A 57671-nucleotide genomic window follows, 5' to 3' on the forward strand; every position below is an offset into this window, starting at 1 on the left:
AAAGAGAAAACCAAAGCTACTAGACAAGCCATACCGGCTAATGCCCCAACTAATCGGTTGAGGTATTCTACCCAAGTGTGTAATGGATTGAAAATAGCGTAATCATGTTTAGTGTATTTTTCCCAATGCGTACTTTCAAAATTTTTTGGAGCAACAAAATGGTCTTTAGCCACTAAAAGACTTTCATTTTTAATAATAACTTGTCCTTTTGAATATTCTTTTCCAACAGTATAGAGTAATTCTTTTTCTTCAGTAGGAGGGATGTAATATCCAAAGCATTTTGGCCAATCTGGACATCCCATTCCTGAACCTGTCATTCGGACTAATGCACCAGCTAGTATAACTAAATACACTAAAACTAGAGCTGTCTTTGCCGATGGAAGAAAATATTTTTTCATTTTTAATTTACTTTTTTTAATCCTAATTTTTCAGCTCTTTTCAAAACAAAATTATAGGCAGCTTCGTATTCGTTAGGTATTTCGCCTTCTAAAATAGCTTCTTTGACCGCTTCTTTCAATGTACCAATTTCGCGAGAAGGTTGTAAATCAAAAATCGCCATAATTTCTTCTCCAGAAATAGGAGGTTGGAAATTACGAACGTGATCTCGAGCTTCTACTTCAATAATTTTCTTGCGGACAATATCAAAATTATTGTGGTATTTTTTGAATTTTGCAGGGTTTTTAGTGGTGATATCGGCTTCGCAAAGCGTCATCAAATTATCAACATCTTCTCCTGCATCAAATACCAATCGTCTCACAGCAGAATCGGTTACGATATCTTCAGCTAGGACTATAGGTCGGGAACTCATCATGACCATTTTTTGAACAAATTTCATTTTTTGATTCAACGGCATGTGTAGTCTTTCAAAGATTTTTTTGACCATTTTCCCACCTAAAAATTCATGTCCGTGAAACGTCCAACCTTGTTTTTTGTTAAAGCGTTTCGTTGGTGCTTTTCCAATATCGTGTAATAAAGCGGACCAACGCAACCACACATCATCCGTATTCGGGCAAATATTATCAACCACTTCAAGCGTATGATAAAAATTGTTTTTATGCGTATGACCTTCGATTTCTTCGACCTGATTCAAAGCAGTTAATTCAGGTAAAATGATATCTAAAAGTCCCGTTTTGTATAATAATAAAAATCCGATAGAAGGTTTTTCGGTTGAAAGAATTTTATTTAATTCATCCACAATGCGTTCTCCTGAAATGATTTTAATTCGTTCTGCATTTTTGGTAATAGAATCTAGTGAATTTTCTTCAATTTCAAAATTCAATTGAGTTGCAAAACGGATCGCACGCATCATTCGCAAAGGGTCATCAGAGTAGGTGATGTCTGGATCAAGTGGTGTTTTAATGATTTTATTTTCCAAATCATTTACTCCATTGAATGGATCTACTAAATCTCCAAACGTATTTGAATTTAAGGATAATGCTAAGGCATTTATTGTAAAATCACGACGGTTTTGATCATCTTCTAAAGTGCCGTTTTCAACAACAGGATTTCTACTCTCAAAATGATAGGATTCTTTTCGGGCGCCAACAAATTCGATTTCAGTATCTTCAAAACGGAGCATTGCGGTACCATAGGTTTTGAATACTTGTACTTTCGGTTTTTTAGGAAGTAACTCGGATACTTTTAATGCTAATTCGATACCACTACCTACGGCAACAATATCAATGTCTTTTTTGAAATCTCTTCCAAGAAGAAAATCCCTCACGAACCCACCAATAACGTAGCTTTCTACTTGGAGTTCTTGTGAAGCTTTGGCAATTACTTCGAAGATTTTGTTATGTAAGGCTGATTTATGATTCATCTATTAATTTGAGAATTTGAAAATTAATCAATTTGAAAATTATACTACATTCTCAAATTCTCAAATTTTCAAATTATATTGTATTACTTTCTAATAATTTTCACCTGAGCATCGCTCGTTAATTTAATTATGGTAGAAGGTTTTCCTGCTATTTTTTCGTGCGCCAAATTTACAACATAGTCCACACCTTTTATAATTTCGGGACTAATTTCTTTAAATGATTTTGGAGTGGGTTGCCCCGATATATTCGCCGAGGTTGAAACTAAAGGTTTTTTCATTCGCTCCATTAATTTAAAACAGAAAGGTTCTTTCACTAATCGGATACCTAAGGTACGGTCAGGAGCGATTAAATTTGGCGCTACATTTCTCGGATTATCAAGGACTAAAGTGGTAGGATTCTCAGATAAATCTAAAATTTGCCATGCTACTTCTGGAATATCTTTGAAAACAGTGTACATCATTTTTTCTCCATTCATTAGGCAAATCATACTCTGAGTTTCAGCTCTTTTTTTGAGTTGGTATATTTTAGCCACCGCTTCAGGATTGCTAGCATCACAACCAATTCCCCATACAGTATCAGTAGGATAGAGTATAATTCCTCCGTTTTTAATTACTTCAAACGCATTGAAAACTTCTTGATTGATGTCCATCTAAATTGGTTTAGTTTATTATTGTAAATGATATTGCAAAGCAAACTGAATTTGGATATTCAGTTTATTGTTGTCCAATTGCCATTGATAATTATGCATCCAAGAGGTATTTAATTTTGCTTGAATACCTATATTCCCTATACGTCTGTAGGTATAAGTGTTTAAATTCAAATCGACCCATTTTCGATTGTAGTCACTAAAAACATCATAATAAAAATCTAAGTTGTGGGCATATCTTTCACATTGAATTCCCCATACTTTGTTTTTATTCCAAACACTAAAATCTAAGATTTGCGAATTACCTCCTGGGCCTATACTCGCCCCAATAACTTGCCCCATTTGTGTATAGCCATGAAGAACACTTCCGTGTTCATACCAAGCACCAGCAGGTCTAACAATTCTGTCTGCACTTTGTTGTAATTGAGTATGTTCAAAATTAAATTTCAAATAATTATCATTATCTGAGTTTAACATGAATATTTTTCCAAATCCAAATAAAATAGCTCTTGAATGAGATGGAGAATCAAATAAATCTAAAAGATTTGAGGAGTGGTCATTCCAGCCACTTTCCACATAAATTTCAGACTTCGATTCTTTCATTACCCAACGTAAGAAAACAGAGGCTAATTGATCCCTGTTTTTAGCATCTTCATTATTTAAGTTTGCTTTTTGAAAGGGAATTATGACTGGAAAATAGTCAGTAAATTGCTTTCCTAAATCGGTATTGTAAATTTGAAAAACACGGTTCAAACCAACAAACAAACCTGGGACCCATTTGGGATGGTAGTTAATAGACAATCCAGACAGGTATCTCCATTCAGATTGCTTCGGAATTTTATAATTTACTCCATCAACAATATAATCTTCGATTGGATTGTCGAATCCTGAATTTTCGAGTCTTCCGTTAATTAATTGTCCTTCAAAACTTCCTATAAAAGTTTGAATTGGTTTTCTGGTATTAATGGTGGAATGTAAAAATCCTGGAGCATTGTTGCTCATTATTAAAGAGTTGTACAGTCCAGGTCCCCACCATAAATTTTCTGTAGAAACCCCAATAGCTATATTTTTATAGTTTAGTTTAACACTACTTTGTCCCCAACCCAAATAGTGATAGGCTTTGTCTCCAAATCGAACAGGAATATCCGAGTGATTTAAATAACTAATATATGCGAATCTAATATTGTTAGTTTCGGTTGTAGGGAAAGCTTCAAAATTTCGATTTGCTGCATACACATATTCAGGGTTGATCCGGATTTCTAACGCGCCATAACTAGCTTGAATTCCTGCTTTAAAATGGGTTTGATATCCTTTAGCAGGTATCATAGCCCCATCATTTCGACTTATTGGCGCAAAAGAAGTGTATTGTTGTTTGAGATTGACAGGTAGGTAATGAAATACAAACTTGTTTTGAAAATCTGAGGATACATTTTGTGTCAAAGGCCTCATTGTAAAAGAAACTAAGGAGTCTCCTTTTCCTAATAGCTGTTCGTTTCGAGCTCTTTGTTCGGCTAAATCAATGGCCCCAATTGGGATGTTTTGACAAATTACTTTAGAGGTACATAATACTAGAGCTAGAAAAAAATATTTTATATTCATACTTTTACTAAAGAAAGTATATTGTTTGAATTGTTTATTTTTGATAGGAGGCATGTTAAGGATCTAATTGAATTTTAATTATTATGTTTAATGATTTTCTAATTCAAAAATTGTATTTACCCAATTATTTAGTGTATATCTATTGTATATATGGGATGGAATTTCTTCATATTCAGTTTCAAAAAATGAAATTGGTATAATCGGTTTTTTTGGGTCAATGACTAATATGTTATTTGGATTATAAAAATCATAATTTTTGATGTCTTCATTAGTAGTAATTAATTTTTTATGCCATCCTAAACTTTCAAAAACTCTAAAAGTCAATCCTGTTTGTCCATTTTTATTTACATCAAGTAAAACATCCGATTGCTTTATGTATTCCTTTACAGTCGATAATGGAATTTTGTTGGTTATGTAATCTATATTAGCTTCTTTTTTATTTTTCGTCTTATTGTAAATAATGATTTTCGATTTAATAGTATTGTTTTTGAGTTCGTTAGCAATTCTTTTGATAGTATTTTGTCTATTGTCTTTCGTGCTAATATTAAAGACATTGTATTTTGCTATTTGAGGAGTATCTGTGATCTCGGGAAAATCACAAATCCAATTTGTGATAAATTTCAATTGATACTTTTCGCAATCACTTTTTTCAAATGAATAGACTTGATCGAATAATGGAATTATTTTTATTATTTTGGGATATCTTCGAATATTATCGTTGAAATATGCTATTGATTTTTTTGAATATTGCTTTATTTTAAGAATGTATTTAGCATCAATATAGTCACCTCTTGTAATTAATATAACATCTTGAATTTTGTCCATTGAATCCAATTTTTCAATGATTTTTTTGCCAAAATGAATATGTTTTAAATTTATATTAAAAGCATATTTTAAAAAAAAGTTATATATTTTAAATAAAAAATTAGGGTATTTGTATTTAAACTGATTGAAATCAATATGATTTACAGTATGTCCTTTTTTTTGAAGATTCACAATGATGTCAGAATTTAGTTTCCATTCATCGTAACTTATTATTGTTATTAGCATAAACAGTTTGGTTTTTATCTCAAAAAAATATTTAGCAAATATAGTCTACAAATTAGGAAAATAAAATTAAATACATCTTTAAATATAGTATTTTTGCGAATGAAATTTTTAATTAAATTAATTGACTAGGAATTAGTTAGTTCATTTAATGGAATTTTCAAATATTTTAGATTGTAAAAGTGATTTTTAAATTTATTAATAATGAATTTTAGTTTTCTTAAAAACAGAAAAATAATTATTGGCTTGTGGTTAGTAGTTGCTTTAGTAGCAGCTATTAAGCAGTTTGTTATAGGGAAATATAATAATTATTTGATTTTTAAGCATGTTTTTTTTCATACTATTGAGAAAAAATCGTTGTATGGTCTTTATCCAGAGTTGTATTTTGACCGGAATCATTACGGGCCCATTTTTAGCCTTTTTATTGCTCCTTTTGCAGTTTTACCGGATAGTATTGGAATGCCACTTTGGGCTGTGTTCAACGCTGCAGTTTTAGTGTATGCCATAACTAAAATCCCAGTAGATGCTCAAAAAGTGAATTTAATTCTTTGGATTTGCTTTCATGAATTTCTAACTGCAATTTTAGGCTTTCAGTTTAATCCTATTATGACAGCCATAATTATTCTTAGTTATGTTTATATTACTGAAGAAAAAGACATTTGGGCAGCGTTCTGTATCGCATTGGGAACATTTATAAAGTTATACGGTGTGGTTGGTTTAGCATTCTTTTTCTTTTCAAAAAATAAACCAAAATTCATACTTTCATTATTACTTTGGTCCCTTGTGTTTTTTGGGTTGCCAATGCTTATTTCGTCTCCAGAGTTTATCTTAAATAGTTACAAAGAATGGATGCTTAGACTGGTAGAAAAAAACAACGAAAACGCTGGTTTAGATTCGATGCAAGATATTTCAGTTATGGGAATGTTTAGACGAATATTTCATGCTCCCGAGCTCTCAAATCTGTTATTCTTGATACCTGGACTAGCTCTTTTTGGGTTACCTTACCTTCGTCTAAAGTTGTATTCCAATGAAAAATTCCGATTACTATTATTGGCTTCGGTATTAATTTTTACGGTTATTTTTAGTTCTGGTTCAGAAAGTCCAACGTATATCATTGCCTTTGTAGGAGTAGCTATTTGGTTTGTTTTGCAAGAAAAACCAATCTCTAAAACCACTTGGTTTTTATTTATCTTTGCCATGATTCTAACTAGTTTTTCTCCTTCGGATATTGTTCCAAGATTCTTAAGAGAAACCTATATTAGGCCTTATGCTTTGAAAGCGTTACCTTGTGTATTAATTTGGGGTAGAATCATTTATGAAATGCTATTTTTTAATTCGAATCAGAACAAAATAGAAATTTAATGAGGAAAAATATTACTATAGTCATTCCGTCTTATAATGAAGAATCAAACATTGAGAAATTATTATCGTCTCTTAATGAAGTGATTGTTTCTTTGAATTATAATTTTAAGATACTATTTGTTGATGATGGAAGTAGAGATGGTACTATTGTTAAATTAAAAAATTTAGCACGTAATCAAGACAATCTATTTTATATTGAACTTTCAAGAAACTTTGGACATCAAAATGCTTTAAAAGCAGGAATTGATTATGCTAAATTAAATTCGGATGCCGTAATTTCAATGGATGGCGATTTGCAACATCCACCTGCATTAATACCAGAACTTATTGCTAGATGGGAAGAAGGATATGACGTAGTGTATACAGTAAGAGCCGAAACAGAATCACTTTCATATTTCAAGAATAAAACATCTAAATGGTTTTATAGTTTGATGAATAAGCTATCAGAGATTAAGTTCGAACCTGGTACGGCTGACTTTAGATTGATAGATAAAAGGGTGGCTGAGGTTTTTTCGGATTTTACTGAGAATGAGTTATTCATTAGAGGGATTATTAATTGGGTAGGCTTTAGTCAGTTTGCGGTGGATTATATGCCGCAAGAAAGGTACTCTGGCAAAAGTAAATACACCCTCTCAAAAATGATTCGATTTGCCATACAAGGCATCACTTCATTTAGTACACGACCGCTTTATTTTGCAGTCTTTTTAGGTCTAGGGTTGTCTGTATTCTCTATTATTTTCTTTTCTATTTATGTAGGATATAGTCTTTATTTTGGACATCCAATTTCAGGTTGGGCATCTGTAATTACCGCGATTGTATTTTTTGGTTGTTTAAATTTGATTGTTTTAGGAATAATCGGGATTTACATTGGTAAACTCTTCATGCAATCAAAAGGGAGACCTAACTATTTAGTAAAAAATACGAACTATCAATGATTTTATTAAGTTTTGATATAGAGGAGTTTGACATGCCTTTTGAATACAATAGAGAAATTTCGTTTGAAGATCAAATTCGAGTTTCGACTATTGGTACAAGGATTATTTTGGATATTTTAAAAAAACACCAAGTTAAAGCCACTTTTTTTTCAACTGCTACTTTTGCGATTCATATTCCGGAACTATTAAAAAGAATTGTTGATGAAGGTCATGAATTAGCGTCTCATACATATTATCATAGTTCCTTTGACGTGGTTGATTTGGTTAATTCTAAGAAGAAATTAGAAGAACTATCAAATGCAGAAATTATCGGATTCAGAATGCCAAGAATGCAGCCTGTTGACGAAAAAGAAATTTACAAAGCTGGATACCGATACAATTCATCGATTAATCCAACCTATTTACCTGGTCGATATAATAATTTTGATCAACCAAGAACTTTTTTCAAACAAGAAGGAGTGTGGCAAATTCCCGCATCGGTTAGTCCCATAATTAGATTCCCTTTGTTCTGGTTGTCATTTCATAATTTACCACTTTGGGTTTATAAAATTCTGGCAAAATGGACTTTGAAAAATGATGGTTATTTGAATATTTATTTCCATCCTTGGGAATTTACGGATTTAGATAATAAAGAAGCCTATAATTTTCCAAGTTATGTATCAAAAAATTCGGGGCATAAAATGGCAGAACGGTTAGATGATTTCATCATCTGGTTGAAGCAAAATAAAAACCAGTTCGCTACATTTAGAACATTTATCGAGCAAAATCAACTCAATTAGCATATTAAATTAAATCCTGTTTATGAACGAAGAACTGTTTCATATTATCAATAATTTTGAATCTCTTGGCGAAGATTGTTTTGTAGGCAAAAGAAATAAAATAAAAATCTTTGACTATAAAGGAGGAATTATTAACATTAAATCGTTTAAGATTCCTTCGTTTATTAAAGGTTTTATCTATAAATATATCAGAAAATCAAAGGCAAGACGTTCTTTTGAAAATGCTTCAATATTATTAGAAAAGGGGATTGGAACACCAAGGCCGATTGCGTATCATGAAAATTCAAATTGGTTAGGTTTAAAGGATAGTTATTATATATGTGAACATTTAAATCCCGATTTTCTTTACACTAGTCTTTTTCGTGATTCGCCAGGATTAGATCGTGACAAACTAATTAGGGGAATTGCTAAATTTAGTTTTCAGTTGCACGAAAAAGGAATAGAATTTTTAGACCATTCCCAAGGAAATTCATTAGTCAAAGTAGATGAAGAGGGTAATTATCACTTTTTTTTAGTAGACTTGAATCGAATGAAGTTTCATCATGACATGCCATTCCAGACTAGAATGTATAATATGAGAAAATTAGGTCCTCAAAAAGAAATTGCAGCTATAATTGCTAATGAATATTCTAAATATTATAAGCTGAAATCCGAAACCGAAATAGCAAATGGGTTATGGGAAGAAACGACTAAGTTTTATGATTTCTTCAGAAGAAAACAAGCATTGAAGAAAAAATTAAAGTTGAAATAAATCTTACTTTGACAATTCTTTGTAGCAACTTATAATTTGTTGTGCAATGAGCTCATCATTGAATTTTTGTGCAAATTCAAATCCTTTTTCTCTCATATTTTTAGATAAAGTTGCATCAGTAAGCACTTGATTAATTTTTTGTTCTAAATCATCCACATCAAACGGTTCAATATACAATGATGAAGGTCCTCCTGCTTCTGGAAAAACACCATTTTTATTGGTTATCACAGGTGTTTTTGAAAATAGTGCTTCGATAATAGGAATTCCAAATCCTTCGAATATAGAAGGATAGACAAAGACGCTTGCCAATTGATAAATAATAGCTAATTCTTCTGCTGATACATTTTTAAGGAAATGCACCCTGTTTTCTAAATTGTTGATTTTTATATAGTTGTGGATTTGAGCTGTATATTTGGTTTCTTTTCCAATTAAAACTAAACTTACGTCTAAGTTTTTGATTGCTTTTACAATAGTTAAAGCGTTTTTTCGCTCTTCAATAGTTCCCACATTTAGTACGAATTTTTCAGGGAGTTGGTATTTTTCTGCTACTTCTTTTTTAGATTCGTCTGAAAAATAAGTTTTAAAAACAGCGTTACATCCTTGATAAATCACTTTGATTTTTGATGGATCAACCCCAAGAAATTGAATAGTATCCAATTTGGTTTGCTCACTTATTGCTAGAATTAAATCGGCATTTCGGGTTGCTTTTTTAAATTTGAGATAATGGATTTTTCTGTCAAAAAAAGAATATAAGTGAGGGTATCGTATGAAAATTAAATCGTGAATGGTTACAATTGATTTAATTCCTTTTGACTGTAGTCCAGATGGTAATTCTCCTGAAAGACCATGAAATATTCGTATTTGATCTTTTTCTAAATCAGCTACAACACCTCTTTGTCTCCAGAGATTATAGTATTTTTTATAAAAAGCAGTTCGAGGATTTTTTTCAAAAACGTTGGTTTCGTTTGGAACAAAAAGAGTTTCTTTTGATTTCTTTGGATTGTAAAGAAAATACTTGTTTTCAGGAAAACAGTCTGATACAATCCGAATCAAATCCCGACTGTAATTACCTAATCCTGTTTTATTATAAAAAACGCGTTTTGCTTCAAATCCTATTTGCATCCTTTGATATCGTTTAAAGTAATAAAATTGATTAATTGATCTTCAAATAATTCGGGGGTAAAAACGGATTGTAGTTTTTTATATTCTTTGGTTTTAATTAAATCGTCAATAGCAGTAGATGGTAATTTTGATTCAAAATCTTTTACGTGTACAGAAATGTTTTGCTTTCCATCTTCAAACATATTCCAGTCATTTTTTATTACTAATGGAGAGAAAATTGTAAAAGTAGGGATGTTTAATGCTTTTGCCATATTCGTAGCGCCACCTTCATTCCCAATGAGTGCTTTGCAAAGTGAAGTGATAGCAAGAAAGTCCCTCAGATTATCTTCATAAAAATCGAAATTGATTTTAGCCTGAGTTTCGGGTGTACACAATAAGTACAACTGACGGGCTTCTTCTTTTTGAAATGGAAAATAATTAAACAGAATCTGAATATCATTTTCATCAGCAATTGTATCAATTACTTTTGCCATGTAGGCTATTGGATACGTTTTACTATCATTACTGCCAATAGCACTAATCATCACAAGAGGTTTTGAAAGTGTTATTCCAGCTTTTTCTAACTTTGATTTAGCAGTACTAATTTCGTTTTCTGTAATGAATATTTTGGGCTTTATTACTTTAAAATCAATGCCCAATGGTGATAACAATCTCATTCTATGCTCAATTGCTTTGGTTGCATTTGAAAATGAAGTTTGATTTCGTTTTATAGGATGTGTGTATAGTAATTTGGAGTATATTTTATCAAAAGTGATGGTTTTTTTAGCTCCCGAAAACCAACCTAGGATTACGCTATTCGGTTTACCATAAGCGTCTACAACTATCTCGTAATTTTCTTTTCGTATTTGAAATAAAAACTTAAAAAAGCCTAATTTGTTTTTACGATCCTTTTCATTCATGATAATAATTTTATCAACGAATGGGTTGTTTTCGACTACAGCAACACTATTTTCGTAAATCAAATAATGAAGTTCGTATTCTGGAAATTTTTCTCGTAATGCTTCCAATAAAATCGTACTGGTGAGAACATCACCAATACGTTTTTTTTGGATTACAAGGATTTTATTTTTTGTCAAAATAAGATATTTATACTGCTACGTCGTATTCTCTCAACGCATTGTTCAATGACGTTTTTAAATCAGTAGAAGGTTTACGAGTTCCAATAATCAAAGCACATGGCACTTGGAATTCTCCGGCAGCGAATTTTTTAGTGTAACTTCCAGGAATTACCACAGAACGTGCAGGAACAAATCCTTTCATTTCTTTTGGCTCATCTCCAGTTACGTCAATAATTTTGGTAGATGCAGTTAAACATACGTTAGCTCCAAGAACCGCTTCTTTACCAACATGAACTCCTTCTACTACAATACAACGAGAACCTATGAAAGCACCGTCTTCAATAATTACTGGAGCAGCTTGTAAAGGCTCTAAAACCCCTCCAATTCCAACTCCTCCACTCAAGTGAACATCTTTACCTATTTGAGCACAACTTCCTACTGTAGCCCAAGTATCAACCATTGTTCCTTCATCAACATAAGCACCAATATTTACATAACTTGGCATCATGATAACTCCACTTGAGATGTATGAACCATAACGAGCAGATGCTCCAGGAACCACACGTACTCCTTTTTCGGCATAGTTTCTTTTCAATTCCATTTTGTCATGGTATTCAAAAATTCCAGCTTCCCAAGTTTCCATTTTTTGAATAGGAAAGTACATTACTACTGCTTTCTTTACCCATTCGTTTACTTGCCAACTATCACCTTTAGGCTCAGCAACTCTTAATTTTCCAGCATCTAGTAATTCGATAACTTCTCTAATAGCATCAGTTGTAGTAGTTTCTTGTAATAAAGCTCTGTTTTCCCAAGCTTGTTCTATTGTTGTTTGTAATGAATTCATTATAGTAGTATTAATTTTTTACAAAGATAGTTTTTTTGTGCAATTGTCAAAAGTTGAATTTGGTTCAAACAATTCGAACTTTATATTTTATTTGTGAGATATAATTGCTTTGGTATATATTGATTATTAGTAAATTTACACACTATAATTTAAGAAATAAGTTGATGCCAAGAATACTCGCTATAGATTACGGACAAAAACGTACAGGAATTGCAGTTACTGATGAGTTGCAAATTATTGCTTCAGGATTGACAACAATTCCTTCGGCAACAGCGATTACTTTTTTGAAAGCCTATTTTGAAAAAGAAAATGTAGAAGCGGTACTCATTGGTGAACCAAAGCAAATGAACGGACAGCCATCTGAAAGTGCTTCTATTATTAAAGGCTTTGTGACTCATTTTACCAATCATTTTCCAGACATGAAAGTCATTCGGGTAGATGAGCGATTTACTTCTAAAATGGCATTCCAATCGATGATTGATAGTGGTTTGAGTAAAAAGAAACGCCAAGACAAAGGGCTAATTGACGAGATTTCGGCCACAATAATGTTACAAGATTATTTAACTAGAAAAATGTTTTAAACTAGATTTTTTAGCCTACTAATAATCTGTTTGTTTTCTTACGTTTAGCTTGAAATTTGTTATAATTTTATAATGATTTTTGCATTATTAAGGAGTATATTTGCACCTTAAAATTTTAGAGCCATGTCCGATACTACAATTCGAACCAATCCTGATGTAATCCTTATAGGTGCTGGAATTATGAGTGCCACTCTTGGAGTAATTTTGAAAGAATTACAACCTAATTTAACTATTGAAATATACGAAAGATTAGATAATGCTGCTTGCGAAAGTTCTGATGCTTGGAATAACGCTGGAACGGGTCATTCTGCTTTTTGTGAATTGAACTATACACCAGAAGCAGCTGATGGATCAATTAGTCCTAAAAAAGCCATTAGTATTGCTGAATCTTTTGAGGTGTCAAGACAGTTTTGGGCGTATTTAGTGCAACAAAACAAAGTAGTTTCTCCTGAAAATTTTATAAAAAGTGTTCCTCATCTTAGTTTTGTTTGGGGAGAAAAAAATGTTGCCTACCTGAAAAAGAGATTTGAAGTTTTACAATCCAATCCGTTATTTAAAGAAATGGATTTTAGTACTGAATTTTCAGCACTTCAAGAATGGATGCCTTTAGTGATGGAAGGTAGAGATCTTACTGAACCAATGGCAGCGACTAAAATGGATATTGGAACCGATGTTAATTTTGGCGAACTAACTCGTAGTATGTTCAACTACCTACAATCGTTAGAAGGGGTGAGTATGCATTTCAATAATGAGGTTAGAAAATTGAAACAAAGAAAAGATAGTTCTTGGCGAATCAAAGTCAGAGATTTAACCACCAATCAAAAAAGAAGAGTGTACCCAAAATTTATTTTTATAGGTGCTGGTGGTGGTTCATTGCCGTTATTAGAAAATGCCAATATCCAGGAAGGAAAAGGATATGGTGGATTCCCTGTAAGTGGACAATGGTTAAAATGTACCAATCCTGAAGTGATTGCTAAACACGAAGCTAAAGTATATGGTAAAGCAAGCGTTGGCGCTCCGCCGATGTCAGTTCCTCATATTGATTCTAGAATGATTAATGGCGAAAAACAATTGCTTTTTGGTCCTTTTGCTGGATTCTCTACACGTTTTCTTAAAAACGGATCGTATTCAGATTTGCCATTGTCTATCAAGACAGATAATATTATTCCAATGGTAATTGCAGGAATAAAAAATATACCGCTTACCAAGTATTTGATTGAGCAAGTACGTCAAAAACCAAAAGACAGAATGGATGCATTACGCGAATATGTTCCTAATGCAAGATCTAAAGATTGGAAGTTAGAGCGCGCTGGTCAACGAGTTCAAGTAATTAAAAAAGACGAAAAAGAAGGTGGGATTTTGGAGTTTGGAACTGAAGTAATTACCACTAATGATGGAACTTTATCCGTTTTATTAGGAGCCTCTCCAGGAGCTTCTACTGCGGTAACAGTAATGTTAGACGTGGTACAAAAATGTTTCAAAGACAAAATGGATTCTAAGGAATGGCAGTCTAAATTAAAAGTAATGATTCCTTCGTATGGACAAGCTTTGAATTTTAATGCAGACTTATTAGCTGAAGTTAGAAAAAACACCGCTGAAACATTGAAATTGAACTAAATCAATGATACAGAATTTAAAAGCATCGAAATAGTATTTTGATGCTTTTTTATTTTATTATTATTTAATTATTGTAATAATTCTATGATCTCTATCTGGACAAACTAACTGGTTATTTAAATATACTTTTCCTATACCTATATAATTTTCAGCTTTATTTTTAATAATTTCAGCTTTAAATATATCCGAATTAATAGAATTCCATTCGATAATAGTTTCAGTTGTAGTATTTTCCATTGAATTTTCGGAGCCTGAATTCAATAAAATTTTCACAAACTTACGCCCTTGTATATCAGTATCTAAATAGTAAAATTTTTTGTTTGAGGGAGCAGGTGCTACGTAGGATACTTTAATTGATTCATTATTAAAATTAGTAGTGCCAATTATATTTACTCCGTCTGAATTATTTAAATATACATATATAGCGGTATCGATTGTGCTATTGTTCATATTTATAACTTTATCACTACTTGTACAACTTAGGGATGTAACAAGTATAATTAATAAAAGAATTGAATTTTTCATAAATCTATAATTTTTATTAAAGTTGAACTAATGATGAATACCGTAAAATAAAATAAGATTACTATTAAAATTGTAATTTGAAACGGGGCTTAAATTTGATAATAAAAAGTAATCGTTAAAAGCTCCGTCCCATCCCCAATTCATGTGGAATAATTCTACTGACCACCCACCGTTTTCGTTCCATTCAGAATGGTAATAGTTTCCATCACATACCCAACAATGTCTTTCTCCATTACCTCCACCACACAAGATCACTGGTCAATTAAGAGATAAATCATTTACAATCCAGTTCCTAATAGAACTATTTGTTTTTCTTACATTAGTATATCCAAAATGAGAAAACCCATAAGGAATGTAGTCGTCATATGCGCCAGAAACAAAGCATCCGTATTGCATATAAACAGCAATTCCAATGTCAGACATAAGTCTCGAAGTTTCGCTAGTTCCATAAGAATCTGGCATCATTGACCAGTTATAATTATTTGTATTTGAATATTGATTAAATTTTAACACTTGTGCCATTGCAGTGGCAACACATCCAGTGAGTGTATGGGTGCCACAAGTTCCAATAGGAGTGAAGTCATTATATGTTGCTCCTTGCCCCCAAGTGGTAGAGAGAAGAGCATTTATATATGTTGTAGTAGATCCTGATGTAGGATCTGGCGATACAATACTGGATAAGCTATTCCAAGCATTTCTAATTTCAATTGGTTGTTCAATATTTTCATTTCTAACATAATTTACAGCATTAGCCTGTTCTTCAAGCCAAAAACTAATTCCATTTTGTTGTTTTGCCTTGTCATAATCAAAACTATTAGTTTCTGACATTGCAAGAATTGGATTTATTCTGTCATCTGCAGCAATAATTAAATATCCTCCACTTTTATAGTTCACAATATAATAAACAATATTTTTACCGCTTGTTACAGATTCTATTTCTTCAATCTGTTTGTTAATAATTTTGCCAGTTGTCTTCGATTTATAGAAAACTGTTTTAAAAGTTGAATTTTTCAATAAATTTTCTACACTCTTTTGACTAATAAAATGGTTTGTATTAGATTTTAAATCAATTATATTTTCGTCATTTCTATTACAAGAAAATAAAATAATAGTTAATACTGTTAAGATTAGTTTTTTCATTTTTTTTGAATTAAATAAAAATATTTAAGATTAAAATTACTAAAAATAAAACAAAATATTTAACATTTCACTATATTTATGTCTATGTAAATAAATCTAATTTTTACTCTTATTAAACTCTCTTAACTTAAAAATAAATTAATTATTTAATCCGATTAAAACACGCTCTATTTTTACTATTTTTGCACTCGAAATTAAGAGAAAAAATCACTTAATTCATAATAGATAATACGTAATACAACAAAAATGATTTTACCAATTATAGGTTATGGTGATCCCGTTTTAAGGAAAGTAGGAGAGGCAATTACGCCTGATTATCCTAATTTGAAAGAAACGATAGCCAATATGTACGATACTATGTACAATGCTTATGGGGTTGGATTAGCAGCGCCACAAGTAGGATTGCCTATTCGTTTGTTTGTGATTGACACCACTCCTTTTAGTGATGATGAGGATATGTCTGAAGCGGATCAAAAAAAGATGAATGGTTTCAAACGTACTTTTATCAATGCTAAAATTCTAAAAGAAGAAGGTGAAGAATGGAGCTTTAACGAAGGTTGTTTAAGTATTCCAGATGTTCGTGAGGACGTGTACCGAAATCCAGTAGTCACAATAGAATATTGTGAAGAAGATTTTGTTATGAAAACGGAAGTTTTTGACGGACTAATAGCCAGAGTAATTCAACACGAATACGATCATATTGAAGGTATTTTATTTACAGATAAAATCTCCTCTTTGAAAAAACGTTTGATTCAGAAAAAATTAAAAAATATCATCGAAGGAAAGACATTTCAAGAATATAGAATGAAATTCTTTGGTAAAAAAGGAAGATAATTAAATTAAAATTTATACAATGAATATTGAAAAAATATTAGCAATTTCTGGTAAACCAGGTTTATACGAATTAAAAATTCAAACACGTACAGGTTTTGTAGCCGAGTCATTATTGGATGGTAAAAAAATCACGGTAAATTTAAAAGCGAATGTAAGTTTGCTGTCAGAAATTTCGATTTACACATATGAAGCTGAAAAACCTTTAGCTGAAATATTAAATACGATTGCTAAAAAAGAAAAAAATGGTCCTGCAATTTCTCATAAAGAAGATGCTGCAACTTTAGCTGCTTACTTCAAAGAAATTTTACCTGATTATGATGAAGAACGAGTATATGGTTCTGATATCAAAAAAATATTGAATTGGTACAATTTACTTCAAGCTAAAGGATTAGTCAATGATGAAGCTCCTAAAGCATCAAGCAAAGAAGAATCTGTTACCGAAGAAAAACCTAAAAAAGCAAAAGCTACTAAAGCGTAATTGTTTTTAACCTATATTTAATCCTGCTGAAGTAATTCCTTAGCAGGATTTTTTTATTTTTACCAAAACCTAATTTCAAAATGAACTCAAGAGAATCACAACTTCAGGCTTTCGATCGATTGTTAACTATCATGGATGATTTGCGTGAAAAATGTCCTTGGGACAAAAAACAAACTCTTCAAACATTACGTCATCTTACTATTGAAGAAACCTATGAATTAGGTGATGCGATTTTGGATAATAATTTGACTGAAGTCAAAAAAGAATTGGGGGATTTGTTGTTGCACATTGTTTTTTATGCCAAAATAGGAAGTGAAACTCAAGATTTTGATATGGCTGATGTGTGCAATGAAATTTGCGAAAAACTCATTTATCGCCATCCTCATATTTATGGAGATGTCGAAGTGAAAGATGAAGAAGAGGTAAAACAAAACTGGGAAAAACTCAAATTGAAAGAAGGAAAAAAATCCGTTTTAGAGGGGGTGCCGAAAGGGTTACCGGCTTTAGTCAAAGCGAGCCGAATTCAAGATAAGGTAAAAGGAGTGGGATTTGATTGGGAGGAGCCACATCAAGTTTGGGATAAAGTACAAGAAGAATTACAAGAATTGCAAGTTGAGATAGCTGATGGTAATCAAGATAAAATGGAAGCTGAATTTGGCGATGTATTATTTTCTATGATTAACTATGCCCGTTTTTTAAACATCAACCCCGAAGATGCTTTGGAACGCACCAATAAAAAATTCATTTCCCGTTTTCAATACTTAGAAACTAAAGCTGTAGAACTTGGTAAACCTTTAATGGATATGACTTTGGCTGAAATGGATGTGTTTTGGAATGAGGCAAAAAAATTATAAAAATTACTCCGCCATTTTTTTCAATTTCCCGATTTCTTTGAGTGTAATTTTTTTACCAGCTAACTCAATTAAACCTAGTTTGTTGAAATCAGAAAGTAAACGAATACAGCTTTCGGTAGCGGTGCCTATCATACTGGCGAGTTCTTCTCTAGATAATTGGACTTTTAGACTTTCATCTTCGTTTTTTCCAAAGGTATCGGCTAGATACAACAAGGTTTCGGCGAGGCGTTCTTTTACCGTTTTTTGTGCCATAGTAACTGAATGGTCGTCGGCTTCTTTTAAGTCGCCACAAATGGTTTTCATGACATTCATAGAAAACTGATTGTTTTTATCAAAAAATCCCATTACTTCAGTTCTCGGAATAAAACACACTTCCATATCTTCTAAGGCAACAGCGCTCAGATTCACGGGTTCGTCACTAATAATAGAACGTTGCCCTAATAACTCTCCCTTTTTTATCAGTTTTACAATGTGGTCTTTACCATTGGTACTTAGCTTTGATAATTTGCACACCCCGTCTTTAATGCAATAAATGCCATTGATAGTTTCTCCTTCTTCAAAAATGACATCGCCTTTTTTGATAGTGTAGGATTCCTTACATTCAGACAATTTGACTAATTCGTCTTTATTTAAGGCCTTCAAAGAGCTGAATTCTCTAACAATACATTGTTCACATTTACTCATAATACGAAGTAGGGACTTTATTGAACTACAAATTTAATGATTATTATGACAAATGTCATATTTTTAATGCTAACAAAGAGTGACATTTGTCACAGGTAAAATGAGCAAAGAGTATGGATACACAAAATTGTTTCCATTGCGGTTTAGATATTGTAAAATCAGAGGAGATTGTTTTTGATGACAAAACATTTTGTTGCACGGGTTGTAAAACAGTGTACGAAATTTTTAGCCTCAATGACATGACTTGTTATTATGATTTTGAGAAATCTCCTGGAGCTAGTCCGCAAGATATTAATGGTAAATATGATTTTTTAGATAATGAAAGTATTGTTTCAAAATTGTTGGAATTCGAAGAGAATGCAACCGCTATTGTTTCACTTAACATTCCTCATATACATTGTAGCTCGTGTATTTGGATTCTGGAAAATTTACAGCGTCTTCAAGAGGGTATAAGTAGCTCTCAAGTTAATTTTCCAGAGAAAAAAGTCCGAATTACGTACAAACCAGAACAAGTTTCGCTTAAAGAGATTGTCTATTTATTGAGCGCTATTGGCTACGAACCTTATATTAGTTTAGAAAACTACGAAGCAGGCTCAAATAACGTAGACAGAAGTTTGACTTATAAAATAGGCGTGGCATTCTTTTGTTTTGGAAATATCATGTTGCTTTCTTTTCCAGAATATTTTGAGGTAAAAGAATATTGGTTGGACCAATACCGCGGGTTTTTCCGTTGGTTGATTTTTGCTTTGTCATTGCCTAGTTTTTTATACTCTGCAAGTGGTTATTATGTTTCGGCTTACAAAAGCATTAAATCCAAGATGCTCAACATTGATATTCCAATTGCTTTAGGAATTATTGTGATGTTTGTGCGAAGTACCGTAGACATTGTGATGGATTATGGGTCTGGATTTTTTGATAGTTTGACAGGCTTAGTTTTCTTTATGCTTTTAGGGAAAATGTTCCAAATCAAAACCTATAGCTTCTTGAGCTTTGAACGCGATTTTAAATCCTATTTTCCTATTGCTATTACTCGAATCCAAGGGGATTCAGAAGAAAGTGTGCCTATTTATGATATAGAAAAAGGCGACCGATTATTGATTCGAAATCAAGAATTAATTCCAGTGGATGGCATTTTGATTTCAGAAACAGCCGAAATTGATTATAGTTTTGTTACAGGTGAAGCTATTCCGATTACTAAAAAATCAGGGGACAAAGTATTTGCAGGCGGAAAGCAAATAGGTAAGATGATTGAAATGGAAGTGTTGCACTCGGTTTCTCAAAGTTATTTGACGCAGCTCTGGAGTAACGATGTGTTCCAAAAAAATGTGGAACAAAAACACAAAACCATCACCGACCAAATTTCGCGTTATTTCACACCCATTTTACTTTTAATCGCTTTTGCAGGATTTGGGTATTGGATTTTTAAAGATGCCAATACGGCGTTCAATGTGTTTACTGCAGTGTTGATTGTGGCCTGTCCTTGTGCATTGGCATTGACAGCTCCTTTTACTTTTGGTAATATTTTGCGAATTCTTGGTAAGAAGAAATTTTATCTCAAAAACGCTTTGGTTATCGAACAGTTAGCCAAAGTAAATACCATTGTTTTTGATAAAACGGGAACTATTACGACCAATAAAAAATCAAATATTTCGTATGAAGGGCAACCACTTTCTGAGGACGAATTAATTGTTATAAAAAATGTACTTCGAGCTTCGAATCATCCTTTGAGTCGAATGTTGTATGATTTTTTGCCTGAAACCAAAAAACTTAAAGTAAGTGCTTTTGACGAAATTACAGGAAAAGGAATTCAGGCTCAAATAAGCGAAATTGCCATTCAATTAGGTTCCGCCTCTTTCGTAGGATTGTCAGAAGAAAATGTAATTCAAAACACTTCGGTTCATATTAAAATTAACGAAACGTATTTAGGGAAATATGTTTTCAATAATCAATACAGAGAAGGATTAGCAACACTATTTGCTAATTTGAGTCAACAGTATACTATAAAAATTCTGTCTGGTGATAACGAAGGGGAACGGGATGCTTTGGAACAACTATTACCCAAAGGAACCGAATTAATTTTCAACCAAAAACCAGAACAAAAATTGGCATTCATTAAAAACTTACAAGAACAAGGACAAAATGTAATGATGGTGGGTGATGGATTGAACGATGCTGGCGCTTTGGCACAAAGTAATGTAGGGATTTCTATTTCAGAAAATGTCAATGTTTTTTCTCCGGCTTGTGATGCCATTTTAGATGCGAGTGTTTTTCAAGAGCTTCATTCGTTCTTAAAGCTTGCTAAAAAGGCGATAACCACGATCAAAATGAGTTTTACATTGTCATTACTATATAATGTTGTCGGACTTACTTTTGCGGTTACTGGAAACTTATTACCTCTTGTGGCAGCAATCATTATGCCCTTGAGTACCATTACGATAGTGAGTTTTGTGACCTTGATGAGTAACTATTATGCCAAAAGAGTGGATAGAAAATAAAAGTATTTTGCATTCTTTTTTTGATTAAATTTAATAGAAAAGAATAAGTATGATAAATGTCATATTTTTTGAGAACTGCTACAACTAACTTTGTTAACATAATTTTAAGGTATGAGTGTCATTTATTTATTAATATCGATTAGTATCCTAGTAGCCATAGGTTTTTTTATTGCTTTTATACGTGCAGTAAAAACAGGACAATACGATGATGATTACACGCCATCTGTCAGAATGCTTTTTGACGATGAGCTTAAAATAACCTCAAATAAATCAGTACAAACAACAGAAGAAAAACAAATTTAATTATGGAAATTCAACAATTTTATTACGACAACAAAATTGTAAAGAAATTCCTTTACGCAACCATTGTTTTTGGTGTGGTGGGAATGTTAGTTGGACTTATTCTAGCTATTATGTTTCTTTTTCCCAATATCACCGACGGAATTTCGTGGTTGAGTTTTGGTAGATTGAGACCTTTACATACTAATGCAGTTATTTTTGCTTTCGTGGGTAATGCCATGTTTGCGGGGGTTTATTATTCACTGCAACGATTGTTAAAGGCAAGAATGTTTAGCGACTTTTTGAGTAACTTAAACTTTTGGGGTTGGCAATTAATTATTGTTGCTGCAGCCGTTTCTTTACCGTTAGGGTTTAGTACTTCAAAAGAATATGCCGAATTAGAATGGCCAATTGATATTGCAATTGCCTTAATTTGGGTTGTTTTTGGAATTAATATGATTGGAACCATTATAAAAAGAAGAGAGCGTCATTTGTATGTTGCTATTTGGTTTTACTTGGCCACATTTGTAACAGTTGCAGTATTGCATATTTTCAATAGTTTGGAATTGCCAATTTCTGCAATGAAAAGTTATTCTGTTTATGCAGGAGTTCAAGATGCTTTGGTACAATGGTGGTACGGACATAATGCAGTAGCTTTCTTCTTGACTACACCATTCTTAGGTTTGATGTATTATTTTGTTCCTAAAGCGGCTAATCGTCCGGTGTATTCGTATCGACTTTCTATTGTTCACTTTTGGTCTTTAATTTTTATCTATATCTGGGCTGGACCACACCATTTATTGTATTCAGCATTACCAACTTGGGCACAAAACTTAGGAGTTGTATTCTCAGTGATGTTAATTGCTCCATCTTGGGGAGGTATGATTAACGGTTTGTTGACACTTAGAGGAGTTTGGGACAAAGTTAGGGTTGAACCCGTATTGAAATTCTTCGTAGTGGCTATTACAGGTTATGGTATGGCTACTTTTGAAGGACCAATGTTATCTCTTAAAAATGTAAATGCCATTGCGCATTATACAGATTGGATTATTGCTCACGTTCACGTTGGAGCTTTAGCTTGGAACGGATTTATGGCATTTGGGATGATTTATTGGTTAATCCCAAGAATGACTAAAACGGCATTGTATTCTACTAAACTAGCTAACTTCCACTTTTGGATTGGAACCTTAGGGATTATATTATATGCACTTCCAATGTATGTTGCAGGTTTCTTACAAGCTTCTATGTGGAAACAATTTAATCCAGACGGAACTTTAACTTACGGGAACTTCTTGGAAACGGTAACTCAAATTATGCCAATGTATTGGATGAGAGCAGTTGGAGGGACTATGTATCTTACAGGAATGTTAGTATTAGTATATAACATTATTCAAACAGTACGAGTGGGGCAACCTATTGAGGATGAATTAGCAGAAGCACCTGAATTACAACAAATCAGTAGTGGAAGATTAAAAGGCGAAAAATTCCACCCTTGGTTGGAAAGAAAACCTATTCAATTGACCATTTTAGCGACTGTAGCTATTTTAATTGGAGGTATTATCCAAATCGTACCGACGATTATGGTGAAATCAAATATTCCTACTATTGCTAGCGTAAAACCCTATACACCTCTTGAATTAGAAGGTCGTGATTTATATATTCGTGAGGGATGTGTAGGTTGTCACTCACAATCAGTTCGTCCTTTCCGTAGTGAAGTAGAACGTTATGGACCACAATCTAAGGCAGGAGAATTTGTATACGATCATCCATTCCTTTGGGGGTCAAAACGTACAGGACCAGACTTGTTAAGAGTTGGTGGAAAATACAATGACAATTGGCATTTTAATCACTTTTGGAATCCGCAAAGTATATCTGCAGGATCTATTATGCCAGGATACAAATGGTTATTTGATAATGAGGTAATGGATATTTCTAAGACTCAAAAGAAAATGGAAGCTATGGTTACTCTTGGAGTACCTTATTCTCCAGCTCAAGTAGCCAATGCAACAAAAGACTTGAGAACTCAAGCAATTCAGATTGAAGAGAGCTTGAAAAACGATCCTGACTTTGTAAAAAGTTATGAGGATAGCAAGAAAAAAGCAGCAGCAAAAGGTGAAAAATTTGTTCCAATGAACGAAAGAGAAATCATTGCTTTGATTGCTTATATTCAACGACTAGGGACGGATATTAAAGTAAAAAAATAATAGAGTACGCCATGTTTGAACAAATAAAACATAATATGGAAACCATCGCGGGAGTTGCGATTTATCCAATACTATCATTGTTAATTTTCTTTTTATTTTTTGTAGGATTAGCTCTTTGGGTTTTCTCTTATAAGAAAGAAAAAATCGAAGAGATGAGCCAAATTCCATTGAATGACAATCAATCATTATAATTTTTTAAACTTTTTAAAAATGAAAAAATTAATCCCCGTATATGTAAGAGTTCCTCTTATCTTCTTTGCTGTTTTTGGTGCAATGGAGTTTTTTATTGACTCTGGAGATAGACCTGCTTTTATCAAGTTTCCAATGGTTTCTGTTTTCTTATTCGTGTTTCTATTTCTTTTAATAGCCATAGAAGTTACGATAAGCGCGATTGATAAAATCACTTATCAGTTGTTAACTGAAGAGCAAAAAGCAAAATTAGAAGAAGTTTCTCAAATTGGCTTTAAAGACAGTCAATGGTATGCTAAAATGATGAAAGCTTTGACTAAATCAGAACCAATTGAAAATGAAGGACAACTTTTATTGGATCATGATTATGATGGAATTAAAGAATTAGACAATAATTTACCACCTTGGTGGATTTATTTATTCTATGCTTGTATTGGTTTTGCAGCTATTTATTTGATTCGTTTTGAAATATTGGGCGCTGATAACCAAGAAATGGAATTGAAGAAAGAAATGGCTCAGGCTAAGATTGAAGTGGCTGAGTACATGAAAACGGCTCCCGATTTAATGGACGAAAAAACAGTAACGTTATTAACTGATGACGCTGCATTAGCTGAAGGGAAAACCATTTTTACTACTAATTGTGTGGCTTGTCATAGAGCCGATGCAGGAGGTCAAATTGGACCTAACTTGACGGATGATCATTGGATTTTAGGTGGAGGAATTAAAAATTTGTTCCATACTATAACTAATGGTGGTCGAGATGGTAAAGGAATGATTGCTTGGAAAGGGACTTTGAAACCTAAAGAAATTCAAAAAGTAGCTAGTTATGTTATCTCTTTGAAAGGAAGTAATCCAAAAGATCCAAAAGCACCAGATGGTGAAATTTGGGTAGAAGAAGCCACTGCAGCACCTGCAAAATAATAGCACTAACTAAAAGACCAATTTCGATTTTGAAATTGGTCTTTTAAAATTACAATACCATGTCAAATTTGCCAGACGAATCTTTCAGAGACAGTATCGGAACTATTGATGAGACCGGACATAGAAAATTTATTTTTCCTAAAAAACCTTCGGGAAAATTCTATGAATATAGAAAATGGGTAAGTTATTTTTTATTGACTATTCTAATTGCCAATCCATTTATTAAAGTGAATGGTAACCAATTTATGATGTTCAATGTATTAGAACGTCGTTTTAATATTTTTGGATTTCCATTTTGGCCACAAGATTTTTATTTGTTTGTGATGTTCATGATTGTTGGGGTTGTATTTGTTATTCTTTTCACCGTCATTTTTGGGCGAATTTTTTGTGGCTGGATTTGTCCACAAACGATTTTCTTAGAAATGGTTTTTCGTCGAATAGAGTTTTGGATAGAAGGCGATAGAGGAGCGCAAATCCGATTGAGTAAACAAGAATGGAATGCCGAAAAAATCAGAAAAAAAGGATTGAAATGGTTCGTATTTTTAATTATTTCGTTTTTCATTGCCAATGTATTTTTGGCATACTTGATTAGTAGTGACGAATTATTCAAAATGATTGAAGATGGTCCCGAAAGTCATTTAAGCACTTTAATTGCGTTGCTCATTTTTACAGGAGTATTTTACTTTGTTTTTGTTTGGTTTAGAGAACAAGTTTGTATTATCGCTTGTCCTTACGGAAGATTGCAAGGTGTACTTTTGGATAACAAATCGATTAATGTAGCCTATGATTTTGTTCGAGGCGAAAAAGAATCTGGAAGAGCTAAATTCAACAAAAATGAAGACCGCGCCACAACAGGAAAAGGCGATTGTATTGATTGTCATCAATGTATTCATGTTTGTCCAACAGGAATTGATATTCGGAATGGGACACAATTAGAGTGTGTAAACTGTACCGCTTGTATTGATGAATGTGATACCATAATGGAAAGTGTTGGTTTACCAAAAGGTTTGATTCGGTACGCTTCTGAAGACGAAATCGAAAAGAAATCCAAGTTTGTATTTACTGCTAGAATGAAAGGCTATTCTGCTGTTTTAGTCATTTTGGTTGGAGTATTGACAGGTTTATTATTCTTAAGAACCGATGTGGAAGCTTCAATTCTCCGATTGCCAGGTCAGTTGTACCAACACAAAGGAGACAATATTAGCAATGTGTACACGTTCAAAATCATTAATAAAACCAATGATGAGTTTAAGGATATTCACTTTAAATTAGTGGGTATTAAAGGAAGTTTGAAAGTAGTAGGACAACAAGATTTTAAAGTACCAAGACAAGGGATGAATGGCGGAACCTTATTTATTGAAATCAATCAATATCTGTTAGAAACCGACAAAACTAAATTAGAAATAGAAGTGTATAACGGAGATACAAAAATTGAAACAGCCACGACTAATTTTTTAAGTCCAAGAAGTTTCGATTAATTAATTTAAAACAAAAAGACAATGAAAATCAATTGGGGAACAGGTATTGTAATTGCATTTGCACTATTCATGGCATTTATCTTGTATTTTGTATTTGAGGTACAATCCAATTCAAAATACGATAATGATTTGGTAGTTGAGGAATATTACAAACACGATGCACAATTTGGAAAAGAAATGCAACGCAGTCAAAACGCACAGGATTTGGCAGATAAACCAAAGGTAGTTGTAACTCCAGAAGGTGTTGTAATTACATTTCCAGATACTTTTGTTCCCAATAAAATAAAAGGAAATGTATCCCTTTACAGACCATCTAACAAAAAATTAGATTTCGAAGTTCCAATTTCGATTTCTAGTCCAACTTTGCTCATACCTAAAAAAAGTTTGGTAGGTGGCCGTTGGGATATTAATATGGAATGGCAATACGAAGGGAAATCGTATTTAACTAAAGAAACGATTTATATTAATTAGAATAGTATGTTGTATTCGGCTTTCATTTTTGGTTTAATCAGTAGTTTGCATTGCATTGGAATGTGCGGTCCTATTGCTATGATGATTCCTGTAGATAGAGCCAACCCAACCAAAAAAACAACCCAAATCATTACCTATCATTTAGGTCGTTTATCTGCGTATGCTTCTATTGGATTACTTTTTGGCTTGGTAGGAAAAGGATTTTTCCTTGCAGGAATTCAACAAAAATTATCCCTATTTATTGGTATAGCTATGATAATTACCATACTGACACCCGAAAGTGTTTTAGCAAAGTATAATTTTTCAAAACCCGTATTCCGATTAATTTCAAAGATTAAAACAACTTTAGGAAAACAGTTTAGAAATAAAAGTTATCAATCGTTATTTACTATTGGGTTATTGAATGGTTTTTTGCCTTGTGGGATGGTATATGTGGCGCTATTTGGAGCCATTGCAATGCAAAGCGTACCTTTTGGAATTTTGTATATGGTATTATTTGGATTAGGTACGGTTCCTATGATGAGTAGTGTTACCTATCTCAATTCTTTTATGACACTTTCATTTCGCAATAAAGTTCAAAAAGCAATTCCGTATGTTGGAGTAGCTATCGGTATTTTATTTATTCTACGTGGATTAGGCCTAGGGATACCTTATATTTCACCAGCTAATACCAGTTTATTTGTACAAGAAACACCCAATTGTCATTAGAAATGAATAAAATTTAAAATTGATATAAAAATGGAAAGACACGATTTATTACACGAGTTGCCAGAGTACCAAGATAGAATTCATCAGTTGAAATTGGAAAATGCACATTTCAGAAAAGTATTTGATGAGTATCACGAGTTAGAACATGAAATTCACCGAATCAATACAGGAGTAGAAACTGTTACAGATGAGCAGTTACATCAGCTAAAGGCAAATCTACTATTTATGAAAGATGAATTAGTTTCGATAATTAAAAGTTAGTTAACAGCTAGCTATAGCAAAAAAGCACACTGAAAAGTGTGCTTTTTTGTTATCCTAAATAGTCATCGAAAATAATGCGGTGTCAGGAGCTTTTCGTTTTAATAGCAAATCAAATGCCATGCAGATATTCCGAACAAAAGGTTTACCTGCCTCTGTTACTTGAATTCCATCCGGTATAAAATGAACTAAACCATCTTTTTCCATTTCTTTCAATTGCAATACAATTTCAGGAATCTCATTAAAGTAATCTTTTTTATTGCTCCAAGTGGTTTCAAATTGGCACATTAAATTCAGAATATGTCTTCTAATAGTTAAATCTTCATCGGTCAATAAATGACCTCTAAAAACAGGGATTTGATTAGTATCTAAAATTTGGTAATACTCTTCTATTGTTTTTACATTTTGTGCAAAACTATACCAACTATCACTTATGGAAGAAACGCCTAGCCCAATCATTAATTGAGTTTTAGAGGAACTATATCCCATAAAATTGCGGTGAAGTTTACCAACCTCAAAGGATTGGAATAAACTATCAGAGGTCAAAGCAAAATGATCCATCCCAATTTCGTGATAGTCGTTTTCATAAAGTAATTGCTTCCCTGTTTCGTATAATTCTCTTTTTTTATCGTCTTTTGGGATATCCTCGTCATTGAATCCACGTTGTCCATTTCCTTTTATCCAAGGCACGTGTGCATAGCTGTAAAACGCCAATCGGTCGGGTTGTAACGACTTGGTTTTTTCAATAGTGTCAATTACATCTTCTTTTTCTTGAAAAGGTAGACCAAAAATTATATCGTGTCCTATGGAAGTATAACCAATTTCTCTTGCCCATAAAGTTACTTTGGCAACGTTCAAAAACGGTTGAATACGATGAATGGCTTTCTGTACTTTTTCTGAATAATCTTGAACGCCAAAACTCACGCGTCTAAAACCTAAATCATAGAGTTGCTGTAATTGTTCTCTAGTAGTGTTGTTAGGATGTCCTTCAAAACTAAATTCATAATCAGGAGCTTTATCTGCTTTCGCCAAAATCCCAAGGATTAAAGCTTCTAAGTTTTCAGAAGAGAAGAAAGTTGGAGTTCCTCCGCCCAAATGAATTTCTTTAATATTTGGTCTTTCGTCAAGAATGTCACAATACAAAGCCCATTCTTTCAAAATCGCTTGAATGTAAGGATGTTCTACTTCGTGGTTCTTGGTAATGCGTTTATTGCATCCGCAAAAAGTACACATGCTTTCGCAAAATGGCAAATGAATATATAAACTGATACCTTCGGTTGAATTACTCTCGATGAATGATTTTCGGAGTGTTTCTAACCAAATGGCATAAGTAAAATCACGCTCATTCCAATACGGGACTGTAGGATAGCTCGTGTATCTAGGGCCGGGAACATTGTATTTTTGTAATAGCGAATTAGTCATAATACATCATTTGAATGTCAAAAGTAAGCCGACTTTCAACGAATTAAAATGATAAATATCAGCCTAGCTATTTTTTTACATAAAAAAAACCTCAATCTTTTGAATTGAGGTTTTAGGTGTAAGGGTAAAAACTATTCCTGTTTTAGGTTTCGTAATTGTTTCAATTTTTCTTTCCACACTTCCAAGCTTTCTTTGTGTATGGCGATGTTTTTTCGAACTTCTAACACAATTGAATTTTCTTTTTTGGCATTTTTAGTATTGGTAAAAAATTGAATGTTATTCTCTAATTGGAATATTTCATTTTGAACTTCTTCAATTTTACGAATTAAGAAGATTTTTTCACTTTCTAGTTTACGGCTATCATTGCTTTCAGACAATTGATCCATACGATTAGCAAAACGCATCATATCCGAATCTTTTTTACTCAAACTTAGTTTTTCAAAAAGTGCATCTAATATTTTATTGAATTTTCCCTCAATATGACGTCTTGCAAACGGAACTTTACCATACGCCTTCCAGTTTTGAATATGCAATTTAATTCCGTCCAAATCGGTTTTATGATCACCTGTCAATTGAAATGCTCTCAAGGTTTCCAAATAGGCTTTTTTGTTTTCAAAAGCAGCTACTTCTTCACCGTTTTCTTCGTTTTTTTGCTCTTTTAATTTGTCAAAATAATGATTGCAAGCGTCCTTGAATTCTTTCCAGATTTTATCAGAATGTTTTCTTGGTACATGACCAATTTTCTTCCATTCTTCTTGAATTTGTTTCATGATTGGAGTAGAAGAAGCAAAGTCAGTACTTTCTTGTAGTTCTTTGGCCTTGGCTACCAAGGCTTGTTTCTTACTCAAGTTATCGTTTTGATCTTTCTTGATGTCTTTGTAAAACGAATTCTTAAATGAATTGAAGTTACGAACTGCCGTTTTGAAAGCAGTCCAGGTGGCTTCGTTTACCTCTGCAGGAACTTTACCTGCTGCAAAGAAAGCCGCTCTTAAAGCTTCTACTTTTTCTATTTGAGCTAACCATTGTGCGTGGGCATTTACTTTTTCAGTTGCCAACACTTCAATTTGAGCAATGATTTCTTTTTTCTTTTCTAGATTTTCAACTTCAGCGCCTCTAAGTTTTTCAAACAACAATTCACGTTTGTCGTGCATTTGCTTGGTTAAGTCGCTAAATTGGTTCCAAATTTCCTCGCGGTGTTCTCTTGATACAGGTCCGATTTCTTCTTTCCAAATGCGGTGTAAATCTTGCAATTCACGGAATGCTTTATTGATGTCTTCTTCTTGAATTAACTCTTCAACACGAGCTACAATTTTTTGTTTTTGTTCCAAATTGTGCTTGAAATCAATATCTCTCGCTTCACGATCTAGATGTAAATAATCATAAAAATTTTCTACATGAAAATGATAATTGTTCCAAACGTGGTTGTATTTGTCTTTTGGAATTGGTCCTGCATTTTTCCAACGCTCTCTTAAATCATTAAAATGTTTTAAAATATCTTTAATATTGGCTTGCGGATTAATCAATTCTTTCAACTCTTCAACAATAGCAAGACGATTTTCTAAATTATTTTTCAGACTTGATTGTAAGTTTTTGAAGTGTTCGTTTTTATGGTTTCTGTAAACAGAATAGATAGTATCAAATTTAGACTTAAGAGGAAAGTGGTACTGAAATTCTTCGTTTGGATCTTGATTTTCTGCAAGAAACTCTTCTTTTTTCTCCTCTATAAGGTGGTTGTATTTGGCTAAAAAAGCCTTTTTGATCTCCTCAACGTGGTCTTTTATAGACAACACTTTTTCGTTAGTGACTAAAGTGTTTAATTCGTCCACAAGTGATTCCATTGATAAAGCATCGTAATCTTGCATTGGAATATCGTGACGTTCTTTTAAACTTACGTCTTCGCTTTCCTCGGCATTGGTATCGGCAATTGCCTCAATAATAGTTTGGTTAACATTGGCAATAGGCGCCTCAGCTACTGGTTCAGTAGTAATTTCAGTCGCTTCAATTGGTGCTGCTGCTGCTGTTGTCGATTCTATAGAATCAGTTCCATTTCCATCTGCATTAAGCAGGTTATCATTCTTTTCTTCTAACATTTTTTCAATGTGTAAGGTTGCTAAATTATTCAAGTCGAAAGATACTAAACCACTTTTGAACTACAAAATAAATCCCTTATTTATCATCGTTTTACGCTAAAATTAGTGCTTTTTTTGTAAGCTATTTAATCCTTCTGTTAGTTTCGCTCGTGTTCTACTATCCGCTGTATTTGTGCCGGTAAACCCTGTCTTTACAGAATGTCGTATCTATTAGAGCTAAGATGAGATGTTACAAAAGGAGTATAGTATGATTTTATTTATTCCAAATTGACCATGCTTTCTCTGCTTGAAAAATAAGCATGTCCAATCCGTTTTTCGTTTTAGCACCTTGGTGTTGTGCTTTTTTCAAAAATTGGGTTTCGGCAGGATTGTAAATCAAGTCGTATGCAATGTGTTTTTTGGTGAAAAATTCATACGGGATTTCTGGATAGGCATCAGTATTGGGACTTGTTCCCACAGGGGTGGAGTTAATTACAATTTGGTATTCGTCAAAAACTAAATCGGTAATTTGATTGTAACCTAAAACGGTTTCGCTCGACTGTCTAGAAACAAAAGTATAGTCAATTCCTAATTCTTCTAATGCAAAAGCAACTCCTTTGGAAGCGCCACCGGTACCTAAAATTAAAGCTTTTTTATGATGTGCTTCAAGCAAAGGTTCTAATGATTTTTGGAAACCATAATAGTCGGTGTTGTAACCTTTTAGCTTGCCTTTTTTAGTAAATTTAATTGTATTAACTGCGCCAATTTTAGTCGCTTTTTTCGATAATTTATCCAAGAATGGCATTACAGATTCTTTGTACGGAATGGTTACGTTCATTCCGCTTAAATGCTCGTTATTCTTGATAATTTCCAAAAAAGATTCGATGGTAGGAATGTCAAAGTTTTCGTAAGTGTATCCTGCTAACTTTTCTTTTTCAAATTTTTCGGTAAAATAGCCTCTAGAAAATGAATAATTGATGTTTCGGCCCAGTAAACCGAAACGTTTTTTAATAGATGTCATGCTTATTTTTTGTGTTTGGCTATGTAGTTTTGTACTGTTTTTTCTTCCCAAATCATTGGAAACAAATCCTCAATAAGAATGTAGTTGTCAAAGTTCAAACGCAAGCCATTGCTCAAATGAAATTTGGCTTTGGTTGAGTCTTGAACCATAAAGTACAATCCTGCAAGGCGGTATTCGATTTCATTTTCTTCTGGAAAATATTCAGTGGCTTGTAGCAAGGTCTGAATGGCACTATCAAATTCTCCTAAGAATTGAAGGATATCCACCCAAAACAACCAAGTGTCTAATTGATAGTCTCCAAATTCAACTGCTTTACGGTAACCAAATTCAGCTTCTTCAAAGAAGTTCATTTGTTTGTTGATGGTGGCATAACGTTTCCAATACAATTGGTTTTGGTTGTCAATTGCCAAGGCTTTGTTAACGTAAAACAAGGCTTTTTGATAGTTTTTCTCACGAACATAAAAATCCGTGATAGCAATCCAACCTTTGTCTAAAAGTGGGTCTTCATGAACTGTTTGGTTGTAGTATTTGATAGCTAAAGCTGTGTTGCCTAATCTTTCGTGACATTTTCCAATACGAAGTAAAGCATACGATGTAGCATCATCTAATTCAATGGTTCTTTCGTAACTCTCAATCGCTTCTGAGTATCTTTTTAAACGTTCTAAGGCTTTTGCTTTTTCCATAAAAGCACCCATGAATTCGTCATCAATTAAAGTAGCATAATTAAAAGCACGAATGGCTTCTTCATATTCTTTCAATCCGTAATGTAAACGTCCCACTTGGTGCCAAGCAATTTCGCTATACGGATTTTTTTCAATGTACTGATTCAAATAGTCGATGGCTTCTTTGTTTTGGTCCAAAAACTCAAAACAATATACCACATTATATAGAGCCGATTGATCTTCTAAATCTTCTTCCAAACATTTGATGAAACTGTCTTTTGCCATTTCTAAATTGTCCATAAAAAGGTATTCCATACCAATCAAGTTATAGACGTCAGCATAATCATCAGTGTATTGAAGTGCTATTTTTAAGAGTTCAACCGCTTTTTCGTGTTGATCTCTTTTGGAGCAAATATTGGCCTTTTGGATGTAAATTTCTTCGTTGTTAGGCTCAATTGCATACAACTCATTAAGCATTTTTTCGGCCAAGTCAAGTTTGTCCTCGTAGACTAACATCTCAACTTGAACTAGCTTTAATCCGGTAGATTTAGGGTGTTGTTCTAAGGCTAATTTCAATGCTTTTTTAGCTAAAGAAGTCTTACCCGTGTCGATATAGTGAAGGATGATTTCTTCAAATTCCTCTGAATCAAAAAACAAGACTTTATTGGTCTTTAACATCGACTCAAATTTGGAAAGAGATAAGTTATAATCTTCTTCTTCGTTGCTTAATTGCATGCTGTTTTGTTTTTGAATTTGGCCTAAATAAAATTAGGAAAATAGAATTGTTATGCGAGAAAAAGCAAGAATTGTTGTGAACAATTTAATTAACAAAAAGCAAGGTTGAATAAGGCTACTTTTTTTGAGCTACCTCGTCCATTACTTCTAATAAAATAGCGCATCCTTCTCGTATTTCTTCTTCAGAAATAGTTAATGGAGGCGTAATTCGTATAGCGCAACTTTCAAATAATAACCAAAATAAAATCAAGCCTTTGTCTTGGCATTTCAGAATTACTTCATTGGTAATATCGGCACTTTTTGTCATTGCGGCTAACATCAATCCTTTTCCTCTAACTTCTTCTATCAAAGGATGTACCAAGAGTGATCGAAAGAGTTTTTCTTTGGCTAATGCATCTGCCATCAGCGTAGTTTCAGTAATTTCTTTCAAGGTAGCCAAACACGCTGCCGCTATGACAGGATGTCCGCCAAAAGTAGTAATGTGTCCTAACTTCGGATTGTTACTCAATAAATCCATCCTACTTGCTGAAGCTGTAAATGCACCAACAGGCATTCCGCCACCCATACCTTTTCCCATGACTACAATATCAGGAACGACATCGTAATTTTGGAAACCAAAAAGTGTTCCCGTACGTCCAAAACCGGGTTGAATTTCGTCTAATATCATCATGGTGCCAACTTCGTCACAACGTTGGCGAACTTTTTTAAGAAAATCATTTTCAGGTTGGATGAATCCAGCACCACCTTGAATAGTTTCAAGTAAAATACCCGCTGTTTTTGTTGTGATTTTTTCTAAATCAGCTTCGTTATTGAAAGTAATGAATTCCACATCTGGAATTAAAGGGCGAAAAATTTGTTTGCGTTCTTCAAATCCCATCACGCTCATCGAACCCATGGTGTTGCCATGATAGGCATTATGACATGAAATCAATTGGCTGCGACCTGTAACCCGACGTGCTAATTTTAGCGCTCCTTCAATTGCTTCAGTCCCTGAATTGACTAAATAGGTTTTATCTAAAGGAGCGGGCAGGAGAGATGCCATCAGTTTGCAATACTCCACCGCTGGACTTTGTGAATATTCGCCATACACCATCACATGCGAATACAAATCCAATTGGTCTTTAATCGCTTGATTCACTCTTGGGTGCTGATGTCCTAATGAACAAGCCGAAACCCCAGCTACAAAGTCCAAATAGCTTTTGTTATTAGTATCGTAAATGTACGATCCTACAGCATGTGATACTTCCATTCCTAAAGGATAGGGAGATGTTTGTGCTTGGTATTGTATAAAATCGTGGTTCACTTTAATATGATTTAATTGCACTTAAAATTGACATTGTAATTGATTTTTGCAATTGCTTTTTCAAAGGCTATTTTTTCTTCTTTTTATCGTAATCCAAAGTTTCTTTTCGCACCTTCATTGGGACATTTTTTTTGTCCTTTTGCGCTTTGGCTAATTGGGCAATTTTTTCATTGTCTTCATTCTCTTCAGGAGGAAAAATATCATCTTTGGATTGAATTCGTTCTTCGCCTCGCCAAATAAATCCTTTGAATTTTCTGTCGTTTTCAGGTAAATCTTTTTCGGGAAATAAGTCGCCGTCCACTTGTGTGAAAAAAGTAATTTGGTCGACCTCATTTTTATTAAATAAAATATTGATTTTACTACTCTTATTTTTATTAATACCGATGAGTTCGTGTGCGTCATTTCGCATATAATAAATGACTTCGGTGTTTTTGATGATATCTACATCATGTAATTTCCCTTCCTCAAATTTTCCAAACAAATTCTGCCCCTTGATTTGATTATAGCCTGTTCCAAGTGTGTCTTTAGAGACGAGAAACGTATTGTTGAGTACTTTGAGCGAGTCTAGTTTTTGAGTGGTGTTGTTGCCAATGAGGTGCATTACATCTCCAGTAATTTGACTCTCCCCATTCCAAAGTATTGGATTCCCAATTAATTTGGTCAGTGCTATTTTGGAACTCGAATGTATCGAATCGCATTTGCCACTCATGTCTTTTTTGAAAAAACGCACATTATTGAAAGCGCGAATAATTCGGTTGCCTTCTTTTCCAGTTACCATTAATTTTTTCCCGTGAATATAAACCGAATCATTTTCAACAAAGTTGATAGCGATAGCTCTTTTGGTTACAAAAAGCGAATCTTTTTTCTTGTACATTTCGGCATAATGCCCTTTGACAATACCTCGGTTGATGGAGTCGGTGATTTTTACATTTCGAGAAGCCGATGCAAATTCTTTATTTCTGTCGTAATACAAACTATCTCCTCTAATAATTCGATCGTCGTATTTGATGTAAGACTTGTTTAGAAAATGGGCTTTGTTTTTCTTGGTATCGTAAAATCCTTTTTCAGTATAAATGAAATTGGCCTTGCTTGTAATGGTGGAAGGTCCCAATAAATAAGAATGTCCAGAATTACTGTAATAATCCAAATGATTGGATTTAATTACATAAGTCGGATTAGTAATTGTTACTTCGGTTAAAAATTGAAATTTTTTCTCGGGTACAAAGTATTTACCAGACTTACTGACTAAGGTGTTTTGTAAGTTGGTAATTGTCCCTTTCGTGTTGTAAAAAACTTCTTGTGTATTTCTGTCAAAGTTGATGGTATCTGTAACTAAAGTAGCTTCAGGAGAACTCATTACAGCATCGCCAGTAGCAAATGCTTTTTTTACATTACCACTATACTCTGCATATTTACTATTTAAGAAAAGGGTGTCGCCTTGAACCAATTGAACATTTCCAAAGGCTTTGATGTAATTTTCTTTTTGAAAATAATACGCTTTGTTACAGGTTAAAACCACTCCGTCATGATTCAGGCGTACATTTCCAGTAAGTAAAATTGCATCTGGAATTTCTACTTGGTTTCTGTCTGCAAAATCAGATTGTTCTATCATTATTTTCTTAGGAGCCTGCCCAATTGCTTTTGGCGCAAGTACTAAAAACAACGCAAAATAGAGTGCAAATTGTAGTTTTTTCAAGTCTAATTATTTTGGGCATAAAATTAATCAAATTGTATGAAGCACAAGGGTATTTATGAAATATTTATAAACTGATAAGGAACTGTTTTATTCCTAACAAAAGTCGTTCTTGCCGATGTCTTAAAAATAATTATATTTGTCAATACGCTTCAATGCTAATCTTATGAAACAAATTCTTTTTATTGCCGCTTTAGTTTTTTCTTTACAATCAGGAGCGCAAACCAATACTAAAAAAAGTAATACTCAAAAAATGACCAATATCCCTGCAAAAAAAGCCGTAGTATATCAAGTTTTTACACGATTATTTGGAAATACCAACACCACTAATACACCATGGGGAACCATCGAAGAAAATGGGGTAGGGAAGTTCAATGATTTTACAGATAAAGCTTTGAAAGAAATCAAAGATTTAGGGGTGAGTCATATTTGGTATACTGGAGTTCCGCATCATGCCGTTATTCGCGATTATACAAAATATGGAATTTCAAATGATGATCCAGAAGTGGTAAAAGGAAGAGCAGGTTCGCCGTATGCCGTAAAAGATTATTACAATGTAAATCCTGATTTGGCAGTCGATCCAGTCAATAGATTACAGGAATTTGAAGATTTGATAGCGCGTACGCACAAAGCTGGTTTGAAATTGATTATTGATATTGTTCCGAACCACGTTGCGCGTAAATACGAGGGCAAAAACAATCCTAAAGGGGTACGTGATTTTGGAGCAGACGATAATGTTTTGGTAGAATATGACAAGAACAATAATTTTTATTACATTCCTAATACTCGTTTTGAATTGCCTGATGGGATTACTCCTTTAAATGGGGAAGTGAATCCTTTGATTGATGGTAAATTTGAAGAATTTCCTGCAAAGTGGACTGGAAATGGTTCGCGTTTAGCAAAACCAGATAAAAACGATTGGTACGAAACGGTAAAAGTAAATTACGGAATTCGCCCTGATGGAACTAAAGATTTTGCAACATTTCCAGCAGGATTTGAAAGTAAAAGTTGTCAAGAACATTTTGATTTTTGGAAAGACAAAGATGTACCAAGCTCATGGAAAAAATTCCGTGCTATTGCCGAATATTGGTTAGCCAAAGGAGTAGATGGTTTTCGCTATGATATGGCAGAAATGGTACCGTATGAGTTTTGGAGCTATATGAATTCAGCTATCAAAGTAAAAAGACCAGATGCTTTTTTATTAGCAGAAGTGTACAATCCAAAAGAGTATCGAAATTACATTCATTTAGGGAAAATGGATTATTTGTACGATAAAGTGGAATTGTATGACAAGTTAAAAGAAATTGTACAAGGTAGAAGTCAGACCGACCCAATTACCGATATCCAAAAAGGATTAGCAGATATTGAGCATCACATGTTACATTTTTTAGATAATCATGACGAACAGCGTTTGGCTAGTCCTGAGTTTGCGGGTTCGGCTGAAAAAGGGAAACCGCTAATGGTAGTTTCGGCTACAATAAGCACGTCACCAACGATGATTTATTTTGGACAAGAAGTAGGCGAGGCAGGAAATGAAAATGGAGGTTTTGGGACTCATTCTAGAACATCTATTTTTGATTATGTAGGGGTGCCAAATCATCAACGTTGGATGAATGAGGGTAAATTTGACGGAGGGCAATTGTCATCTTCAGAAAAAGCATTGCGCGATTTCTACAAAAGACTGCTTAATTTTACTTTGAAAAGTTCGGCATTAATGGGCGAATTTCAAGAAATTCACGGATTGAATCGCTATGCTACAGAAGGGTATTACCCAGAAGTATATTCATACGTGCGTTGGACAGACGCAGAGAAATTGATTGTTGTGTCTAATTTTTCAGCGGTTCATACCAGTCATTTTGAATTAAAAATTCCAGAGGATATAATTCAGAAATGGCATTTAAAAGATGGGAAATACACGATTGTTGATCAGTTGTATCAAAATAGTGCTTTGACTTTAGAAGTGGTTCACGGACAGGGGAAAGTGCAAATTGCTATCCAACCATTAGAGTCCTTTATTTATCAATTGAAGTGAAAATTGAGTCCTATTTAGCAATAGCTTCTTCGTAATTTTCTTCTACTTTTCTCCAATTGATGGTATTGAAAAAGGCGTCAATATAATTTTTTCTTTTGTATTGGTAATCCAAATAGTACGCGTGTTCCCAAACGTCTAAGGCTAGAATTGGTTTTCCTTGTACTTTGGCATTTCTCATTAAAGGATTGTCCTGATTAGCAGTGCTTGTAATTTGCAATTTACCGGAACGATCTACAATTAGCCAAACCCAACCTGAACCGAATAGTTTTGTAGCTTCTCCTTTGAATTGCGTACTGAAATTATCAAATGATTCAAAGTCTTTATCAATGGCTGCTGCTAGAGAATCTTTAGGTTGCCCCGCTGCTTTAGCACCAATACATTTAAAATATAAAGAATGGTTGTAGTAACCTCCTGCATTGTTTTTTAACTCTTCATTACTGGTGTCTAATTGTGATACTACTTCTTCAATAGTGAGATTTTCTAAATTCGTTCCTGCAATAGCTTCATTCAACTTATTCGTATAGGATAGATAGTGCTTAGAATAATGATTTTCTAATGTAATAGCCGATATATTAGGAGTTAAGGCATCGTAACCAAAACCTAGTTTTTCTAGCTGGAAAGAGCCGTCATTAGCTTGTACATCATCTGGAATACCCATAGTGATTTTTTCTTCAGCGCTTGGTAAAGGAACTTCTACTACCTCAGTTAATTTTTTCTTGTTACAAGAAAACAAAACGAAAAATAAAAGTAAATAAGTTGCTTTGAAAAAGTTGTTTTTCATAACGAGTTTATTTTTTCAATAAAGAATTGATGATTTCGATATACTGCTCTTTAGCTTCATCGATAGAAATGTGACTAATTTGCATCCAAGCATTGGTTTTGAAAGCATTTCGTAAGTCAAAATTTTCCGATTGATTGTATTGTGCAGAACCAAAAGTAGCTTGTTTATAATAAGCATACAGGCGCAATTGTACATCTTGAGGCAAAGAGGCTTGCGTCATTTCAGAAGCGGCTTCAACGGCTTCACTAAATCGTTTATCTAAATCATTTTCAATCATTACGCTTTGGTTGCAATAACTGTTTTTCCGCCAATGGCTTTTTGATTTAATACTACATTAATTGGTGTTCCCAAAGGTAAAAATAAATCTACTCTCGAACCAAATTTGATGAAACCGGCATCCGTTCCCTGAATTACTTGCATTCCCTCTTGAGCATAGTTTACAATTCGCTTGGCTAATGCGCCAGCAATTTGTCTGTACAATACCTCGCCAAATGATTGGTTTTCTACAACGATGGTTGTTCTTTCATTTTCTTCACTAGCTTTTGGATGCCAAGCGACAAGAAACTTGCCAGGATGGTATTTGCTAAATTTTATAAGACCTCCCATAGGGTAACGAGTAACATGCACATTGATAGGCGACATGAATATAGAAACTTGCAAACGTTTGTCTTTAAAATATTCACCTTCATATACTTCTTCAATAACCACTACTTTTCCATCAACTGGAGAAAGAATTTGATCCTCATTTAAGATAAAAGTACGTTTTGGGTTTCTGAAAAATTGTAAAATAATGATTAAAAAGATGAGGGTAATGATTTTGATTGTCATCTTGATCCAATCCGTATCAATTAGACTGTCACTTGCTAATACAACAATTGCAGTGATAAAAGTACCTAGTAAAATTGATGGAGTTCCTTCTTTATGAAACATAAGATAAAATTTGATAAAATAAATATACAATTGGTGCTACAAATATAACACTATCTAGACGATCTAGTATGCCTCCATGACCTGGCATAATTTTACCGCTGTCTTTTACTTCAGCGATACGTTTAAATTTGGATTCAATTAAGTCTCCTATGGTTCCAAAAACACCTACTATTAAAGCAATCATTGTCCAAATTAAAATGGATTTATCACTAAAATTAGGGTTTGGTTTAATATATAATTTCGAAATCAAATAACCCGCAAAAACAGCAAATACGACTCCTCCAATAAAACCTTCAATTGTTTTTTTAGGTGAGATGCGTTCATATAATTTATTTTTCCCAATAGACTTTCCAACTAAATAAGCAAAAGTATCATTGGTCCAAATCAGGATGAATAGGCCTATGATGATTTTTGGATTGTAATCGTTTATTCCAAAGGAAATTTTTACAATAAAAATAAAAGGGAGAAGTATGTACCCTATTAGATATAAGTATTTCCAAAGTCTCGTAATGGTCTGCTCTTTATTGTCAAATAGAAAAACAAGACATTTTATGAATACTAGAAGGGTAATGATTAAAAGGACTATATTTAATTGCTCAATATCGATACCTAATTCAATCTGTTTTTCTCTAAGATTAGAAAGGTAATCATTAGTTTCCTTTTCATAATAGCTGACTAAACTAATGATTGAATAAGACAAGGTCACAAAAGAGAGTGGTAAAAGAGTATTGATTTTTACCAAATTGCAAAATTCAAAAGTCGCAATTACCATGAAAATTCCAAATAAAAGAATAAAACTTTCAGTCGAATAAAGGATGCAGGATATTAAAAGTGTAATGTAAATTACACCAGAGATCAATCTTTTGAGTGTTTCATTCATCTTAAAGATCTTCTAAAAGCAATAAGTAAAGATTTTTAGCTGCACTTCCGTATTGAGTAAAGTCTTCTTCTTTAGCTTTTTCGAAATATTTTATGGTAGTAATGTTGGTAGGGTAGTCTCTTTCGTATTTCTTTTTAATTGCCCCCATACCGTCACTTTTAGTAAGTAGTATTTGACTTGTTGTTGCAACAACAATAATGTTTACGGGTAAATCGTTAGGTTTAAGTTGTTTGATTTGTTTCGAAGAAAATAATATAGAACCTTCTTCAGCTATTAAATTTTCGCAACTAGCTAAAAGAAAAGTTGGGTTTGCTGGTTTTTCGTAGGGTAATTTATTTTCGTCTAATAAATCAAAAAGCGCAGGGTCAAAACACAAAACTTCATTTTCAAACCAATCGTTTTCTTCTAATATATTTTCAAATTGTTCGCTTACCTCTTTTTTGTTCTCACAGTATATAAATTTCCCGCCATTTTTCTTAAAATGGTAAATAAAAGCTTCGTCAACAGCCATCGTTACTTCAGGCAGGAATTGGCTTTGTTCATTGTCTTTATCTTCCTCAGAAGCGGGATTACTGGAACTAAAAAATTTTTTAAAAAGACTCATATTCGATTTAAGCTACTTAAAAATAGTGTTTGAAAACGTTCAAAGATAAAAAAATCTTAATTCAAAAGTGATTTTTGAATTAAGATTTTATTAATAATTGATAATTTAAAATTAAGAGACTACTTCTTCTAAGTTTTCATCAAAGCTTCTTTTCCCAAAAATAGCTTCTAAATCGTCTTTAAATATCACTTCTTTCTCGATTAAGATATCCGCTAATTGATTTAATTTCTCTTTGTTTTCTTCTAAAATTTGAATGGCTCTTTGGTATTGCCCTTCGATTAAAGTTGAGATTTCTTCGTCAATTACTTTGGCAGTTTCGTCAGAGTAAGGTTTTGAAAAACTATATTCACTTTGTCCAGAAGAATCGTAGTAAGTAACGTTTCCAATTTTTTCATTTAAACCGTAAACCGTAACCATAGCTCTTGCTTGGCGTGTAACTTTTTCTAAATCACTTAATGCTCCGGTAGAAATTCTATTGAAGATTACTTTTTCAGCAGCTCTTCCTCCCATAGTGGCACACATTTCGTCTAACATTTGGTCTGGACGAACAATTAAGCGTTCTTCGGGAAGGTACCAAGCAGCACCTAAACTTTGCCCTCTTGGAACAATAGTTACTTTGATAAGTGGTGCAGCGTGTTCTAACATCCAACTAACAGTTGCATGTCCAGCTTCGTGTATTGCAATGGCTTTTTTCTCTTCAGGAGTTACGATTTTATTTTTCTTTTCTAAACCACCAATGATTCTATCAACAGCGTCTAAAAAATCTTGTTTATCAACCGCAGCTTTGTTGTTTCTTGCAGCAATTAAAGCTGCTTCGTTACAAACATTAGCAATATCAGCACCCGAAAAACCAGGAGTTTGTTTGGCTAAAAAGTCAACGTCTAATCCTTCTATTTTTTTCAAAGGAGCTAAATGTACTTTAAAGATTTCTCCACGCTCACGAATGTCCGGTAAGTCAACAAAAATTTGTCTATCAAAACGCCCCGCACGCATCAAGGCTTTGTCTAATACATCAGCTCTATTGGTAGCAGCTAATACAATTACATTTGAATTGGTACCAAAACCATCCATCTCAGTTAATAACTGATTCAAGGTGTTTTCGCGCTCGTCATTACCGCCTGACATATTGTTTTTTCCTCTTGCTCTACCCACGGCATCAATCTCATCAATGAAGATAATAGCAGGTGATTTTTCTTTAGCTTGTTTGAACAAATCTCTAACACGAGAGGCTCCTACACCTACAAACATTTCTACGAAATCAGAACCTGATAAAGAGAAAAAAGGTACTTGTGCTTCACCGGCTACAGCTTTGGCTAACAAGGTTTTTCCTGTTCCTGGAGGGCCTACTAATAAGGCTCCTTTGGGAATTTTACCTCCTAAATTGGTGTATTTTTCAGGATTTTTAAGAAACTCTACAATTTCTTGAATTTCTTCTTTAGCTCCTTCTAAACCAGCTACATCTTTAAATGTAGTTTTGATATCTGTTTTTTCGTCAAATAGTTTGGCTTTTGATTTCCCAATGTTGAAAATCTGTCCGCCACCACCAGCACCACCGCCAGACATTCTTCTCATGATGAATATCCAAACAGCAATGATTACGATAATTGGCAAGAGGCTAACAAGAATATCAGTCCAATTGCTTTTTTGTAAGAAGTTAAAATCTTTCAATTTCCCTTCTCCAACCGCTTTTTCTAATTTAGTTTGGAAGATTTGGTCGTTACCAATTTCCAATGTATAATGAGGTCCAGCATTAGGACGATCAAAAACATCTTTAGCAACTTTTGAATTTGATTTATCTTTCAAAGCGGCAGCTGTTAAGTATACTTCAGCTTCACTTTTATTGTATACAATCACTTTTTCAATCTGTCCTTTTTCAAGTAAATTATTGAATTTGGACGAAGTTAATTGGGCAGGTTCCTCAAAATTACTTCCACCAGTCGCAAAACTGATGAAAAGAAAAATAAGAAGAATTCCTGTGTAAACTAACCAAGGACTTACTTTAAATTTATTCGGATTAGGATTATTATTCGCCATTACTCGTTTTTTTCTTTAGTATTTGTTTTCGATTGTAGTGATTTTTGCATCTCCCCAAAGGCTTTCAATATTGTAATATTCGCGGATATGCTTTTGGAAAACATGAACTACTACGTTTACATAATCCATCAGTACCCATTCGGCATTATCAGTCCCTTCAACATGCCAAGGCTTGTCTTTCAATTCTTTTGAAACTGTTTTTTGTACGGAGCTTACAATGGCGTTAACTTGAGTATTCGAGGTTCCATTACAGATGATGAAATAATCGCAAACTGCGGTGTCTATTTCTCTTAAATCTAAGATGTCAATATCATTTCCTTTTACTTCTTCGATTCCTTTGATGATGTTAGCAATGAGTACATCATTATTTATAGTCTTTTTCGCCATGAATTATTTTTAATATAAGTTGGTAAAGTTACCATTTTTTGTGATTATTTTTGAACCATTAACAGAATATTAAGTTCTGTGCTGCAAAAAATAGTTTTATGAAACTAATCAAACTCGATGCCATAGATTCCACTAACGAATTTCTTAAAGGATTATCCAATAAAGAAGATCTTGAAAACTTTACTGTGGTCACCGCCGAAAACCAAACTAAAGGAAAGGGGCAAATGGGGGCAGTGTGGAACTCGGAAGTGGGTAAAAATCTAATAATGAGTATCTTGGTTAAAGATTTTTTGTCTGAAATTAATGAGATTTTTAATTTGAATATCGCTGTTGCTACAGCAGTTATTACTGCTTTAAAAAAACAAAATATTCCTAATTTAAGTATTAAATGGCCAAACGACATTCTGTCAGCTAATAAGAAAATAGGTGGTATTTTAATAGAAAATAGCATTAAGAGTGACGGAACCATACTTTCTATAGTGGGACTAGGGCTCAATGTGAACCAAACTAATTTTGAAGGACTGCCGAAGGCTTCTTCTTTAGCAGTTGTTGTGGAACACGAATTGAATAAGGAAGAATTACTTTCAGCGATTGTTACTCAACTAGAAGCTAATGTAGAAGAGAGTAAACAAAATCCGACTTCCTTGCGTCAACAATTTGTTGATTTACTTTTTAAGAAAGGGGAACCCATGCCGTTTACCAATCAAAAGGAGGAAAAATTCATGGGGATTATTCAAGGAATATCTCCTGTTGGAAGGCTACAGGTGTTGTTAGAAGACGATTCAGTTGCCGAATTTGACATTAAAGAAATTCAGATGTTGTACTAATAAAAAGGGCTGTAATATCAATTACAGCCCTTTTTATACAATTATTTAGATATTATAATTTGTGCATGTTCTCTACCAATGTTTCGATGAATTTTTGGATAGGTCCTTTGATCATCATTGCCATCATCGCATTAAATTCTCCTTCGAAATCCAGCTTTACATCTGAACTATTTTCAGTAACTGCGTCAATTGAAGCAGTCAATGTAAAAGGTAGTTTATCGCTTGCTGCTCCTAATACGAGTTTACTTGGAGCGACTTTTTCTTTAATGACTAATTTGATTTCAGGCATTCCTTTTAAACCAAAAATAAAAGCATCAGCACCAATCACTTCAAATTTAGCAATATTTTCAGGCATTAACTGTTCGAAGTTTTTCACTTCTGACAATAGACTAAACAACTCTTGAGCTGATTTTTGAACGCTAACTTTTGGACTTTCTAAATTCATTTGTAGAGGTATAGATTATACATTCCAAGTAGATGGATTCACGTTCCATTCACTTAAGGTTTGTTGTTCTTCTTCGGTAATGTAGGTTTTGGCAACAGCCAAGTTCAATAAGTTTTCATAATTACTTAAAGTGTATAATTCCACATTAGCATTTTTGAAATTTTGTTCGGCTAAATCAAATCCATAAGTAAAAATAGCAGCCATTCCTTTGATGTTAGCTCCCGCTTCTTTCAAAGCTTCTACAGCAAGTAAACTGCTGTTTCCAGTACTAATCAAGTCTTCCACAACCACTACATTCTGACCTTTTTGTAAAAAACCTTCTACTTGGTTTTGTCTTCCGTGTTTTTTAGGTTCTGGACGAACATATACAAAAGGCAATCCCATACTTTCAGCAACAAGGATACCAATTCCGATGGCTCCGGTAGCTACTCCTGCAATAACATCTGGTTTACCAAATTGTTTTTCAATATTTTTGGCAAACTCATCGCGAACATAATTTCGGATGGCTGGAAATGAAAGGATTAGGCGGTTGTCGCAATAGATTGGCGATTTCCATCCAGAAGCCCATGTAAAAGGATTTCTTGGATTCAATTTAATTGCATTTATTTGCAAAAGCAATTCGGCTGTTTTTTCGGCTGTTTCTTTATTAAAAATCATAGTGCAAATGTATAAAGTTTTTGTGAACGACAAACCACTTTTTTTGACAAATCATATCTCTAAGGAGACCGATTTTCAATTGTTTTTGTTAGAAAGTATTGACATCGAACAGCTTATTGTAAAAATTTTCCAAAATAAAATTCAAAAAGCCTATCTCTATCATCCTGATGAAAAAGAAATTTTGAAGACTTTGAAAGAGAAAATCCCTGTAAATAAAGCTGGTGGTGGCTTGGTTTACAATAAAAAAGGGGAGGTGCTTTTTATTTTTAGAAATGGGAAATGGGATTTACCTAAAGGCGGAACGAATAAAGGCGAAGAGATTGAAGACACCGCCATGCGCGAAGTGGAAGAAGAAACGGGTGTGGGCAAATTAAAAGTGACTAAAAAACTTCAAAAGACCTATCACGTATTCAAACGCAATGGTAAGTACCGACTTAAAATTACGCATTGGTTTGAAATGACTTCGGATTACGATGGCACATTGGTGGGTCAAGCCGAGGAAGGAATTGAGAAAGTAGCTTGGCTGAGTCCATTGCAAATCAAAGAAGCCTTGAAAAATTCCTATGAAAATATCAAATTATTATTTGAAGAAGAGGTTCTCTAAATCTACAAAATTTGTCATTCCGAATTTATTTCGGAATCTAAATATAACATAATTTTTATTATATTTGATTTTAGGTTAGCTCAAAGTCAAGATACTTCCGCAGTGGTGTTTATTAAAATAAAAATATTATGAAAAGATTAGTGTTTTGGAATCGTTTATCCAATGTGTCTGCCATATTAGGGATATTAATTCTAATTTCACTTAGATTTTTTGATGATTATATTAAAAATATAATTCCATTTTTAGCATTAGGATGTTTAACTATTATTTTTTATTTGTTATCAGAAATAATGAAATTTACTCTTAAGAAAAAAACTAAATAATGAAATTTACCAAAATCAAATTTTGTAATAATGCTCTGACATCTCTTTTTGTAATAGGGCTTGTCTCTGACATATTAAACGATTTGTTATTTGATAGTTGGATTCCAACTAAAATTATTGATTATTTTTTTTGGTTCACTTTTGGTTCCTTTATTGGTTTTAATTTATTCAAGTGGGGAATTTATAAAAATAACGATAACGCTTCAGTAAATAGTTAACGTGATTTGATATTATTTATTAATTCGATATACAGGATATTGTAAATGCGCCTTTTCATAGTACACGGACTGTTTGTAAATCCAATCCAATTGCGCTTTAGGATTGTTTAGAAACTCCGATTCCTTTTGTTTTTTTGTTTCCAAATCCCTTTTTAGTTGAGGATTATCTTTCAACAATTGCGCTGCGGTATCTTCAAAAACATAATCCGAATAACCTTCTTTTTGTTGTAAAATAGCATCGAAAAAATTCCAATTAAAAAATGAATCAATAGCTTCGGGTTCTAGGGTTTCTAAAATGTATTTGATGCTTTTTTGTTGTGTTGGAATAATGTAATCCCCTTTGGTAAAAGCTAGTTTTTCAGTTTTTGATTGCACCACTGTATTGCGGTGATTGTAATGTCCTTCGTAAGCCGAAGTTGCAGTTTTGAAATCTGCAATTCGGTAGCTTTCTACTTCAATCAGAGTATCTTTTTGAATAGTTTGACAGGCAACTCCATTGCTTTTTAAGAGTTCGATTACATGCCAAAAACCACGCGGAATGACATACGCTTTAGGAATGGTTACTTCTTTTATGGATTTGTATTGTGGAAAGAACGGCACTTCTTTTTTGAACGGATGAGTTCGGTCATAAAACAAACGTTGACCCGTAGTGGCCTCACTTTTTTTGTAACCTGCTTCATAGCCTAAAAAAGAGAAAGGTTCTTTTGCACTATTGTCCACTTCCCATTGCAAAGTGTAGTTTTTGTTGGGTTGAAATTGTACTTCGTTGTCCTTTCTAACTTGCTTGATTTTGGAATAATTAGTATCGGTGAATTCTAAAGTAGATTTCATGAATTCATACGTTACTTTTACCCTGTCGGCATATTTTTTTAGCATGTGCGTTTCGAGTACAAATCCAATCGTGTTGAACAGCGAAGTGTAACCTGTTGTATAGCGTGGACTATCAAAAAACTGTGCAAATCCTTGGTCCGGGGTTTCATGAAAGGTGTTTACATAAGGTGTGCTTTCAATTTTTTTCTTTTGTAAATCTTTTACCAGGCTGGGCATCATTTCGTTTCTTAAATACGAACCTAATACAGCCCCTAATTTAGTTGGTTCAGTCATGATGTAAGTTAGTTTGTATTGGTAATCAGAACCATTACTCACGTGGTTGTCAATAAAAACATCGGGATTGATCTTGTGAAAAATTTCCACAAAACTTTTTGTATTTCGGGTGTCCGATTTAATGAAATCTCGATTCAAATCATAATTACGAGCATTACCTCTAAATCCATACTCTTCTGGACCATTTTGATTGGCTCTTGTCGAACTATTTCGGTTTAAGGCACCACCAATATTATAAACAGGAATACAGACGATTACAGTGTTTTTAGGTGCTTTTAATTTGCCTAAAGCCAAATCTCTAAAGAACTGCATCGAAGCGTCAATACCATCAGGTTCTCCTGCATGAATGCCATTATTGATTAAGAATACCGCTTTGTTTTTTTGAATAGTCTCAAAATCAAAAGTGGCATCTGCGTTAAACGTCACGATATGCAACGGTTCGCCACTATCTGTCAGTCCCATTTCTTGAATATTAATGGTCTTAAAATCGTGTGCGAGTAGCTGGTAATAAGCAATAGTTTCTTGATAAGTAGCCGATTGATTGCCGTTTCCTTTTTCGAAATAGGTGTCGTATTTAGTATTGTTTTGTGCCAAAATAGTCAAGGAATACAAGAATAAAAGCGTCGTTAAAAATCTCATTTTTGGTAGTTTTTATAAATATCAAATGTAGCTTTTTTACAATTAGCAACGAAAAACAATCAAATAAAGACTTGGGTTTTCTTATTCGCAAAGCAAAGCACTATCTTTGCGCCATGAATACAAAACACCATTCCAACAATATTCTTTTGAATTTAGGCATTGAAAGTCTAAATGAAATGCAAGAAGTAGCTCAAGATGCCATTCTAAACGATAACAATGTTTTATTGCTTTCGCCAACAGGTTCTGGAAAAACATTGGCTTTTTTATTGCCTATTTTTGAATTATTACAACCCGAAATACTTTCAGTTCAATGTTTAATTTTAGTTCCTTCTCGTGAGTTGGGATTGCAAATCGAACAGGTTTGGAAAAAAATGGGAACCGATTACAAAGTAAATACCTGTTACGGTGGTCACTCTATAGATACTGAAATCAAAAACTTAAGTAATCCACCGTCTGTTTTGATTGGAACTCCAGGTCGAATCGCGGATCATATTGATCGAGGCACTTTTCGAGTGGATAAAATCCAAACTTTGATTTTAGATGAATTCGATAAATCCTTACAATTAGGTTTTCACGAACAGATGTCGTTTATCATTGGCAAACTAACCAAACTGAACAAACGCGTTTTAGTGTCGGCGACTTCAGATATTGAGATTCCAAAATACACTCGTGTGGTTAATCCTACTGTTTTGGATTTTATTCCTGAGACACAAGAGGAGACGAATTTGAGCATGAAAATGGTGGTTTCTAAAGAGAAAGATAAAATTAACACCTTGTTTCAGTTGATTTGTTCGTTGAAATCGCAAGCGGCTATTATTTTTTGTAATCATCGTGATGCGGCAGAACGTATTAGCGACACTTTAAATACTAAAGGAATCTATGCCACTTATTATCACGGTGGAATGGATCAAGACGAACGTGAACGTGCTTTGATTCAATTTAGAAATGGAAGTGTGAGCTATTTAATTACGACTGATTTAGCGGCACGTGGATTGGATATTCCCGAAATGAAACACGTGATTCATTATCACTTGCCTTTAAAAGAAGACGAATTTACACATCGCAATGGGCGTACCGCTCGTATGCAAGCTTCGGGAATGGCCTATATAGTAGCGCACGAATCGGAGAAAAAACTTGATTATTTAGATTACGGTATGGATGTGTTGAAAGTAGATTCGGCAACAACTTTACCTAAACCTCCTGAATTTCAAACGATTTATATCAGTGGCGGAAAGAAAAACAAACTGAATAAGATTGATATTGTGGGTTTCTTTTCTCAAAAAGGGAAATTAGAAAAAGGCGATTTAGGATTGATTGAGGTCAAAGATTTCATTTCGTTTGCAGCAGTGAAATTCAATAAAGTAAAAGACTTACTTCATAATGTAAGAGACGAAAAAATGAAAGGGAAGAAGTTTAAAATTGAAGTGGCGCGAAAAGTGATTAAGAAAGAAGAATAATTCAATGTACGATTTACGATATTGGATATACGATGTAAGATATACGATTTACGATATTACGAAGTACGATTTATGAAGTAGTAAAAAAAACGTCTTGATTCCTCAAGACGTTTTTTTATTTTAGTTGTAACTGAAAATTATATTTTCTTCACGTATTGCGTGATGATTACAATTTGTTGCCCATCAACTTTTCCTTCAATGTATTCGGCATTTTCATGATCCAAACGGATGTTACGCACCGCAGTTCCTTGTTTAGCTACCATACTTGATCCTTTTACTTTCAAGTCTTTGATTAGCACTACAGAATCGCCGTGTTCCAAAATGACACCATTGCTATCGCGATGAATGATTTTGTTTTCGTCGTCTTCTCCTTCGCCAGTGGCTTGCGCCCAGGCTAAAGTATCTTCATCAAGGTACATCATATCTAATAATTCTTGTGGCCAACCCGCAGCACGCATTCGGCTTAACATTCTCCAAGCCACTACTTGAACCGCTGTTTGTTCGCTCCACATACTATCGTTCAAACAACGCCAGTGGTTCAAATCTACATTTTCCGGATTTTCAATTTGGTCAATACAAGTAGCACAAGCAAAAACGCTTTCGTCAATTCCCCCTTTTTGAGTAGGTAAAACGGTATATACTTTTAGGTTTTCAGTAGCGGCGCACAATTCACATTGACCTCCACTGCGTTTGTTTAATTCTCTATCTAAACTCATTGTTGATTTTTTTTGGCGAAAGTAAGGCTAAATAGCGCTTTTCGCAAATTTTGGTGCTATTACTTATTGACTCTTACGGCTTCAGGAACTAATAGTTCGTATTCGCCATGATTGCGAATCACATCGCGTACAATACTCGAACTGATGTACGAAGTTTTGGCAGCCGTTAATAAAAAGACCGTTTCAATCTTAGACAAACGTCTGTTGGTGTGCGCAATAGCTTTTTCAAATTCGAAATCGGCAGGGTTTCGCAAACCACGTAAAATGAAGTTAGCATTGATTTTATGACACAAATCAATAGTTAAACCTTCGTAGGTGATTACCGAAATTTTAGGTTCATTTTTGAAGGTTTCTTCGATGAATCGTTTTCGTTCTTCCAAAGAAAACATGTATTTTTTATCTGCGTTGATACCAATAGCAATCACAATTTCGTCAAACAAAGGCAAGGCTCTGTTGATGATGTCTTGATGACCTAAAGTAATTGGGTCAAAGGAACCTGGAAATATGGCTTTTCTCATGGTGTAAGGTTTAGGCTAAAGCCAATTCAATTGCATTAGAAAACAAATCTTCTAATGAAATTCCAGCTTCTTTCGCTTGTTGTGGAAGTAAACTTTCCGTGGTTAAACCGGGAATGGTATTCATTTCCAGCATGTGTGGCTCGCCATCCACAATGATGAATTCCGAACGAGAGAATCCTTTCATTTTTAATGCTTTGTAGGCACGTTTGGCAATTTCTCCCACTTTTTGAGTCATTTCGTCTGAAATTCTAGCCGGAGTAATTTCTTGCGATTTGCCTAAATACTTCGCTTCGTAGTCAAAGAAATCATTTTCAGACACAATTTCAGTGATTGGTAACACGGTAATTTTACCTTTGTAATTGATCACTCCCACCGAAACTTCGGTACCATCTAAGAAACTCTCGATGATGATTTCGTTATCTTCTTTGTAGGCTACTTCAATGGCAATTGGCAATTCGGCAGCGGTTTTTACTTTGGAAATTCCAAAACTAGAACCAGCTTTGTTAGGCTTTACAAAACAAGGCAAACCTACTTTGGCTACAATGGCTTCGGTATCGATTAGATCGCCTTTGTTCAAATAATACGAAGTCGCTGTTTTGATACCATAGGGTTTTAAAACCGAAAGTAAATCGCGTTTGTTGAAGGTCAAAGCGGCTTGGTAATAATCGCAAGCCGTTTGTGGTATGTTTAGTAATTCGAAATAGGCTTGCATTAATCCGTCTTCGCCGGGTGTACCGTGAATGGCATTGAAAACGCAATCAAAAGTGATTTTCTTTCCGTCAACGGTTACTGAAAAATCATTTTTATCGATAGGGAATTCGGCATCATTGGCATCTACATAGACCCATTTTTCTTTGAAAATATGGATTCTAAATCCGTTGAATTTAGTTTTGTCTAAGAATTGGTATACGACGTTTCCGCTAATTAGTGAAATTTTATATTCGCTAGAATAGCCGCCCATGATGATGGCAATGTTTTTCATTTAAAATGGTTTTAGTCTTTTTTAATTTCAATAGCTGTTGAACGTTTACTCTAGCCCCGATAAAAGCGACATCCTTTTTTTTTAAGGCTTCCAGCCTTTGAAAGGCTGGAAGCCTTAAAAAAAAAGATATAGCGGATAGCGGGAAATGGCTCCAACCAACTATTAAACAAAATTATCATTTTTTTTGAAACGAAATAGGTTTATCTTTGTGTCCTACTAAAAATAAATTTATGAGTTTACGTAAGTATCTAACTAGTCGGGTGTTTGTGGGTCAGATTTTGGCTGCTATTGCTATTATTGCGGTTTTAGGTTATTTGTTTATGCATTGGTTGACTTTTACTACCGATCACGGACATGAAATTGCAGTGCCGAATTTGAGTAAATTGACTGAAGAGCAAGTGGAAGACAAGTTGGACGAGTTGGATTTGGATTACGTACTCTTGGATAGTGTTGATTTTAGAGGGGATTATCCAAAATTTACAGTAGTAGAACAAGATCCGTTGCCGGGAACAAAAGTAAAAGTAGGCAGAAAAGTATACATCAAAATTAACGCATCGGGTTATTCTTCAGTGAAATTGCCTGATTTGATTGATAAAACCTACCGTGAGGCAGTACCAACTTTAAAAGCCATTGGTTTAGAAGAAGGAACGATTACGTATGAGCCTAACATGGGAAAAGATATGGTATTAGCCATGCGTTACAAAGGGCGTAATTTAAAACCAGGTGAACGTGTGTTGAAATCGTCTAAAATTGACTTAGTTTTAGGAGATGGAAAAATGAGTTACGAAGAGCAAACTCAAAAAGATAGTTCCGCTACGCCAACCATAGACGCACCTGTAAATGAGCAATAATACTGAATCCTTCGACTTAGAAGACGAATTATTTGAGCATTTTAAGTTTGAAGTCCCAAAAGGGCAAGCGTTCCTGCGTATTGATAAATACCTGATGGGATTGATTCCCAATGCAACCCGCAATAAAATTCAGAATGCGGCGAATAGCGGCAACATTTTTGTCAATGACGAAATTGTAAAATCCAACTACAAAGTGAAGCCGTTTGACGTGATTAAGGTGATGTTGTCGCATCCACCTTTTGAAAATCATGTATTGCCTGAGAATATTCCGTTGAATATTGTGTATGAAGATGAGGCGTTGTTGTTGGTCAACAAAGAGCCTGGGTTAGTCGTGCATCCTGGTCATGGGAATTACACCGGAACTTTAGTGAATGCTTTGGCGTTTCATTTTGAGAATTTACCCATGAACAGCAGCGAACGCCCAGGATTGGTGCATCGTATAGATAAAGATACTTCGGGCTTATTGGTTATTGCCAAAACCGAAGCAGCTATGACGCATTTAGCCAAACAGTTTGAAGCCAAAACGACCGAAAGAGAATACATGGCTTTGGTTTGGGGAAATGTCGCCAATGATGCCGGAACTATTGAGGGTAATTTAGCACGACACCTGAAAGACCGCATGCAAATGGCGGTTTTTGATGACCCAGAAATTGGGAAACCTGCGATTACGCATTACAAAGTTTTGGAACGTTTTGGGTATGTGACCTTAATTTCGTGCCAACTGGAAACAGGACGTACGCACCAGATTAGAGCCCACATGAAACACATTGGACACCCACTGTTTAATGACGAACGCTACGGCGGTCATTTGATTTTGAAAGGCACTACGTTTACCAAATACAAACAATTTATAGACAACTGTTTCAAGGCGTTGCCAAGACAAGCGTTACACGCCAAAACCTTGGGCTTTATTCACCCTAATACTGGCGAAATGATGCGTTTTGATACCGAATTGCCAGACGACTTCAAGGATTGTTTGGAACGATGGAGAAATTACTCTAAATCGCATACTGCGGAAGAAGAATAGAAAAAGCCCCGATTTGGGGCTTTTTGTTTATTAATACGTGAATTGACTTCGTCGAATTGAATTTCGCGCGCGGATAAAAATTATTGGTAACGTATCGCGACTTCATGAAGTGGCGATGAACCAAGATCAAGCCATCAAAAATATAAATAAAACTTTAAATTAAAAACCTTTACTTTCCAAATAAATCCCGAGCCTCGCCATTTCTTGAAACCGCTGTTACAAGCAGTTATTATATTTCATATTCAAATATACAATTCAATTCTATTTCTGGTGTTGAATCTTTTCCTTTTCTTGGATCAGTTGAAAATATCTTAGCTTTAAATTCATATTTTCCTTTATCACTTTCTTCTTGAATTATTTTAAAAGATTTTGGAATTGCCCAAAATTTTAAAAATTTATATTTTATGAAGTCTTTTTTTGATTGATTTTTACTTTGAAGATACATTGTAAAAACTCCGTTTTTGGAATCAAAAATTATATTAGAATTAACTTCATTTGCAAATTCAATTTTTTCTCCATCAATTATTAATTCGGCTTTTTTGATTTTGCTATCAATATCTTCAATTTCTGCGTAAAATTCTGTTCTTCCAGTTTCAGATTTGCATGTCAAATGAGTAGTTCTAACTCCAACAGTCTTAAATGAAGTTAAACCAATTAGTATAGCTAAACAGATTAATATTTTTTTCATTTCGATTGTGTCTTTTTTTTAGATTTTAGCGATAATTGCTTGTGACTTCTTTATATGCTCAGTTTTTTGCTCTTTTAATGAGAGAAGCTAACTGTTTTTTGGATGGATATACTCAATTATAGTTGTATTATTTTAAATCAAAACTACCAAAGTTGATTGTTGCCAAACAGTTGTAGGTGTTTGCATTTGAATTCCATAAAATCTGTAAATGAAACCAATTTCAGCCGATTGTAGTTACAGGGGTTTTTCAAATGTAGCAATTTTTTTAATGTAACAAATACTCAATTTGAAAATTGTTTAATTTGAAAATTTGAAAATTTGAAAATGAATCAATGTAGCAATTGGTACAAGGATTCAATCCTTTTAATCTTTGGAATCCGTGGCAAAAAAAAAATTACAACTTAATATTCAATTCTAATTTTCCGCCCAAACCTGATTCTACAATTTTTTGTAGTGTAGAGAAACGAACTTCTTTGATGTTGTTTTCAATTTTAGAGATATAGGATTTGGTTGTACCGCATTTCTCGGCTAATTGTTCTTGGGTGAGGCCTTTTTCTATTCGGGCTTCGTGAATTAAAGCCCCTAATTTGAATTCTTGATAACCTTCTTCTAAAGCAATACGTTTTTCGGTTCCTACGTTTCCGTAGAACTCGTGTTTGAATTCTGAAAGTGTTTGTAGCTTATTCTTTTTCATTGTCATATTCGGCTTTAATTTTTAATGCTTTTTCAATTTCTTTTTTAGGAGTTTTTTGTGTTTTCTTTTGAAAACCATTGGCTATAACAATTAGCTTTCCTTTATCAAAAAAGCAAAAAAGTCTAAAAATATCATTTCCTTGTTGTATTCTAATTTCATAAAGCCCATCAGTATTTTCAAGATGTTTTAAATACGTTTCAGGCACTTTATCCAATTCTTGAATAAGTTCTAAAGTCCAAATAATTTTCTTTTGAACTTTCTCTCGTTGTAAACTAAAAAAAGTTCTAAAGTAGTCTTTGTAAAATACTACAGTTCGGATTTTAGGATGTTTATTCATTGCAAATATACAACAAGTTGCTCTTTAGTGAAACTTATTAGTCAAATTAATTCTGTATTGATCTAATTTTATAAATAAAAATAAAAAGGCAATCTGTAAGGGAGATTCGATTTGGGGTCAAATGGTAGTTACAGGGGCTTTTCAAATGTAAGAATTTATTTTAATTAAAAAAATACTCAATTTGAAAATTGTTTAATTTGAAAATTTGAAAATGAATCAATGTGGCAATTGGCACAAGGATCAAATCCGTAGTATCTGTGCAATCCGTGGCTAAAATTTATTATACCTGCAAAAGTGCAGTAGGATAGCTAAGAACAATAAGCAAATTAATCTACTAACATTTCTTTAAGAACTTCTTTAGTAGATTGAATTTCTGATTTATTCAATTTACCCAAGACTTTTAGTATTCTTTTTTTATCCACGGTTCTAATTTGGTCAAGTGCAATCATTCCTTTTTTACTATTATGATTCACTGCTACTCGGGTTGGGTATTCTTTCAAACTAGAGGTCATTGGAGCAATGATAATGGTATTTAAGTGTTTGTTCATCTCATTGGGTGAAACAACCACACAAGGTCTGGTTTTTTGAATTTCACTGCCCAATGTTGGGTCTAGATTTACGAGAACTATTGCATATTGTACTATTTCCATTCTTCAAAATCTTCGTCGTCAAAAACATCAGTAAGCAATAAGGTATCATCTCCTTCTTGATGCATTTTCTCAAATGAAACGTCCCAGTTTTTTCTTGGAGTTTCAATAGGTTTAAGAACGATTTGCCCCATTTCAAGTATAATTTCTACTTTGTCTTTGATGTTGTATTTTTCCAAAATAGTTTTGCTTAATCGCAACCCTTTGGAGTTTCCAATTTTGATTATTGCCGTTTCCATAATTTTGAATACTTAAAAAGTTATTACAAAGTAACTACATTTTAATTGAAATTTGAAGTTTTTTACCAATTTTTTTAATGTAACAAATACTCAATTTGAAAATGTACCGATTCGTTAATTGAACAATTAAACAATTGGCACACTGATTTTAAACGGATGTTACTGATTCTAGCGGATCCAATACGAAGTATCTGTGCAATCCGTGGCAAAAAAACTATTTCTCCTTTTCTAAATTACCCGCCACACGATAGCGTAGTATTTTTTGGAGTAATTCTTCTGGAAGTGGTTTGTCTGTAGTGAATTGTATGGTACCTGCAGAGGTTTTAAAACCAGTTAATTCGTCTTTGAAAACGTCGATGGTTTTAGAATCCCAAGGAAAAAAGCTGCAATGGTTTTTAAAGGCAGCAAAACCACCAATCATACCATGAAAATGGTAAGCAGGCATTTTATAACTCAAGTATTCTTG

General features: G+C 33.7%; 59 protein-coding genes and 1 pseudogene (2 of these 60 cut by a window edge). 24 read left to right on the top strand and 36 right to left on the bottom strand.

Going from position 1 to position 57671, the window contains the following annotated elements:
- The 5 genes from RMR09_RS04065 to RMR09_RS04085 form a co-directional block, all read right to left on the bottom strand.
- Window positions 1-398, bottom strand: the 5' end (the start) of a protein-coding gene (locus RMR09_RS04065) for a COX15/CtaA family protein (RefSeq protein ID WP_310594532.1). The gene continues 619 nt to the left of window position 1, outside the view; the window shows 398 of its 1017 coding nt (coding positions 1-398); the start codon lies at window positions 396-398; the stop codon falls past the left edge of the window.
- A 2-nt stretch (window positions 399-400) separates the two neighbouring features.
- On the bottom strand, window positions 401-1819 hold the full coding sequence (locus RMR09_RS04070; protein WP_310594533.1) for an HD domain-containing protein: 1419 nt from the start codon (window positions 1817-1819) through the stop codon (window positions 401-403).
- Between the two features lie 83 nt (window positions 1820-1902).
- Window positions 1903-2469: an L-threonylcarbamoyladenylate synthase gene (locus RMR09_RS04075; protein ID WP_310594534.1), complete on the bottom strand. Its 567-nt coding sequence runs from the start codon at window positions 2467-2469 to the stop codon at window positions 1903-1905.
- An 18-nt stretch (window positions 2470-2487) separates the two neighbouring features.
- Complete coding sequence (locus RMR09_RS04080; protein ID WP_310594535.1) at window positions 2488-4065, bottom strand: capsule assembly Wzi family protein; 1578 nt, start codon at window positions 4063-4065, stop codon at window positions 2488-2490.
- 87 nt (window positions 4066-4152) lie between these two features.
- Window positions 4153-5115 carry a lipopolysaccharide core biosynthesis protein rfaS gene (locus RMR09_RS04085; RefSeq protein ID WP_310594536.1) on the bottom strand — a complete coding sequence of 321 codons (963 nt, stop codon included), beginning with the start codon at window positions 5113-5115 and terminating at the stop codon, window positions 4153-4155.
- A gap of 201 nt (window positions 5116-5316) precedes the next feature.
- Between RMR09_RS04085 and RMR09_RS04090 the strand changes: the two genes are divergently transcribed.
- The 4 genes from RMR09_RS04090 to RMR09_RS04105 are packed head-to-tail and all read left to right on the top strand — an operon-like array spanning window position 5317 to window position 8939.
- Window positions 5317-6474, top strand: a complete 1158-nt coding sequence (locus tag RMR09_RS04090) for a glycosyltransferase family 87 protein (protein ID WP_310594537.1) — start codon at window positions 5317-5319, stop codon at window positions 6472-6474.
- Window positions 6474-7409, top strand: a complete 936-nt coding sequence (locus RMR09_RS04095; protein ID WP_310594538.1) for a glycosyltransferase family 2 protein — start codon at window positions 6474-6476, stop codon at window positions 7407-7409. Before RMR09_RS04090 ends, RMR09_RS04095 begins: the two co-directional genes overlap by 1 nt.
- Window positions 7406-8188, top strand: a complete 783-nt coding sequence (locus tag RMR09_RS04100; RefSeq protein ID WP_310594539.1) for a polysaccharide deacetylase family protein — start codon at window positions 7406-7408, stop codon at window positions 8186-8188. The genes RMR09_RS04095 and RMR09_RS04100 overlap by 4 nt, the downstream gene beginning before the upstream one ends.
- Window positions 8189-8210: 22 nt before the next feature.
- Complete coding sequence (locus tag RMR09_RS04105) at window positions 8211-8939, top strand: lipopolysaccharide kinase InaA family protein (RefSeq protein ID WP_310594540.1); 729 nt, start codon at window positions 8211-8213, stop codon at window positions 8937-8939.
- 3 nt (window positions 8940-8942) lie between these two features.
- Here RMR09_RS04105 and RMR09_RS04110 read toward each other — a convergent pair whose 3' ends face one another.
- Genes RMR09_RS04110 through RMR09_RS04120 form a run of 3 tightly spaced genes read right to left on the bottom strand, consistent with a single transcriptional unit; the run spans window position 8943 to window position 11963 of the window.
- Window positions 8943-10061: a glycosyltransferase family 1 protein gene (locus RMR09_RS04110; RefSeq protein WP_310594541.1), complete on the bottom strand. Its 1119-nt coding sequence runs from the start codon at window positions 10059-10061 to the stop codon at window positions 8943-8945.
- Window positions 10052-11137, bottom strand: a complete 1086-nt coding sequence (locus tag RMR09_RS04115) for a glycosyltransferase family 9 protein (RefSeq protein WP_310594542.1) — start codon at window positions 11135-11137, stop codon at window positions 10052-10054. Before RMR09_RS04115 ends, RMR09_RS04110 begins: the two co-directional genes overlap by 10 nt.
- 10 nt (window positions 11138-11147) lie before the next feature.
- Window positions 11148-11963 (bottom strand): 2,3,4,5-tetrahydropyridine-2,6-dicarboxylate N-succinyltransferase, encoded by an 816-nt coding sequence (locus RMR09_RS04120; protein ID WP_310594543.1) that lies wholly within the window; start codon window positions 11961-11963, stop codon window positions 11148-11150.
- 164 nt (window positions 11964-12127) lie between these two features.
- On the opposite strand from RMR09_RS04120, the gene ruvX reads away from it, so the two are divergent.
- Both ruvX and RMR09_RS04130 read left to right on the top strand, forming a co-directional pair.
- Window positions 12128-12544, top strand: coding sequence for a Holliday junction resolvase RuvX (gene ruvX, locus RMR09_RS04125; protein ID WP_310594544.1), 417 nt, complete (start codon window positions 12128-12130; stop codon window positions 12542-12544).
- 123 nt (window positions 12545-12667) lie between these two features.
- The gene (locus tag RMR09_RS04130) at window positions 12668-14161 is read left to right on the top strand and encodes a malate:quinone oxidoreductase (RefSeq protein WP_310594545.1); all 1494 of its coding nucleotides are present in this window, start codon (window positions 12668-12670) and stop codon (window positions 14159-14161) included.
- A 60-nt stretch (window positions 14162-14221) separates the two neighbouring features.
- On the opposite strand, the gene RMR09_RS04135 is transcribed toward RMR09_RS04130, so the two are convergent.
- Together RMR09_RS04135 and RMR09_RS04140 are read right to left on the bottom strand one after the other, a co-directional pair.
- Window positions 14222-14686, bottom strand: a complete 465-nt coding sequence (locus RMR09_RS04135; protein ID WP_310594546.1) for a hypothetical protein — start codon at window positions 14684-14686, stop codon at window positions 14222-14224.
- Between the two features lie 27 nt (window positions 14687-14713).
- Window positions 14714-15826 (bottom strand): annotated as a pseudogene (locus RMR09_RS04140) (C10 family peptidase).
- Window positions 15827-16072: 246 nt separating this feature from the next.
- On the opposite strand from RMR09_RS04140, the gene def reads away from it, so the two are divergent.
- The 3 genes from def to mazG all read left to right on the top strand — a co-directional run bounded on the left by def (window position 16073) and on the right by mazG (window position 17992).
- A complete protein-coding gene (gene def, locus RMR09_RS04145; RefSeq protein WP_310594547.1) occupies window positions 16073-16660 on the top strand; it encodes a peptide deformylase in 588 nt (195 codons plus the stop codon).
- A gap of 19 nt (window positions 16661-16679) precedes the next feature.
- A complete protein-coding gene (locus tag RMR09_RS04150; RefSeq protein WP_310594548.1) occupies window positions 16680-17138 on the top strand; it encodes a DUF5606 domain-containing protein in 459 nt (152 codons plus the stop codon).
- Between the two features lie 80 nt (window positions 17139-17218).
- Window positions 17219-17992 carry a nucleoside triphosphate pyrophosphohydrolase gene (gene mazG, locus RMR09_RS04155; RefSeq protein ID WP_310594549.1) on the top strand — a complete coding sequence of 258 codons (774 nt, stop codon included), beginning with the start codon at window positions 17219-17221 and terminating at the stop codon, window positions 17990-17992.
- Window positions 17993-17995: 3 nt separating this feature from the next.
- Here the strand turns inward: mazG and RMR09_RS04160 are convergent, their stop codons facing one another.
- Window positions 17996-18676, bottom strand: a complete 681-nt coding sequence (locus RMR09_RS04160; RefSeq protein ID WP_310594550.1) for a Crp/Fnr family transcriptional regulator — start codon at window positions 18674-18676, stop codon at window positions 17996-17998.
- Window positions 18677-18789: 113 nt separating this feature from the next.
- On the opposite strand from RMR09_RS04160, the gene RMR09_RS04165 reads away from it, so the two are divergent.
- The 9 genes from RMR09_RS04165 to RMR09_RS04205 all read left to right on the top strand — a co-directional run bounded on the left by RMR09_RS04165 (window position 18790) and on the right by RMR09_RS04205 (window position 27682).
- Window positions 18790-21171, top strand: coding sequence for a heavy metal translocating P-type ATPase metal-binding domain-containing protein (locus RMR09_RS04165; RefSeq protein WP_310594551.1), 2382 nt, complete (start codon window positions 18790-18792; stop codon window positions 21169-21171).
- A 111-nt stretch (window positions 21172-21282) separates the two neighbouring features.
- Complete coding sequence (gene ccoS, locus RMR09_RS04170; protein WP_310594552.1) at window positions 21283-21474, top strand: cbb3-type cytochrome oxidase assembly protein CcoS; 192 nt, start codon at window positions 21283-21285, stop codon at window positions 21472-21474.
- A 2-nt stretch (window positions 21475-21476) separates the two neighbouring features.
- Entirely contained in the window at window positions 21477-23654 is a 2178-nt protein-coding gene (ccoN, locus tag RMR09_RS04175; protein WP_310594553.1) for a cytochrome-c oxidase, cbb3-type subunit I, read from the top strand.
- Between the two features lie 35 nt (window positions 23655-23689).
- Window positions 23690-23845 carry a CcoQ/FixQ family Cbb3-type cytochrome c oxidase assembly chaperone gene (locus tag RMR09_RS04180; protein ID WP_409070954.1) on the top strand — a complete coding sequence of 52 codons (156 nt, stop codon included), beginning with the start codon at window positions 23690-23692 and terminating at the stop codon, window positions 23843-23845.
- A gap of 19 nt (window positions 23846-23864) precedes the next feature.
- A complete protein-coding gene (locus tag RMR09_RS04185; protein WP_310594555.1) occupies window positions 23865-24764 on the top strand; it encodes a cbb3-type cytochrome c oxidase N-terminal domain-containing protein in 900 nt (299 codons plus the stop codon).
- 59 nt (window positions 24765-24823) lie between these two features.
- Window positions 24824-26242 carry a cytochrome c oxidase accessory protein CcoG gene (gene ccoG / locus RMR09_RS04190; protein WP_310594556.1) on the top strand — a complete coding sequence of 473 codons (1419 nt, stop codon included), beginning with the start codon at window positions 24824-24826 and terminating at the stop codon, window positions 26240-26242.
- A 21-nt stretch (window positions 26243-26263) separates the two neighbouring features.
- The gene (locus RMR09_RS04195) at window positions 26264-26713 is read left to right on the top strand and encodes a FixH family protein (protein WP_310594557.1); all 450 of its coding nucleotides are present in this window, start codon (window positions 26264-26266) and stop codon (window positions 26711-26713) included.
- Between the two features lie 6 nt (window positions 26714-26719).
- Window positions 26720-27421 carry a sulfite exporter TauE/SafE family protein gene (locus tag RMR09_RS04200; protein ID WP_310594558.1) on the top strand — a complete coding sequence of 234 codons (702 nt, stop codon included), beginning with the start codon at window positions 26720-26722 and terminating at the stop codon, window positions 27419-27421.
- Window positions 27422-27451: 30 nt separating this feature from the next.
- Window positions 27452-27682: a DUF465 domain-containing protein gene (locus RMR09_RS04205; RefSeq protein ID WP_310594559.1), complete on the top strand. Its 231-nt coding sequence runs from the start codon at window positions 27452-27454 to the stop codon at window positions 27680-27682.
- Between the two features lie 54 nt (window positions 27683-27736).
- Here RMR09_RS04205 and hemN read toward each other — a convergent pair whose 3' ends face one another.
- The 6 genes from hemN to RMR09_RS04235 form a co-directional block, all read right to left on the bottom strand.
- The gene (gene hemN / locus RMR09_RS04210) at window positions 27737-29101 is read right to left on the bottom strand and encodes an oxygen-independent coproporphyrinogen III oxidase (RefSeq protein ID WP_310594560.1); all 1365 of its coding nucleotides are present in this window, start codon (window positions 29099-29101) and stop codon (window positions 27737-27739) included.
- A 131-nt stretch (window positions 29102-29232) separates the two neighbouring features.
- Entirely contained in the window at window positions 29233-31191 is a 1959-nt protein-coding gene (locus RMR09_RS04215) for a DUF349 domain-containing protein (protein WP_310594561.1), read from the bottom strand.
- 253 nt (window positions 31192-31444) lie between these two features.
- Window positions 31445-32191, bottom strand: coding sequence for a shikimate dehydrogenase (gene aroE / locus RMR09_RS04220; protein WP_310594562.1), 747 nt, complete (start codon window positions 32189-32191; stop codon window positions 31445-31447).
- 2 nt (window positions 32192-32193) lie between these two features.
- Window positions 32194-33588: a tetratricopeptide repeat protein gene (locus RMR09_RS04225; RefSeq protein ID WP_310594563.1), complete on the bottom strand. Its 1395-nt coding sequence runs from the start codon at window positions 33586-33588 to the stop codon at window positions 32194-32196.
- A gap of 115 nt (window positions 33589-33703) precedes the next feature.
- Window positions 33704-34891 carry an aspartate aminotransferase family protein gene (locus RMR09_RS04230; RefSeq protein ID WP_310594564.1) on the bottom strand — a complete coding sequence of 396 codons (1188 nt, stop codon included), beginning with the start codon at window positions 34889-34891 and terminating at the stop codon, window positions 33704-33706.
- Between the two features lie 67 nt (window positions 34892-34958).
- Entirely contained in the window at window positions 34959-36503 is a 1545-nt protein-coding gene (locus RMR09_RS04235) for an OstA-like protein (RefSeq protein ID WP_310594737.1), read from the bottom strand.
- A gap of 247 nt (window positions 36504-36750) precedes the next feature.
- Between RMR09_RS04235 and RMR09_RS04240 the strand changes: the two genes are divergently transcribed.
- Window positions 36751-38616, top strand: coding sequence for an alpha-amylase family protein (locus tag RMR09_RS04240; RefSeq protein ID WP_409070955.1), 1866 nt, complete (start codon window positions 36751-36753; stop codon window positions 38614-38616).
- Window positions 38617-38626: 10 nt separating this feature from the next.
- Here RMR09_RS04240 and RMR09_RS04245 read toward each other — a convergent pair whose 3' ends face one another.
- The 7 genes from RMR09_RS04245 to rsfS form a co-directional block, all read right to left on the bottom strand.
- Window positions 38627-39397 carry a superoxide dismutase gene (locus RMR09_RS04245; RefSeq protein WP_310594565.1) on the bottom strand — a complete coding sequence of 257 codons (771 nt, stop codon included), beginning with the start codon at window positions 39395-39397 and terminating at the stop codon, window positions 38627-38629.
- Window positions 39398-39404: 7 nt separating this feature from the next.
- Window positions 39405-39674, bottom strand: a complete 270-nt coding sequence (locus RMR09_RS04250; protein WP_310594566.1) for an acyl-CoA-binding protein — start codon at window positions 39672-39674, stop codon at window positions 39405-39407.
- Window positions 39674-40327 carry a phosphatidylserine decarboxylase family protein gene (locus RMR09_RS04255; protein WP_310594567.1) on the bottom strand — a complete coding sequence of 218 codons (654 nt, stop codon included), beginning with the start codon at window positions 40325-40327 and terminating at the stop codon, window positions 39674-39676. Before RMR09_RS04255 ends, RMR09_RS04250 begins: the two co-directional genes overlap by 1 nt.
- Window positions 40317-41207, bottom strand: coding sequence for a phosphatidate cytidylyltransferase (locus RMR09_RS04260; protein WP_310594568.1), 891 nt, complete (start codon window positions 41205-41207; stop codon window positions 40317-40319). Before RMR09_RS04260 ends, RMR09_RS04255 begins: the two co-directional genes overlap by 11 nt.
- Before the next feature lies 1 nt (window position 41208).
- Window positions 41209-41811, bottom strand: coding sequence for a lactate utilization protein B/C (locus tag RMR09_RS04265; RefSeq protein WP_310594569.1), 603 nt, complete (start codon window positions 41809-41811; stop codon window positions 41209-41211).
- Between the two features lie 111 nt (window positions 41812-41922).
- Window positions 41923-43845, bottom strand: a complete 1923-nt coding sequence (gene ftsH, locus RMR09_RS04270; RefSeq protein ID WP_310594570.1) for an ATP-dependent zinc metalloprotease FtsH — start codon at window positions 43843-43845, stop codon at window positions 41923-41925.
- Window positions 43846-43860: 15 nt separating this feature from the next.
- Window positions 43861-44232 carry a ribosome silencing factor gene (gene rsfS, locus RMR09_RS04275; protein WP_310594571.1) on the bottom strand — a complete coding sequence of 124 codons (372 nt, stop codon included), beginning with the start codon at window positions 44230-44232 and terminating at the stop codon, window positions 43861-43863.
- A gap of 98 nt (window positions 44233-44330) precedes the next feature.
- Here rsfS and RMR09_RS04280 point away from each other — a divergent pair, with 98 nt between their 5' ends.
- A complete protein-coding gene (locus tag RMR09_RS04280; RefSeq protein ID WP_310594572.1) occupies window positions 44331-45059 on the top strand; it encodes a biotin--[acetyl-CoA-carboxylase] ligase in 729 nt (242 codons plus the stop codon).
- 52 nt (window positions 45060-45111) lie between these two features.
- Here the strand turns inward: RMR09_RS04280 and RMR09_RS04285 are convergent, their stop codons facing one another.
- Both RMR09_RS04285 and pyrE read right to left on the bottom strand, forming a co-directional pair.
- Window positions 45112-45504 carry an SRPBCC family protein gene (locus RMR09_RS04285; protein WP_310594573.1) on the bottom strand — a complete coding sequence of 131 codons (393 nt, stop codon included), beginning with the start codon at window positions 45502-45504 and terminating at the stop codon, window positions 45112-45114.
- Between the two features lie 15 nt (window positions 45505-45519).
- Entirely contained in the window at window positions 45520-46161 is a 642-nt protein-coding gene (gene pyrE, locus RMR09_RS04290) for an orotate phosphoribosyltransferase (protein ID WP_310594574.1), read from the bottom strand.
- Window positions 46162-46168: 7 nt separating this feature from the next.
- On the opposite strand from pyrE, the gene RMR09_RS04295 reads away from it, so the two are divergent.
- Window positions 46169-46765, top strand: coding sequence for an NUDIX domain-containing protein (locus RMR09_RS04295; protein ID WP_310594575.1), 597 nt, complete (start codon window positions 46169-46171; stop codon window positions 46763-46765).
- A gap of 553 nt (window positions 46766-47318) precedes the next feature.
- On the opposite strand, the gene RMR09_RS04300 is transcribed toward RMR09_RS04295, so the two are convergent.
- Window positions 47319-49049: a M14 family metallopeptidase gene (locus RMR09_RS04300; protein ID WP_310594576.1), complete on the bottom strand. Its 1731-nt coding sequence runs from the start codon at window positions 49047-49049 to the stop codon at window positions 47319-47321.
- A gap of 113 nt (window positions 49050-49162) precedes the next feature.
- Between RMR09_RS04300 and RMR09_RS04305 the strand changes: the two genes are divergently transcribed.
- On the top strand, window positions 49163-50506 hold the full coding sequence (locus tag RMR09_RS04305) for a DEAD/DEAH box helicase (RefSeq protein WP_310594577.1): 1344 nt from the start codon (window positions 49163-49165) through the stop codon (window positions 50504-50506).
- Between the two features lie 137 nt (window positions 50507-50643).
- Here the strand turns inward: RMR09_RS04305 and RMR09_RS04310 are convergent, their stop codons facing one another.
- Genes RMR09_RS04310 through RMR09_RS04320 form a run of 3 tightly spaced genes read right to left on the bottom strand, consistent with a single transcriptional unit; the run spans window position 50644 to window position 52722 of the window.
- Window positions 50644-51222, bottom strand: coding sequence for a PhnA domain-containing protein (locus tag RMR09_RS04310; RefSeq protein WP_310594578.1), 579 nt, complete (start codon window positions 51220-51222; stop codon window positions 50644-50646).
- A 59-nt stretch (window positions 51223-51281) separates the two neighbouring features.
- A complete protein-coding gene (gene coaD / locus RMR09_RS04315) occupies window positions 51282-51740 on the bottom strand; it encodes a pantetheine-phosphate adenylyltransferase (RefSeq protein ID WP_310594579.1) in 459 nt (152 codons plus the stop codon).
- A gap of 10 nt (window positions 51741-51750) precedes the next feature.
- Window positions 51751-52722, bottom strand: coding sequence for a D-alanine--D-alanine ligase (locus RMR09_RS04320; RefSeq protein WP_310594580.1), 972 nt, complete (start codon window positions 52720-52722; stop codon window positions 51751-51753).
- 230 nt (window positions 52723-52952) lie between these two features.
- On the opposite strand from RMR09_RS04320, the gene RMR09_RS04325 reads away from it, so the two are divergent.
- Together RMR09_RS04325 and RMR09_RS04330 are read left to right on the top strand one after the other, a co-directional pair.
- The gene (locus RMR09_RS04325) at window positions 52953-53573 is read left to right on the top strand and encodes a PASTA domain-containing protein (protein ID WP_310594581.1); all 621 of its coding nucleotides are present in this window, start codon (window positions 52953-52955) and stop codon (window positions 53571-53573) included.
- Window positions 53563-54600, top strand: coding sequence for an RluA family pseudouridine synthase (locus tag RMR09_RS04330; protein ID WP_310594582.1), 1038 nt, complete (start codon window positions 53563-53565; stop codon window positions 54598-54600). Before RMR09_RS04325 ends, RMR09_RS04330 begins: the two co-directional genes overlap by 11 nt.
- A 229-nt stretch (window positions 54601-54829) precedes the next feature.
- Here RMR09_RS04330 and RMR09_RS04335 read toward each other — a convergent pair whose 3' ends face one another.
- The 6 genes from RMR09_RS04335 to RMR09_RS04360 all read right to left on the bottom strand — a co-directional run.
- On the bottom strand, window positions 54830-55288 hold the full coding sequence (locus tag RMR09_RS04335) for a hypothetical protein (RefSeq protein ID WP_310594583.1): 459 nt from the start codon (window positions 55286-55288) through the stop codon (window positions 54830-54832).
- Between the two features lie 394 nt (window positions 55289-55682).
- The gene (locus tag RMR09_RS04340; protein WP_310594584.1) at window positions 55683-55982 is read right to left on the bottom strand and encodes a helix-turn-helix transcriptional regulator; all 300 of its coding nucleotides are present in this window, start codon (window positions 55980-55982) and stop codon (window positions 55683-55685) included.
- Entirely contained in the window at window positions 55969-56319 is a 351-nt protein-coding gene (locus RMR09_RS04345) for a type II toxin-antitoxin system RelE/ParE family toxin (protein ID WP_310594585.1), read from the bottom strand. The genes RMR09_RS04340 and RMR09_RS04345 overlap by 14 nt, the downstream gene beginning before the upstream one ends.
- A 326-nt stretch (window positions 56320-56645) precedes the next feature.
- Window positions 56646-56969, bottom strand: coding sequence for a type II toxin-antitoxin system PemK/MazF family toxin (locus RMR09_RS04350; protein WP_310594586.1), 324 nt, complete (start codon window positions 56967-56969; stop codon window positions 56646-56648).
- Window positions 56960-57205, bottom strand: a complete 246-nt coding sequence (locus RMR09_RS04355; protein WP_310594587.1) for an AbrB/MazE/SpoVT family DNA-binding domain-containing protein — start codon at window positions 57203-57205, stop codon at window positions 56960-56962. Before RMR09_RS04355 ends, RMR09_RS04350 begins: the two co-directional genes overlap by 10 nt.
- Before the next feature lie 214 nt (window positions 57206-57419).
- Window positions 57420-57671 carry the 3' portion of a DUF1801 domain-containing protein gene (locus RMR09_RS04360; RefSeq protein WP_310594588.1) on the bottom strand. 123 nt of this gene lie beyond the right edge of the window, so 252 of the gene's 375 nt are visible here — the last part of the coding sequence; the start codon falls outside the window, past its right edge; it ends in the stop codon at window positions 57420-57422.

Source organism: Flavobacterium sp. (assembly GCF_031537875.1).
GTDB lineage: Bacteria > Bacteroidota > Bacteroidia > Flavobacteriales > Flavobacteriaceae > Flavobacterium.

Bases quoted from the DNA above. Each gene is read 5' to 3' on its own strand.
- RMR09_RS04350 (WP_310594586.1), bottom strand. From the start codon at position 56,969: ATGGAAATAGTACAATATGCAATAGTTCTCGTAAATCTAGACCCAACA.
- RMR09_RS04120 (WP_310594543.1), bottom strand. From the start codon at position 11,963: ATGAATTCATTACAAACAACAATAGAACAAGCTTGGGAAAACAGAGCT.
- RMR09_RS04330 (WP_310594582.1), top strand. From the start codon at position 53,563: ATGAGCAATAATACTGAATCCTTCGACTTAGAAGACGAATTATTTGAG.
- RMR09_RS04325 (WP_310594581.1), top strand. From the start codon at position 52,953: ATGAGTTTACGTAAGTATCTAACTAGTCGGGTGTTTGTGGGTCAGATT.
- RMR09_RS04085 (WP_310594536.1), bottom strand. From the start codon at position 5,115: ATGCTAATAACAATAATAAGTTACGATGAATGGAAACTAAATTCTGAC.
- def (WP_310594547.1), top strand. From the start codon at position 16,073: ATGATTTTACCAATTATAGGTTATGGTGATCCCGTTTTAAGGAAAGTA.
- ftsH (WP_310594570.1), bottom strand. From the start codon at position 43,845: ATGGCGAATAATAATCCTAATCCGAATAAATTTAAAGTAAGTCCTTGG.
- RMR09_RS04090 (WP_310594537.1), top strand. From the start codon at position 5,317: ATGAATTTTAGTTTTCTTAAAAACAGAAAAATAATTATTGGCTTGTGG.
- RMR09_RS04165 (WP_310594551.1), top strand. From the start codon at position 18,790: ATGGATACACAAAATTGTTTCCATTGCGGTTTAGATATTGTAAAATCA.
- mazG (WP_310594549.1), top strand. From the start codon at position 17,219: ATGAACTCAAGAGAATCACAACTTCAGGCTTTCGATCGATTGTTAACT.
- RMR09_RS04135 (WP_310594546.1), bottom strand. From the start codon at position 14,686: ATGAAAAATTCAATTCTTTTATTAATTATACTTGTTACATCCCTAAGT.
- ruvX (WP_310594544.1), top strand. From the start codon at position 12,128: ATGCCAAGAATACTCGCTATAGATTACGGACAAAAACGTACAGGAATT.
- RMR09_RS04250 (WP_310594566.1), bottom strand. From the start codon at position 39,674: ATGATTGAAAATGATTTAGATAAACGATTTAGTGAAGCCGTTGAAGCC.
- RMR09_RS04160 (WP_310594550.1), bottom strand. From the start codon at position 18,676: ATGAGTAAATGTGAACAATGTATTGTTAGAGAATTCAGCTCTTTGAAG.
- coaD (WP_310594579.1), bottom strand. From the start codon at position 51,740: ATGAGAAAAGCCATATTTCCAGGTTCCTTTGACCCAATTACTTTAGGT.
- RMR09_RS04265 (WP_310594569.1), bottom strand. From the start codon at position 41,811: ATGAGTCTTTTTAAAAAATTTTTTAGTTCCAGTAATCCCGCTTCTGAG.
- ccoS (WP_310594552.1), top strand. From the start codon at position 21,283: ATGAGTGTCATTTATTTATTAATATCGATTAGTATCCTAGTAGCCATA.
- RMR09_RS04345 (WP_310594585.1), bottom strand. From the start codon at position 56,319: ATGAATAAACATCCTAAAATCCGAACTGTAGTATTTTACAAAGACTAC.
- ccoG (WP_310594556.1), top strand. From the start codon at position 24,824: ATGTCAAATTTGCCAGACGAATCTTTCAGAGACAGTATCGGAACTATT.
- RMR09_RS04200 (WP_310594558.1), top strand. From the start codon at position 26,720: ATGTTGTATTCGGCTTTCATTTTTGGTTTAATCAGTAGTTTGCATTGC.
- RMR09_RS04075 (WP_310594534.1), bottom strand. From the start codon at position 2,469: ATGGACATCAATCAAGAAGTTTTCAATGCGTTTGAAGTAATTAAAAAC.
- RMR09_RS04280 (WP_310594572.1), top strand. From the start codon at position 44,331: ATGAAACTAATCAAACTCGATGCCATAGATTCCACTAACGAATTTCTT.
- RMR09_RS04225 (WP_310594563.1), bottom strand. From the start codon at position 33,588: ATGCAATTAAGCAACGAAGAAGAAGATTATAACTTATCTCTTTCCAAA.
- RMR09_RS04080 (WP_310594535.1), bottom strand. From the start codon at position 4,065: ATGAATATAAAATATTTTTTTCTAGCTCTAGTATTATGTACCTCTAAA.
- RMR09_RS04255 (WP_310594567.1), bottom strand. From the start codon at position 40,327: ATGTTTCATAAAGAAGGAACTCCATCAATTTTACTAGGTACTTTTATC.
- RMR09_RS04195 (WP_310594557.1), top strand. From the start codon at position 26,264: ATGAAAATCAATTGGGGAACAGGTATTGTAATTGCATTTGCACTATTC.
- RMR09_RS04295 (WP_310594575.1), top strand. From the start codon at position 46,169: ATGTATAAAGTTTTTGTGAACGACAAACCACTTTTTTTGACAAATCAT.
- RMR09_RS04100 (WP_310594539.1), top strand. From the start codon at position 7,406: ATGATTTTATTAAGTTTTGATATAGAGGAGTTTGACATGCCTTTTGAA.
- RMR09_RS04310 (WP_310594578.1), bottom strand. From the start codon at position 51,222: ATGAGTTTAGATAGAGAATTAAACAAACGCAGTGGAGGTCAATGTGAA.
- RMR09_RS04245 (WP_310594565.1), bottom strand. From the start codon at position 39,397: ATGAAAAACAACTTTTTCAAAGCAACTTATTTACTTTTATTTTTCGTT.
- RMR09_RS04070 (WP_310594533.1), bottom strand. From the start codon at position 1,819: ATGAATCATAAATCAGCCTTACATAACAAAATCTTCGAAGTAATTGCC.
- RMR09_RS04150 (WP_310594548.1), top strand. From the start codon at position 16,680: ATGAATATTGAAAAAATATTAGCAATTTCTGGTAAACCAGGTTTATAC.
- RMR09_RS04130 (WP_310594545.1), top strand. From the start codon at position 12,668: ATGTCCGATACTACAATTCGAACCAATCCTGATGTAATCCTTATAGGT.
- RMR09_RS04355 (WP_310594587.1), bottom strand. From the start codon at position 57,205: ATGGAAACGGCAATAATCAAAATTGGAAACTCCAAAGGGTTGCGATTA.
- hemN (WP_310594560.1), bottom strand. From the start codon at position 29,101: ATGACTAATTCGCTATTACAAAAATACAATGTTCCCGGCCCTAGATAC.
- pyrE (WP_310594574.1), bottom strand. From the start codon at position 46,161: ATGATTTTTAATAAAGAAACAGCCGAAAAAACAGCCGAATTGCTTTTG.
- RMR09_RS04340 (WP_310594584.1), bottom strand. From the start codon at position 55,982: ATGAAAAAGAATAAGCTACAAACACTTTCAGAATTCAAACACGAGTTC.
- RMR09_RS04180 (WP_409070954.1), top strand. From the start codon at position 23,690: ATGGAAACCATCGCGGGAGTTGCGATTTATCCAATACTATCATTGTTA.
- RMR09_RS04105 (WP_310594540.1), top strand. From the start codon at position 8,211: ATGAACGAAGAACTGTTTCATATTATCAATAATTTTGAATCTCTTGGC.
- RMR09_RS04335 (WP_310594583.1), bottom strand. From the start codon at position 55,288: ATGAAAAAAATATTAATCTGTTTAGCTATACTAATTGGTTTAACTTCA.
- RMR09_RS04320 (WP_310594580.1), bottom strand. From the start codon at position 52,722: ATGAAAAACATTGCCATCATCATGGGCGGCTATTCTAGCGAATATAAA.
- aroE (WP_310594562.1), bottom strand. From the start codon at position 32,191: ATGACATCTATTAAAAAACGTTTCGGTTTACTGGGCCGAAACATCAAT.
- RMR09_RS04240 (WP_409070955.1), top strand. From the start codon at position 36,751: ATGAAACAAATTCTTTTTATTGCCGCTTTAGTTTTTTCTTTACAATCA.
- ccoN (WP_310594553.1), top strand. From the start codon at position 21,477: ATGGAAATTCAACAATTTTATTACGACAACAAAATTGTAAAGAAATTC.
- RMR09_RS04305 (WP_310594577.1), top strand. From the start codon at position 49,163: ATGAATACAAAACACCATTCCAACAATATTCTTTTGAATTTAGGCATT.
- rsfS (WP_310594571.1), bottom strand. From the start codon at position 44,232: ATGGCGAAAAAGACTATAAATAATGATGTACTCATTGCTAACATCATC.
- RMR09_RS04300 (WP_310594576.1), bottom strand. From the start codon at position 49,049: ATGAGATTTTTAACGACGCTTTTATTCTTGTATTCCTTGACTATTTTG.
- RMR09_RS04260 (WP_310594568.1), bottom strand. From the start codon at position 41,207: ATGAATGAAACACTCAAAAGATTGATCTCTGGTGTAATTTACATTACA.
- RMR09_RS04095 (WP_310594538.1), top strand. From the start codon at position 6,474: ATGAGGAAAAATATTACTATAGTCATTCCGTCTTATAATGAAGAATCA.
- RMR09_RS04110 (WP_310594541.1), bottom strand. From the start codon at position 10,061: ATGCAAATAGGATTTGAAGCAAAACGCGTTTTTTATAATAAAACAGGA.
- RMR09_RS04205 (WP_310594559.1), top strand. From the start codon at position 27,452: ATGGAAAGACACGATTTATTACACGAGTTGCCAGAGTACCAAGATAGA.
- RMR09_RS04215 (WP_310594561.1), bottom strand. From the start codon at position 31,191: ATGTTAGAAGAAAAGAATGATAACCTGCTTAATGCAGATGGAAATGGA.
- RMR09_RS04185 (WP_310594555.1), top strand. From the start codon at position 23,865: ATGAAAAAATTAATCCCCGTATATGTAAGAGTTCCTCTTATCTTCTTT.
- RMR09_RS04285 (WP_310594573.1), bottom strand. From the start codon at position 45,504: ATGAATTTAGAAAGTCCAAAAGTTAGCGTTCAAAAATCAGCTCAAGAG.
- RMR09_RS04235 (WP_310594737.1), bottom strand. From the start codon at position 36,503: ATGATAGAACAATCTGATTTTGCAGACAGAAACCAAGTAGAAATTCCA.